We start from the raw sequence: 56848 nt of genomic DNA, 5'->3' as shown, positions 1-56848 counted from the left end.
TAGTTGGATTTGTTCCTTCTGTCTTAGTTTCTTTACTTTCTTGTTTACCAGATTCAGTATTTGTTTTTTCTTTTTCTCCAAATAAATTTGTTACACTACAAGCTGACATAGAAACTACTAATCCGGATGCTAGTAAAATTTTACCTGTACTCTTTTTGAAATTCTTCATATGATTTTTCAATTCTCCCTTTAAAAACATAAAATAGATGTGCTTTAGCCCCTTTAAAACTAAAAAACATACCCCTTCTATATTTATTTTATAATACCTTTCTACGTATAATATTTTACAATTAATTACAGATACGGTCAAAGTTTATCTTAGTTTAACGATGTTCACAAAAAAGATGCGAAGCTTTATTCCTTCAAGTAAAGATTCTAAGTGAGTTTGGATTAAAATTTTTTTATAAAAATCTCATACTTAGTTAAAAAGAGTGATTCTATTTTGATCAATCGTTTTTTCAAAATGAATTTTTTTGTTGTTAAATAAAGATTTGTGACTTCATTTTTATCAAATTTTATTCTAAACCAACATATAGTTATAGCTTTAAAATAAATTTACAAATTTGTATCTAAAAGGGGTGTTTTTGTGTCGAAAAAGAACATCTAGAATTGGTAAGTGGATAGAACTCCATAGATTAAAGTTTTACTTTATCGACTTCACTTTTATTTATCTGAATTTTCCGTTATCATTTTAAGTATTCGTGAACAATTTCCTTTATTACGGCAAAAAGAGATGAGAGATTTATAGACATTTCAAGGGGGTATATTGATGAAAGTGAATGAAAAAACATATCTAAGTATAGAAGAGATTATTTCATTACCAACCGTATCAAGTACAAACATAAGTGATGATGGTAAAAACGTAGCATTTGTTAAGAAGACGGCTGATTGGAAAGACAATACATATAGGAATCATGTATGGATATATGAAAAAGATAAGAAGCAGAGTTACCCATTATCAAATGGTGATATAGATAGTACACACCCATTATGGTCTCCAGATGCTAGGTGTATCGCATATCTTAGTCCAGTTGGTGATGGGAAAAATCAGATATTTGTTAAGTCACTAGATGGTTATAGAGAGGTTCAAATTACCGATGAGAAAGAAGGAGTCAGTACATTCAAATGGGGTCATACTGGCAAGGGTCTTTATTATGTTACGCAGTCAAAAGAATGTGAGGAGATAAAGAAACGTAAGGACCTATATGGAGATTTTCAACATATAGGTAAGGAACACCAGAATAATTGTTTATATTACATTGAAATAGAGAAGGTGATACAAAGTGATACAGATGAACACGAGAACAGAGTCGTTTATCAATTAACGGATGGTAAGGATTTTCATATCCATGAATTTGATATTTCAAATGATGGTAAAAAGGTTGTATTTATGGCGACACCAAGCTCAAATATGGCAGATTATATAAATGGAGATCTATACATACTCCATATTAAAACTGGAGAGCTACAAAAGCTGAATGTGGATAAGTTGTTGGGAGGGAGTGTTTGCTTTTCTCCTGACGGCAGTAAAATATGTTACACAGCAAGCATAAGAGAGAAGGGTTACTATAGAAACCATATACAAGATAGTACGTTAGAGATATATGATATAAATACCGGAGAGCTAATTCAACCTTTAACAGATTTTGATAGTACGGTTATGCCATTACAGTGGACAGCTAAAGGGGTTTTAATTAGGTGGCAGAATAAAACGAATTATCTTATTGGATTGCTAGCCGAAGATGGCACTGTGGAAATATTAAGCGAAAAAGTAAATGGCTTTATAATGGATGCTTCTATAACAAAGGATGGCAAACATATATCCTACAATAAGGCTATAACAAATGAAACCTTTGAAATCTATTTAGACGATAAAAAAATAACGGATGAAAATAGCTTTTTCAAAGGGAAACTTAGAAGTAACAGGGAAATCATCTCATGGAAAAGTAGCGATGGTCTTGAAATAGAAGGTGTTTTATCAACGCCAGTAGAGTTGGACACTAATAAAAAATATCCTTTATTAGTAGTAATTCACGGCGGTCCGGCTTGGGCATCTTTTCCGATATTTTCAGATTGCTTCAATGAGAAATATCCGATTGAACAGTTTGTTGAAAAAGGCTTTATCGTTTTAGAACCAAATTACAGAGGAAGTTCAGGTTATGGTAATGAATTTTTAAAAGCTAACTATAGAAAACAGGGGATTGCTGACTACGATGATGTTATATCTGGAGTGGATGAACTAGTAGAAAAAGGGATGGTAGACAAGGATAGAGTAGGAGTTATGGGATGGAGCAACGGTGGATATGTATCAGCTTTCTGTTCTACGTTTAGTAGTCGGTTTAAAGCTATTTCAGTTGGCGGTGGAATAACTAACTGGAGTACCCATTATGTAAATACAGATATACCTTACTTTATTAGAATGTATTTAGGAAATACTCCATGGAATGATCCAGAGATATATACGAAGACATCACCTATGACGTATATTAAATCAGCTTGTACGCCTACCTTAATTCAACATGGGGAAAAGGATGCAAGAATTCCAATTACAAATGCATATGATCTATATCAAGGATTAATGGATATGGAAGTTGATACAGAATTAATTATATTTAAAGGAATGGCATATAGTTCTGACCAACCAGGAGTTCATGTGGCTATTATGAAGCAGAACTTGATGTGGTTTTCACACTATATTCTTGGAGAGAGTATGGAGGGTTTTAGGACTTTGTAAGGGATGTTTGTACAAGACATAAGGTTGAAACGGTCTTCATATTGAGATGATTTATTATAAAATATATACTTAAACTACTATCAGTACATACATCAGGGAGGACTAATATGACAGGAAATAAAAATGACTTACTAGTAGAAAAACGTGAAGAGTTATTGAAAGTATTGCAAGCTCGTTTTGAGAAAAACATGAACCGCCATGAAGGTCTTGAATGGGCTAAAGTTGAAGCGAAGCTGACTACTAATAATGAAAAAATGTGGTCACTTAACGAAATGGAAGTAACTGGTGGTGAACCGGATGTTGTTGGTTATGATGAAGAAAAGGACGAATATACTTTCTATGATTGTTCAAAGGAGAGTCCTAAAGGCCGCAGAAGTCTTTGTTATGATCTTGAAGCGTTAGAATCAAGAAAAAAACATAAACCAGAAAATAACGCTATTGATGTGGCGGCCGCTATGGGTATTGAGTTATTAACGGAAGAACAATATCGAGAGTTACAAAAACTTGGAGATTTTGATATGAAATCATCGAGTTGGGTACAAACACCTTCAGATATTAGAGAGCTTGGTGGTGCTCTATTTTGCGATTATCGCTTTGGCCATGTTTTCGTGTACCACAATGGAGCAGACTCTTACTATGCTGCCAGAGGTTTTCGTGGCTCGTTAAAAGTTTAAATTAGGATAAATAAGAAAAAGAGCCTATATTCAGGCTCTTTTTCTTATTTATATTTTAAAAGTAAACTGTTACTACGCAGTTTTACTTAATTTATATGTTCCGTGGTTGTTTTTACGGAAAAGTTTAGGGAAAACATAGCCATCTAATCCAATACGTCCAGCGTTCTGCCCTGCAACTAAAATGAACATAGTCAAAATAAGCAGGTTTGGGTTTACACTAACAGTTCCACTTAATAAAAATGAAAGATTCATTATGATTCCGAAAAATGCAGCTGTTTTTGTTAATCCGCCTAAAATTAAACCTAGACCTACTAAAATTTCTCCCCATTGAACTAAAAAGCTAAATAGGTCTGCGTTTGGAAGGACAAAATGTTGAAGAAAATCTGCCCACCAACTTTGTACTGCAGGGTGGTCACCTGATGCTTGAGCAATAGCACCCTTTAGAAAGCCACTTGCGTCAAAAGATTGTCCGAAGACTTTGCCTATCCCAGCAGCGAACCATGTATACCCTATGTAAAGCCGTAAAAGTAATAATATGAAAGTAGCACGTTTATCAGTTCTTAAAAAATTGATAACCATTGAAATCCCTCCAATATTGTATTTACATGTTTATTATATATATATTGTGAACAAATTCACAATAGAGGAAATGTGAACGAATATATGTTTTGAGTAATTGTTTTATTTTTTGTAACATTTCATCTTTTTTGATAGACTAATAATAGAGATATATCAAAAGGAGGCAAAGACTAGATATGTGGATGAACTTGTAATGATTAGAAACTACTAGATAGATGAATTTTGCTCTCATAAGCGAGGGTTTATTTAGTCATCTGTAAATCATTCAAGGAATGCATATTTGGATTGTACATCCCTTTTATAAGGATAGGTGCCTATTTTATGTATCTGTCTTTTTTGTGGGAAAGTTTATATCTCTTATATAAAATATGCGTCCTTTAAACTTGGAGGAGTATATGATGAACCAATTAAAAAATAAAGTAGCAGTTATTACAGGGGTAAGTCGTCTAGATGGTATAGGCGCAGCGGTTTGTAAAGAATTAGCTGAATCAGGATACGATATATTTTTTACGTATTGGACAGCTTACGATAAAGAGATGCCTTGGGGCGTTGATAAAAATGAACAAATACAATTAAAAGAAGAGTTACTAAAAAACGGTGTTAAAGTCTCAAGTATGGAGTTAGATTTAACTCAGAATGATGCACCGAAAGAGCTTATAAATAAAGTTACTGAACAATTAGGGTACCCTCATATATTAATTAATAATGCAGCATATTCTACGAATAATGATTTCTCTACGTTGACTGCTGAAGAATTAGATAAGCATTATATGGTGAATATTCGTGCGACTACATTGCTCAGTAGTCAATTTGCCCGAGGATTTGATAAAAAATCTGGTGGTAGAATTGTGAATATGACTTCGGGGCAATTTCAAGGTCCTATGGTAGGAGAACTAGCGTATGCAACAACGAAGGGAGCTATTGATGCTCTTACTAGTACGTTGTCAGCAGAGGTAGCTCATTTAGGAATAACAGTGAATGCAATTAATCCAGGACCAACTGATACAGGATGGATGACTGAAGAGATAAAACAAGGGTTAAAGCCGATGTTTCCTTTTGGCAGAATTGGTGAGCCAAAGGATGCAGCTAGACTCATTAAATTTTTAGTAAGTGAAGAAGCTGAGTGGATTACTGGGCAAGTTATTCATTCAGAAGGTGGATTTAAAAGATAAAAAAGAAGGTATCTCACCTTAGTGAGATACCTTCTTTTTTAATCTTTCTTCAACCTTCGTGCAATACCATTCCCTAAAGACTGTAATCCTTGAACGAGGATAATTAAAATAAAGACAGTTGCATACATTACTTCAGGTTCATAGCGTAAATGTCCGAAGCGATATGCTAAGTCCCCTAGCCCACCAGCGCCTACAAGACCAGCCATTGCTGTTGCGCCGATTAAGCCAATCGTTGCAATTGTTAATCCAAGTACAAGGGAGGGACGAGCTTCTTTCACCATAACGTGCCAAATAATTTTTATAGTAGAAACGCCCATCGCTTGATAGGCTTCAATAACGCCGCGATCTACTTCTAATAAAGCAGTTTCCATTAATCGTGCAATATAAGGGGCCGTGAATACGACAAGCGGTACGATTACGCCTTGTACACCAATGGAGGTTCCCATTAGAAACTTTGTAAAAGGTAAAATGAAGAATAATAGAATGATAAATGGAAGAGAGCGAATGATATTAATAATTGTATTAAGAATTGGGTAAATGATTTTATTTTCGTGCTGCCCACCAGGTCTTGTTAAAACAAGTGTGACACCAAGTGGTAGTGCAATAAGGATAGAGATGAATAGTGAAATAGATGTCATTTGAAATGTTTGAATGGTTGCTTCCCATATGACTTTACCCCATTCATCCAAAAAGGACTTGTTTCCCATAATCTGTTCTACCCCCTTCTACGATGATTCCTTGCTCTTGTAAAAATGATAAAGCGTGGTTGATTTCATTTTGTTCCCCTTGCATATGAATGACAAGTTTCCCGTATGCCTCATGTTTTAACTGTGTAATATTACCGGATAAAATATTTGGATACACTTGGAAACGTTTTGTAGCGATAGCTAACGCTGGTTCACCAGAAGAATTTCCTATAAATGAAAGTGTTACGATTTCTCCGGTTCTTTGTAGTTCTTTTTGTACTTCAGCTGGGATTTTTGCTGCAAATGCACTATTTACAAATTTCTTCGTTGTTACATGTTGTGGGTTTGTGAAGATATCTTTTACAGTCCCACTTTCGACTACAGATCCATGTTCCATAACAGCAACGCGGTCACATATACGCTGGATGACATTCATTTCATGTGTAATGAGTAAAATCGTAATTCCGATTTCTTCGTTAATCTTTAATAGCAAATCAAGGATAGAATCGGTTGTTTCTGGATCTAATGCGCTCGTTGCTTCATCACTTAATAACACTTCAGGTTCATGTGATAGCGCACGAGCAATTGCGACACGCTGTTTTTGACCACCAGAAAGTTCGCTTGGATACGCATCTTTTCTATTAAAAAGATCGACAATGCGTAAATACTTTTCTACTCTTTTTTCAATTTCTTCTTTTGGAATGCCAGCAAGCCGTAACGGTAATGCGATATTTTCATAAACGGTAACAGTTTTAAGTAAATTGAATCCTTGAAAGATCATTCCGATTTTTTGTCTCGCTTTTGCTAGTTCTTTTGTCGATAACGTTGTTAAGTCTTGTTCGTTTACAATGATATTTCCTGTCGTTGGTTTTTCTAATAAATTTACACATCGAATCAATGTACTTTTACCAGCGCCACTATACCCAATGATTCCAAATACCTCGCCTTTTTCTACTTTAAGGGAAGTAGACTTAAGAGCCTCAATATTCCCTTTTTTTGTTGTAAATACTTTGGATATGTTTTTTAATTCAATCATTATCGTCAGCTCCTACCAAGATGGTAAAACTGAACCATCAAATTTTTTCTCGATAAACTCTTTTACTTCTTTAGATTGATAAGCTTTCTTTAATTTATTTACAACGGCATCATCTTTATTTTCAGTACGAACAACAACCCAGTTCACATAGGGTGAATCTTTTCCTTCGCGGAAAATAGAATCTTTCGCTGGACTTAATTTTGCACCTAATGCAAAGTTTGTGTTAATTGCAGCTGCTTTCACTTCACTTAGTTGCGTTGGTAATTGAGATGCCTCTAATTCGACAATCTTTAATTTTTTTGGATTTTCAATTACATCTTTTGCAGTCGCTTTTTCTGTAGCCTTTGGATCAACTTTTAAAACCCCTGCTTTTTCAAATAATTTTAAAGCTCGAAGTTCATTCGTTGGGTCATTTGGTACAGCAATTGCATCGCCCTCTTTTAAGTCTTTTACATCTTTTATATCTTTAGAATATACACCCATAGGGAATGTTACTGTTGAAAATACTTCAGCTAATTTCATATTGCGTTCAGCTTTAAATACATCTAAATACGATTTCGTTTGGTAGCTATTTACATCAAGGCTTTTTTCATCTAATGATACGTTTGGCGCTACATAATCATTAAATATTTTTATATCAATTTCGAGACCATCTTTTGCTGCAACTTCTTTTACCTTTTCAAAAATTTGTTCATGTGGTCCACCTGTTACACCGACAGTAATCTTTTTCTCGTCTAATTCTTTTACCTCTTTATTTGAACTCACACTACATGCGCCTAATAATAATACTGCTCCGCTTACAATGCTTAATAATACCTTTTTCATCTATAAATCCCCCTTCATATACGTTCCAAAATAAAAAGCACCTCCCAAAAAATAAGAGAGGTGCCGAATAGACGAAATAGATTCCTCTCTTATCTTCCAAAACGAAAACTCGTTTTGCAGGAATTAGCACCTTAGCTTATACGTCATAAGCTCGGTTGCCGGGCATCATCGGGCCAGTCCCTCCGCCACTCTTGATAAGAGTATGTGTATGTAGTTTTGAATATGGTACTAATAGTAAATCGTACAAAAAGAATTGTCAATTATATTTTCAGAATATATTTTATTTTAAGGTAATCGAAACGTTCCCCTTTTTATGTCCTTTTTCTACATATATATGAGCTTCAGCAATTTCTTCTAATCGGTAAGTTCTATCAATAACAGGCTTTAGCTTTTCTGTTTCAGCTAGTTGTTTTAGTAGGTTCATATCTTCTTTACTGACTTTTGCCATCATTCCGTTCACAGATACATATTTTCCATTAGGCATTAATGCATCTGTACAAAGAGACTTATTATATTTTCCAACGGCATCAAATATAATATCATAGTGCTCGCCCCGCTTAGTAAAATCTTCTTTCATATAATCAATTACGTTGTCTGCCCCTAAAGCTGTTACTAAATCGAAATTCGAACTACTACAAATGGCTGTGACAGTCGCCCCGAAGTATTTCGCAAGTTGTACGGCAGCTGTCCCTACTGACCCAGAGGCGCCGTATATAAGTACTCGTTGCCCTTTTTTTATCTGTCCTTTTCTAAGGAAGTGCAATGCTGAAGTTCCGCCAAAAGGAATAACGGCAGCTTCTTCATATGTCACATTGGTAGGTTTTAATGCTATTAATCCACTTTCATGCACGCATGTGTATTCGGCATAACCACCAAGGTTTAGTTCTGTTAATGCAAAAACTTGATCTCCTTTTTTAAATTGTGTTACATCTGTTCCAATGTCTTCGATTTCACCGGATAACTCTACGCCAAGTATAGGTTTTCTCGGTTTTCTGAAACCTAATATGATCCGCATAGGAATCCAAAATAAGAGGGGGCTATTAAAGCCACGTATTCTACAATCTCCAGTCGATACACTTGTTGCGTGAATTTTAACTAATACTTCATTTTTTTTAGGTTTAGGCTTTTCTATATTTTGAAGTTGGAGAACATTAGGTGGTCCATACTTTGTGCAAATAATAGCTTTCATAATGACCTCCTGAAATGAGTTGTTATTATTTACATCATATTTAAACTTTTTCTCAAACATGTTGCTATATAGGAAATAAATTTAAAGAAGAATATTACGAATTATATAGATTTCATAGGAAAAGAGATGATATTATTTTTGGGAAGGAGGGGACGTTATGAAAAAAATTATTTTAATTTCAAGTTTAGTACTTGCAGTCGGTCTAGGAGTAGGGTGTAGTAATGAGAAAGCAAAAAAGACTGATGAACCGAAAAAAGAAGCTGTGCAGAAAGAAAAGGAATTAACAGCGAAGGATGTTTTTAATAAAGCGAATGAAGCTTTTAAAAACGAAGAAAATGTAACGATGACATATGATGTGGGAATAAAGGCTGAAGGAACAGAGATGAATGTAATAAAGGCCAAAATGCAATTAGAGCCGAAGAAAAAAAATTCTCGTTCTGAAATGAATGTTTCTGGTACAGAGGTTGTTGTTTATGATGTGGGTGGCAAAATTGCTGGTCAGTTGAAAAATCCTAATACGGGTGAAGTTATGTCTGTACCAGAGGAACAATTAAATGCTAACGGAATGAATGCGACTCAAGGAATGGTAGATAATTTAGAGATTCCATCGGAAATTTTAAATAAAGTGAAGATGGAGAAAAGTGGAGATAATTATAAGCTGAAGTTTGCATTAAAAGGGCAAGAGACAGAGAGTATGTTAGCTAGTATGGATGAAAAGCAGAAACAAATGCTACAAGGCCAAAATGCAAAGATAGAAGAAATAGATGGAGAATATATTATTACAAAAGATTTTAAATATGAATCAGCAAAGATAGATATGGTTATGAGTAGCAATGGTGAGGATAAAGCGCACATTATTACGGATGCGAAGTTTACATCGTATGATAAATTTGATCCAATACAATTGCCAGCAGCAAAGTAATCACTGTCAAGAGAGGTACCTGAAAGAACGGGTATCTCTTTTTGTTGCTAATAAGGAGAGTGTCCTTTGAAAAAAAGAAAGATAGTAGTGGTCATTGTCGCATATACGGTTTTGCTTGCAACGTCTGTACATACGTATAAAAAACAAATTGATCATCCTATTATGAGTGATGTAGGTAAATTGCTTCCGACAAAAATAAAACGTGTTGAAAGTGCTACGGAAGAGCACTCGTTAATAAAATTAGTGCGAGATGCAAAAGTTTCAGGAGAGAAAATTTCCATTGCAGGCATGCAACATAGCCAAGGAGGACAGACATATTATCCAAATGGCACGATGCTCGATATGAAAGGATATAATAAAATATTAGAATTTGATCCAGAGAAGAAGTGGATTACAGTTCAAAGTGGTGTCACGTGGAATGATATTCAGAAGAAAATAAATCCATATGGCCTTGCGGTACAGGTCATGCAGTCTCAAAATATTTTTACTGTTGGTGGTTCATTAAGTGTAAATGTACACGGGCGTGATATTCGTCATGAGGCACTAATTGATACAGTAGATTCATTTAGATTGTTAATGGCAGATGGCACGGTACGTAATGTAAGTAGAGAAGAAAATGCAGAGTTATTTCCATATGTCATTGGGGGTTACGGTTTATTTGGAGTTATTTTAGATGTGACGCTGAAGTTAACAGATGATGAATTATATGAAATGCACACGAGAATGATAGATTATAAAGAATACGCATCTTATTTCAAAGAGAAAGTGAAAAGAGATGAGAATGTTCGTATGCACTTAGCGCGTATTTCTGTTGCTCCAAATTCATTTTTAAAAGAGATGTATGTGACAGATTATACTTTGGCACAAAATCAAAATATGAGAGAAGAGTACAGTGAATTAAAGGAAGAAAATATTATAGCGGTACCGAAATTTTTACTTGGGTTATCACGTTATAGTGATTGGGGAAAGAATACGTTTTGGGATATACAAAGAGGTTATTTTGAACGTACAGATGGAAAGTATGAGACGCGTAATAATGTTATGAGATCAGATAGTGCTTTTATGGAATATGAAAATCCAAATAGGACCGAAGTGTTACAAGAATACTTTGTGCCTATAGATGCTTTCACGGAGTATATAGATGATTTACGTAACGTATTAAATGAAGAAGAGTTTAATTTACTCAACATTACGATTCGTTACGTGAAAAAGAATGAAAATGCAGTTTTGTCCTATGCGAAAGATGATATGTTTGCGCTGGTTCTTTTGATTAACCAGGGACGCTCAGAGAGTGAGATAAAGAAAACAGAGGATGTCATTCGGAAGATGATTGATGTTACTTTAAAGCATAACGGTAGTTACTATTTGCCGTACTATTCTTATCCAACGAAAGAGCAGTTAAAGAGGGCATATCCTCGTATTGAAGAATTTCTCAAGAAAAAGAAGGAAGTAGATTCAGAAGAGAGATTTGTGAATTTATTTTATAGGGAGTATACGAAATGACATATAGAAGATTTGTGGCTTCGCAAAGTATCATCATGATGGCAGGAAGTATGGTATTTCCTTTTTATATATTATTGCTTCGAAACATTGGAAATAGCTTCTCGCAATTTGGCTGGGCGTATGGCTTATTTGCTTTAACATCAGCACTTGTATATCCACTAGTGGGAAAGGTATCTGATCAAGTAGGTGATAAAAAATTATTAATCATATACGCTTGGTCCATGGCAATCTTAATGCTTTGCTTTCCGATTGCCACGGAAGTATGGCATGTGTATATTCTTCAAATTGTAATGGGAGTTTTAGGTGCTGTGCAGCGTAATACTGAGAAGACTTCATTAGCACGAAAGGTTGCGCAGGAAAAGGCTGGTTATGAGATTGGAAAATACCATGTGTGGACATCCATTGGCGGAGCAGTAGCGGTTATTGCCACGGGATATTTAGTAGATTTCTTTACGATTGGTACAATTTTTTATATTGCATCTATTCTATATGTAGTGAGCGGGATTGTATTAAGTAGTAAAAAAATATAACTATTCCTATTTTCACCTTAATACCCTTTATTTGTTATACTAAAAGGGAATACAAAAGAAAAGGGGACAGTGCCTTTGATGAAATTTGTAGTTTTAGCTATTCTTACTTTGTTTTTGATTCCATGGACAAGAAGTAGTAGTAAGCTTCGAGCAGTGGATAAGAAGGGAGATAAGAAGGTTGTAAAGGGTAAGAAATCATCTATTTTAGTTATTCCTGTTTTATTTTGGATAGGTATTGCAATCTATGAATACTTTTGGCTAATTGATGATCGGGTAGACTCGATTCTTACTCATTATTCTGTTGCAGTAGCAATTTTAATTGGGCTTGTTTTATTTTCACAAGATCAAATAGGGAAATTAGAAGGCACATTAAAAGGACTTCTAATGTTTATTTTACTCGCAAGTTACGGCTACTTTGGTTATTTGCATGATATAGTAATCTCGCAAAAGAAATATGATTCTGTTGTTAAGGTAGAGAAAGATATTTCAGAGCCATTTACTGAAAATGACCAGCCGTTTACAGTGCCGCCAAAGACAGCGGAGAATAAGATGAAAAAAGTATTTGGTGATATTCCAAAAGTAGCTTATTTTGAGCTAGGAGAATTAACGCCACAAATGGTAAACGGCGAGGCTTTATATGTAGCGCCGATTGAAGTTTCAGGATTTTTTAAAGCGCGTAAAGCTGAGACAATTCCAGGGTACGTAACGATGTCAGGTACGAATCCTGATGCGGAAGCGAAACTGCACCTCGGTTATAAAATGAAATATGTGCCAAGCATGTTTTTTGGTAATAATTTAGAGCGTGTGGTAAGGCAAGCAGAACCAAATTTAATCTTTAAAGGAAAACCTAAATTTGAGGTTGATGATAAAGGAAAACCATATTATACAATGACGTATGGTGAATTTATTTCAGGAAGATCTGGATTTGAGGTAGAAGGTGTTGTCGTAGTAGATGCACAAACAGGTGAAGTGAAAAGATATGATAAAGGAAAGGCACCTAAATTTGTTGATGGTGTATTAAATCATGAGACTGCATCTACGTTAAATGCGTACTTTGGTAAATATATTCACGGATTTTGGAATACGAAATTCTCACAAACAGATATGAAAATTCCGACTGAGTGGGGAACGAAAGAAGGCGTGACCCCGATCTTTGGTAAAGATGGAACACTGTATTATTTTACAGACTTTACTTCTCCAAAAGAAGGAGTAGATTCAGCCCTAGGCTATTCATTAGTAGATGCACGCACAGGCAAGCTATATTACTATAATGGAAAAGAAGTAAAGGGGATTATGGATGGTTCAGCAGCTACAGAAGTAGTAGATAATTCCTTTAAGAGAGAGAAATGGCATGGGACAATGCCTGTCATTTATAACGTATACGGTAAACCAGCTTGGATTATTCCGGTTGTTGATGACGGAGGCCTAGTACGTGCACATACAGTTGTATATGCTGCTAATGCAAAAATATTTGCGACAGGTTCTTCGCAGAAAGAAGCGCTTGAGAATTATAAAAACGTAATGAGCGGTAATGGTGATACATTTAGACCAACCTCAACAGGAAAAGAAGCGCAAAAAGAAGGTATTGTACAACGTGTATATAAAGAAAAATCAGGTGAAAATACAATCGTGTACGTACTTTTAGAGAATGAACAAAAGGTATTTATGATACCGGTGAAGAAATTCCCATATGCTATGTTTACAGAAGTAGGAGACCCAATTCAAATTACATATTTAGATACGGGAGAGATGATGTCCTCAGTATCTAAATTTACGAATAGCAATGTGAAAAAGTAAAGCGATAGAATTTCTATCGCTTTTTTTACATTATGAAAGAGGAAAATGCGCTGTACTTGACGTATGTTTATGATGTAACTATAATTGTTACGATTCAGTTTGTATAGGAAAGGGTGAATTGAAAAAGTGAATGAAGTTAATCACGAAATATATAAACCTGTAAAGGCAAACAGGTTATGGATGATTCTTGTATTAGGAACACTTACGGCGATTGGACCATTATCTATTGATATGTATTTGCCTTCATTACCGAAGTTAACGGATGATTTGCAAACAGGTGCATCCCTCGCGCAGCTTACATTAACAGCTTGTTTGCTTGGGCTGTCAGTAGGACAATTATTTGTTGGCTCAATTAGTGATATTTACGGAAGACGCAAACCTCTTATTATTGCTCTTATTATTTATGTTGCTTCTTCTTTACTTTGTGCTGTTGCGCCATCTATTTGGACATTAGTGTTATTGCGCTTCCTACAAGGAGCTTCAGGATCAGCCGGGATTGTTATATCACGTGCGATGGTACGTGATATGTATTCAGGTTCTGAAATGACGAAGTTTTTCTCACTGCTTATGTTAGTAAACGGAGCAGCGCCTATTTTGGCACCGATTATTGGGGGGCAATTATTACAGTTTACAACGTGGCGCGGTGTTTTCATCGTTCTTGGAGCAATTAGCGTATTCATGTTAATCTCAGCTACTTTTGTATTGCGTGAAACATTACCTCCTGAAGAAAGAGAAACGGGTGGTTTGTCAGGGACTTTGGCGACGTACGGAAAATTGTTAAAGGACCGTCTGTTTATGGGATATGCATTGTCACAAGGATTAGTAACAGCGGCAATGTTTGCATACATTTCGGGCTCACCATTTGTGTTGCAGAACATATACGGAGCATCACCACAGCAATTTAGTTTATTCTTTGCGATTAACGGCATCGGTATTATTATTGCTAGTCAGGTAACGGGTCGTTTAGCGGGGAAAGTGAATGAGAAGACATTATTTGTTGCTGGTATTATTATCGCAGCTGTTGGTGGCCTATCTTTACTACTGACAATCGTAGTAGGAATAGGTTTAATCGGTGTTTTATGTTCGTTATTCCTTGTTGTATCAAGTGTCGGGGTTGTATCAACAACTGGGTTCTCATTAGCGATGAGAAATCAGAAGCAAGCTGCAGGAACAGCGTCAGCTTTATTAGGCTTATTACAGTTCATTTCAGGAGCGCTTGTCGCTCCGCTAGTAGGTATTGGTGGAAGTAATACAGCATTACCGATGGGTGTTGTTATTGCGCTTTGTGAAGTAGGAGCAGTGTTATGTTATCTATTTATGGCCAGAAGAAGTGAGAAGCAGTTTGAACTGCAGCAAAAACAAAATTTAGAGGCTTAACAAAAAAGAACTGATTCAAAGGGAATGTTTGAATCAGTTCTTTTTTTCATTTCTTTGAAATACCTCATACAGTTTTTTAAGGTGATGTAGTAAAGCATTGCAAAAGTTATTTGTATAAAGTGACGATACTGTGACAAACATGTTGGTATATATATTACGATGTCGTCTTAAGTGTAAAAAGTAGGGCGTTCTCGGTATAATAACAAGTGGAGATAAAAGAAACTATAATGAGTAATAGCTGTAGATAAAAGGAGAAGAAGAGATGAAGAAGGTTTTGGGTATTGCTGTAATGGGAAGTATGCTCCTTCTAGCAGGGTGTAATGGAAATAAAGATACGAAAGAAAAGGTAGAGCAATCTACTGAACAAACAGAAGAGATGAAAGAATACCGTGCAGTACATGAAAAATACGATATAAAAATCAATAAAGAAATTAATAAAGCACTGCAGTTATTTGAAGTGGCAAAAGAAAAGGGCGGTAAGGAAATAACGAATGCTACATATAAAGAAGATGTGCAAAAGGTAACAACTAGCATGTTAGAAGATATTGATCATATACGTAAAGAAATTCGTGTTCCAAAATCGAAAGAGCAAGAACATGAGGTATATGTTGGTTTCTTGAATGAATCAGAACAAGCGATGAAAAAATTACAGAAGTTAGCGAAAGAAGAAGATTCATCGTTGATTCGTGATATAGAAATTAACTTTGCAACAGCATCGACATACTATAAACGTTTTCAAGCAGAAACGAAAAAATAACCTTGCCTGTGCAAGGTTATTTTTTCTTCTTACCATCTCCGTCTTCATCCTCGGATACTAATACCTTCTGTTCTTCGTGAAATTCGGAAATAGTTTGCCCGGTAATATTATCGAAAGGAGTATAAAAAGAAGTAATACGTTTCTTTTTAATAAAGAGTTTATAGAAGCCGATGATGACAAGTATAACGATTGTTAAGGGTAATCCTATAGTAGCAAGAAGTAAGGGGTCCATCTTATAACTCCTTTAATATCATTTCTTTTTATTATAAGCCGAAAACTGTAATTTCGATAAAAGAATTAAAAACTGACTTTTCTAAATTTATCCAATTAGATTGACTTTTCAATTTTTCAGAATTATAATTCGAGATATACAATTTGAACTAAATAATAATATAGCAATTTACTTATCCAGAGAGGTAGAGGGACTGGCCCTATGACACCTCAGCAGCGGGTTCTGTAATAAGAACACCGTGCTAATTCCAGCAAGCAAGTCTTGAAAGATAAGTGATGGGCCTTTGTTTATTAAGCCTTGATCTTATTTTTTAAGATCAAGGCTTTTTGTATTCTAAAAAGAGAAAAGGGAGTAATGGAAAAAGTACGTTTATAAAACTAAGTAAATATATGTGTTTAGGGGGTTATTAGGGTGTATGTAATTAAAAAATTATCGGTTATGGTGTTCACACTATGGGTTATTACGACGGTGACATTTCTAATTATGCATATTATTCCGGGGGATCCATTTTCATCAGATGCAAAAATTTTTCCTGAAGAAGTGATCCAAAACATGAGAGCGAAGTATCACCTTGATGAACCGTTATGGAATCAATATGTTGCTTATTTAGACGGTGTAGTTCATTTTGATTTTGGCGAATCTGTTCAATCAACTGGGCAAGGTGTATCAGAAATTATAACAACTGGCTTTGGTCCATCAGCAATTATTGGTCTACAAGCACTTGTTATTTCATTGTTGGTAGGAATTGCGGCAGGGACATTTGCTGCTCTATATCATGGGAGATTAATTGACTATAGTGTGAGTTTGCTCGCAATTCTAGGTATTTCTATTCCAAGTTTTATTTTAGCACCACTATTTATACAAGTATTCGCTATCCAATTTGAGCTTTTACCAGTAGCCTCTTGGGGAACATTCGAACATACAGTATTGCCATCCTTTGCATTAGCGTTAGGGCCAATCGCAGTTATTACAAGGTTTGTTCGTTCTAATATGATCGAAGTACTGCAGAGTGATTATATTAAGCTAGCAAGAGCAAAAGGCATACCAATTAAGAAGATTATTATAAGACATGCTCTTCGAAATGCGATTGTTCCAGTACTTACATTTGTGGGACCGTTAATGGCTGGACTTTTAACAGGGACTTTCGTTATTGAAAAAATCTTTTCAATTCCTGGCCTAGGAAAATATTTTGTAGATAGTATTTTTAACCGAGACTATCCGGTGATTATGGGAACAACGATTTTTTATAGTGCATTATTAATTGCTTGTATTTTCATTACAGATATTATTCACCGCATTGTTGATCCGCGTATTCGTTCTATTACATAAGGAGGGGGGATATTAAAATGGGAGCTTATGAAATTAATGAACAGTTATTAACGAAAGAAGAGAAAAAAGAATTAACGATAAATAAAAATCAGCAAACGATTAGCAGAAAGAAAGAAGTGTTTCGTAAGTTTATATCGAATCCAATCGCAGTTTTAGGAACAGTGACGTTATTGCTAATTATTGTTTTCTCGCTTATTGGCGAAAGTTTAACTTCATTTACTGCGAGTGAACAAGTAAAAGAGGCAACAAATTTACCGCCGAGTAGTGAACATTGGTTTGGAACAGATGATTTAGGGAGAGATATTTGGGCACGTACTTGGGCTGGTGGGAAGATTTCACTAACAGTGGGATTAGTAGCAGCTGCCCTCGATATAGGGCTTGGTGTACTGATTGGTGGATTTAGTGGATACGTGAGAGGGCGTAATCGCCTTGGAACGTTAATTGATGAGTGGATTATAAGAGGAATTGAAGTATTATACGGCATCCCATATTTATTAATTGTTATTTTACTATTAATTGTTATGAAACCAGGTCTTTTCACCATTATTATCGCCCTTGCATTAACGGGATGGATTGGAATGGCTCGTCTCATTCGAGCACAAGTATTGTCTTTAAAACAACGAGAGTTTGTTATTGCAGCAGAGCGATTAGGTACATCACATATGAAAATTATATATGGGCATTTAATTCCGAATTTAACAGGCATTATTATCGTCAATTTATCATTTACAATTCCGGCAGCTATTTTTTCAGAATCATTTTTAAGCTTTATAGGACTTGGGGTACAATCACCAGCGGCAAGTTGGGGGACGATGACGAATGACGCACTCGGGACATTATTGAGCGGAGAATGGTGGCAACTATTTTTCCCAGCAATCATGATTGCGCTCATTATGTTCGCATTTAATGCGATTGGTGATGGTTTACAAGATGCAATTGATCCAAAAATCGTAAAACGGAATCGAAAGGAGAAAAAACATGGGACAGCTCTTATCTTTAGAAAACGTAACGTTAGCCGTTGAAAAAGAGAATAGTAACCAAGCAATTGTGAAGCATGTTTCCTTTTCTATTAGCGAAGGTGAAATAGTTGCACTTGTAGGAGAAAGTGGTTCAGGGAAAAGTGTTACAGCACAATCTATTATCGGCTTAAATCAAGAATCAATTCATATTGATGATGGAAATATATCTTTTGAATCAAAGGAATTAACGAATCTACAAGAATCAGAATGGAATCAAATTCGAGGGAAAGATATTTCGTTTATCTTTCAAGACCCACTTTCATCTTTAAATCCGACGATGAAGGTAGGAAGGCAAATTACAGAGGTGATTTTGCAACACGAAAAGAAATCGAAAAAAGAAGCAAAAGAAATTGCGATTAACTTATTAAATGATTTAGGGATACATGAAGCAGAGAAACGCTTTGAACAGTACCCACATCAATTAAGCGGAGGCATGAGGCAACGTATTTGTTTAGCAATCGCATTTGCCTGCCACCCCAAACTCGTTATTGCGGATGAACCTACGACAGCATTAGATGTAACAATTCAAAAGCAAATTATGGAGTTATTAAAGGAAAGAAAGGAAAAGCAAAATACGAGTATTTTACTAATTACGCACGATTTAGCACTTGTACGTGAAGTAGCGGATCGAGTAGTTGTGATGTATGGAGGACGTGTTGTTGAAAAAGGAACGATAGAGGAAGTGATAGGTTCCCCTAAACATCCATACACAAAAAGCTTATTACAAGCAATTCCGAATATGGATGATTCCGAAAAGGTATTACGTGCAATAGAAGGAACGACACCTTCCATTGAAACATTAAATAGCTTTGGTTGTCCTTTTGTAAATCGTTGTCCAGTAGCGATAAAAGAATGTATTCATCGTTTCCCAGAGAGAACAACGTATTCTAAGGAGCATAGTTCACATTGCTGGCAGCATGTTCTGGAGCATAATAAAGCGAAATCAAAAGAGAAGGTGAATGCCTCATGACGACAGATTTAATTACTGTAAAGCAAGTAACAAAAACATATGGAAGTAGAAGTAAAGAAATCACAGCGTTAAAAGATATATCACTTTCTATCCCGAAAGGAACAACACTCGGCATTATTGGTGAAAGTGGTTCAGGAAAAACAACACTTGGAAAGCTTATAGCTGGGATTGAGAGCCCAACGTCTGGTGAAATTGATTATAACGGTCAAGTCGTTCACAAGCTGAAATCAGCTCATAGGCGAGATTTTTTACAGAAAGTACAGTTCATTTTTCAAGATTCCACAGCAGCATTAAATCCGCGCTGGAAAGTACGCGATAGCGTAACGGAAGGTTATATTTCATTCGGTTTAGGTGATAAAGGATTAAAGGATAAAGTAGCGGGTGATGCGCTAGAGCGTGTTGGATTAGATAGAAGATATATTGATCGATATCCGCATGAATTTAGCGGAGGACAACGTCAACGTATCGCTATTGCAAGAGCGTTATTGTGTGAGCCGGAAGTATTGATTCTTGATGAACCAATTTCAGCATTAGACGTTTCATTGCAAATTCAAATTGTACATCTGCTGCAAAAAATCCAAAAAGAACAAGGTTATACATATTTATTCATCGCTCACGATTTACCGATGGTTCACTATTTATGTGAAAAAGTAGCTGTCTTATACAAAGGAGAACTTGTTGAATTTGGAAATACGGACGAAGTATTCCGTAATCCACAACATTCTTATACAAAAACATTATTAGCATCAACACCAAAAATTTCAGGTTAAAGGAGAATGTAGGATGAAGAAGTTTTTACTGTTTGTCATTATGACTGTTTTAGCGATTACTTCTGTCGCTTGCGGTAAGAAAGAGACGCAAAAGGCGAGTGCTGGTAAGGGAGAAGGAGATCGATTAGTAACGAATATTAGTAGTGATCCATATACACTTGATTCTGCTATTGCAACAGATAGCACGTCAGGTTATATAATTGGACAGTTGTTTTCAAGTTTATATACGCAAGATAATAATGGGAAATATCAAAATGAATTAGCGGAGAAAGAAGAAGTAAATGCTGATGGAACTGAATATACAATCCATTTGAAGAAAGATATTAAATGGTCAGATGGTTCTCCTATTACAGCAAATGATTTTGAATTTGCATGGAAGCGATTATTAAATCCGAAAACGGGTTCTATGAATGCGACAGAAATGTATTTTATTAAAGGGGCAGAGGCGTATAATACTGGAAAAGGTGAAGAGGGACAAGTTGGTATTCAAGTTGTTGATCCTCAAACATTAAAGGTAACCCTTGAACACCCAGTTGCTTCTATTAAACAAAAACTAGCAAGCTCACTATTTATTCCATTAGCTAAAAAGTCGATTGATGATAATAATAAATTAAAAACAGATCCAAAAGAGTTAATTACGAATGGGCCATTCACGTTAAAAGAATGGAAGCATAACCAAGCTATTACAGTACAAAAAAATAAAGAATTCTATGATAAAAGGGTAACTCTAAAAGAAATTGAGTTTCGTATTATTCCAGACTCTAAAACAGCGTATCAATTATTTAAATCCAAAGAATTAGATTTACTAAGTGGTTTACCACAAGAGATGATCGAAAAAGAAAAAGGAAATAAAGAATATAAGCGTGTTGCAGGGTTCTCTTCTTATATTTATTCGTTTAACGTAGAAAAAGAGCCGTTTACAAATGCGAAGGTACGTAAAGCATTTTCATTAGCGGTTGATCGTAAATTTATCGTTGAAAAATTGTATAAAAATAATGCGCAAGAAGCATATGCATTCGTTCCAGAAGGAGCAAAAACACAAAGTGGCCGTGATTTCCGTAAAGAAAAAGGTGATTACGTTAAATTTGATCCAGCGGAAGCGAAAAAGTTATTAGAAGAAGGCATGAAAGAACAAGGCTGGTCTACATTACCTGAAGTAACATTAAAATTCACTACAGATACACAACATAAAAAAGTAGCAGAAGCAATGCAAGAAATGTTTAAGAAAAATCTTGGCGTAGATATTAAATTAGAAAATAAAGAGTGGAAGAGTTACATCGACACATACAAGCAAAGTGATTTCCAATTAGCTTATATGGGATGGGGCGGCTCTTTATTAGATCCAATTACTAAACTAGATTTATATGCGGGTGATGGTCCAAATAACTATGCAAAATGGCATAATAAAGAATTTGACGCTTTAATAAACGAAGCAAAAGTTGAACAAAACGAGGATAAGCGTTTTGAATTATTGCATAAAGCGGAAGATATTATGTTTACAGATTCACCATTAATCCCAATTATTTTCCCAAGTGCTTCCTATTTACAAAAATCATCAGTATCCGGTGTCCAATTCATTATTGGTTCTAGTCCAGAATTAAGATACGCAAAAATTAAAAAATAAAGAAGTAGGCAACCGCCTACTTCTTTATTTTATTTCTCTTTTATATTCTTTTTTCGTTCCATCAGAGAAGACAACTTCTAAATCAAATTTTTGATAGTCTTTATCAAGTTTGAATACGTTCACTACTTGATCGATTACTTCTTGGTCAGCAGTATCTTTATCAAATTTTAATTCTTGTAGAAGTGGGCTTAATTTTGTGATAGCCTCGTCTCCTGTTAATTTTACATCTGCTTTATGATCTTCAATTTTTGCTTCCATTTTCTTGTCAGCTGCTACATTTTTATAGTCTGCTTCGTAGTCTTTCTTTGTATCTTGATAGTCTGCCTTTAAATCGAATTCATTGAAGTTTAGTTTTAAATCTGCAGGAGCCTCATTTTTTGCTTCTTCAGTCGTCTTTTTATTAGAAGTTGTGTCTTCTTTGGCAGGAGCTTTACATCCTGTTAATGCAGGTACTAGCATAAGAGCTAATAAAACTGATAGTAGAATTCTCATTATAAATTCCTCCTTATGTAAATTCGTTCTATACAAGTTTTTCCCAAAAACATGTAATTATGTATGTGTTGAAAATAAATTATTATCCTGCAGTCACGAGGGCTAATCCGCAATTTAAATCAAAAACGATTTGTATGTATATGGTAAATTGAAATTGTGAGGGAGGGGCTAAAATGCATGAAGAATATAAAGAGATAATAAAAAAATCAATTGAATATATAGAGAATCACTTACATGAGGAGCTTACAACAGAAAGAGTGGCATCTCACAGTGCCGTATCGATGTACCATTTTCATCGCATCTTTCAAAGATATGTTGGGATGAGTGTAACGGATTATATTCGAAAGAGAAGGTTAACTCATGCTGCGCAAGTTTTAGTGTCAACGGAGAGAGCTGTTATTGATATTGCACTGCAATACGGTTTTTCCTCACAAGAGGCATTTACGAGAGCTTTTAAAAGAATGTTTCAATTGCCACCAAAGAAATATCGAAAGTACTTTCAGTCATTTTATATAGAAAGAGAGGGTGTTTCAATGCAAAAAGGTATACCGAAAGGATGGATCTTAAGTGGGAGTCATCCTGCTGAATATGAGATGGGTTTAGATTATGAAGTTGTCCATCAAGGAAAAGTATCTGCATACATAAAAGCAAAAGAGAATGTTACGAACGGAGGATTTTCAACATTAATGCAAATGTTCAGAGCGGATAAATATGTAGGGAAGAGATTACGTTTTACAGCATTTGTTAAGAGTGAAAATGTAAGAGATTGGGCAGGATTGTGGATGCGAGTAGATGGAAAAGATACAGAACCGCTCGCTATGGATAATATGCAAAATCGCCCCATTAAAAATACGAATAACTGGCAATCGTACTCGGTTGTATTAGATATAAAAGAAGAAGCACTTGGTATTGCATTTGGTGTTTTATTATCAGGAGAAGGTTGTGTGTGGCTAGATAGTATTCGCTTTGATGAAGTAGATGAAAAAATTCCTTCAACAGATTTGGCAGAGAACTTTTATGAAACACTTTTAGAAGAGCCGGTGAATCTGCAATTTGAAGAAGTAGAAAAATAAAAAACAAGGAGAAAAGATATGCTCAAATATGTAAAACTAATAAGTATTAGTTTAGTAATATCGTCTTGTATTATGGGAATTAATTATTTAGTTAGCTATCTTTGGTCAGGGCATATACCTTCTTTGACGTGGAGAACATATTTGATGTTTGTGTTTATATTTATGATGAGTTTTGGTTCAATGCAAAAAGAAGGAAAAGAGGATTATTGACAATAGTCTTTTTCGCCTTTCTTTCATTAACACAAATGGTTGTAACTGTGCCACATGAAATGCTTTCTAAAACATATCAAACAATCAGTGAATTATTTCCTGCAACATATGCAGCGAATGGCTATTATACAATAATATTTGGAGGAGTTAGTTTAGAGAGAAATATTATTTCATTATTAGTTATTGTATTGGTTACACAATCAGTAGCAGTGATGACTTTAGCTATAAAAGGAATGGTAAAGGGAAGAAGAAGCTCTGTAGTTAAAGAAGTATAAAATAAAAAGGTATCCTCGGTGGGATACCTTTTTATTAGCACTTATTATTTTGTAACTTCTGTCCACTTGTAGTTAAACTCACCACCGAAGTCAGTTGTTACAAGTCCTTTAATGAAAGAGCGTTGTAAGTAAGAACGGCCTTGTTGGTATAAAGGAGCGACAGCGCCGTCTTGTAATAGAATTTTTTCAGCTTGCTTCATTGCTTCAAAGCGTGCTTTTTCATCGCCAGCTAAATCTGTTTTCACTTTATGAATTAGCTCATCGTACTCTTTGTTAGAGTATTTATCGAAGTTATAAGCACTATCTGTTGTAAATAAATCTAAGAATGTAATTGGATCAGCGAAGTCAGGGCCCCAGCCGTCAATACCAATTTCATAGTCACCACTTAATAGTAGTTTTAGCTGTTGTTTACGTGGTTGTGGTTTTAAATTCACTGTTAATCCATCTAGGTTCTTTTCTAATTCACCTTTTAAATATTCACCAGTCTTTTTAGCTAAAGCATTGTCACTTGTTAATAGTTCGATTGTTACTTTGTCAGTACCAAGTTCTTGTTTTGCTTTTTTCCAGTTTTCTTTCGCTGTTTTCACATCATCCTTGACTAGATTTCCATTTTCTTTACGGAAGTCATTGCCTTCTGGGCTCTTTGCAAATTTCGCAGGAACCATTCCTTCAGCTGGAACAGCGCCGTTATTTAAGATTGTTTCTACGTAAGCTTTTTTATTCATTGCGCCGTTAATAGCAAGGCGTGCATGTTGATTTTTTAATGTTTCATTTTTCTGATTTAATCGTAAGAATTGAATGCCGACTTCAGCGCGTTCTTTGAAGTTTGGATCGCTCTTATATTTATCAACAAACTCTGCAGTTAAAGCAACACGATCAATTTGTCCTGAATCATATAAGTTCACTTCTGTAGACTTATCTTTAACGACATTGAAGTTGATTTCTTCTAATTTTACAGTTTTAGCATCCCAATAGTTAGGATTTTTCTTCAATTGGAAGCTTTGTTCATGTTTCCAGTTATCTAATGTGAAAGCACCGTTATAAATTAAATGATTTGTTTCTAAACCATATTTATCGCCTTGAGACTTTAAGTACTCTTCATTAATTGGTAAGAATGTTGAGAATGTAGTTAAGCTTAAGAAGTAGGGAACAGGACGGTCTAGTTGTACTTCTAACGTTTTATCATCAACAGCTTTGACCCCTAGTTGATCAATTGGCAATTGTTTTTGGTTTATTTGTTTCGCATTCTTTATATCGAAGAATAAGAATGCGTATTCAGCTGCTGTATCAGGATTTACGGCACGTTGCCAAGCGAAGGCAAAGTCCTTTGCTGTAACAGGAGTACCGTTTGACCATTTTGAATCACGGAGATGGAATGTATATTTTGTTTTATCGGGACTAATGTCAACCGACTCAGCGACACCAGGAACCGGTTTATTATCTTCTCCCATTGCATATAGCCCTTCAAAAACATTACGCATTACGTTCATGGATTCCCCATCCGTTGCTTTTGCAACATCCATTGTTGGAATTTCTGAAGCGAATGATAAGTTAATTGCCTGTTTATCAGGTGCTTTATCGTTTGCTTTCGCTCCGCTTGCATTATCTTTATTTCCCCCGCAAGCAGTTAGTAATAGACTTGCCCCTAAAACAGATGCAACAACAGGTACAACTTTTTTCTTCATTGTTCGTTCCTCCCTAAATGTGTTGTTCGTAACGTCATAATGTCCGTGTCTTGAAGTAGCTATAGAAGGAGATAAAACCTATTATAAATATTTGTTTATAGGTAATCAGGTGTTCTATATGTATATACATGTTGAACTATAATCTATCGTTATATGTTTCAACGTAGTAGACATTATATTTTGATGGTTAAATATTTTGTTTCTTTGATTATTTAGAATATTAACACTGAAAAGAACTATATGTCAATAATAAAAATAGATTGTTAATTTCTTAGAATAATATATTAAAAAAGCAGATTCTCATGTGTGAGAGAACCTATTTTTAATATATTTTGCTAAAAAAACAATTGGTGTGGGCTAATAATAAGTGGGGATGAAGAAACCCCCACTTATTAAAGTTTCACTTTATTTTTCAATTTTTGCCCACTTGAAGTTTAATTGACCTGCAAAGTCTACTTGCACAATTCCTTTCACATAAGAACGTTCTAAATAAGATTCGCCTTTTTGGTAAAGAGGAGCGATAACAGAGTCTTTAAATAATATTTTCTCGGATGCTAGTAATGCTTCCCAGCGAGCTTTTTCATCACCAGCTAAAGTTGTTTTCACTTTTGCTATTGTTTCATCGAATTCCTTATTAGAGTAATGATCTAAGTTATAAGGGTTATTCGTTGTAAATAGCTCAAGGAATGTAATTGGATCCGCAAAGTCAGGGCTCCAGCCATCAATTCCGATTTCGTAGTCACCTTTTAATAAAAGCGAAACTTGTTGCTTACGCGGCTGAGGTTTTATATTTACTGTTAATCCATCTAGATTCTTTTCTAGTTGTCCTTTTAAGAATTCACCAGTTTTCTTATCAAGGTCAGCATCACTCGTTAATAATTCTAATGTTATCTTTTCAGAACCAAGCTCTTGTTTAGCTTTTTTCCATAACTCTTGTGCAGATTTTGTATCAACTTTTGTTAAATCGCCGTTTGCAGTACGGAAGTCTTTTCCTTCAGGTCCTTTTGCAAAGTTTTTTGGAACGAGACCAAATGTTGGTGTAGAGCCATCATTTAATAACGTATTTACAAAGGATTTTCTATCAATTGTTTGATCAATTGCTTGGCGTGCAGAAACGTTTTGAAGTACTTTGTTTTGTTGATTCATACGTAAAAATTGTACGCCTACGTTTGGACGTTCTTTAAAGTTAGCATCCTTTTTATATTTATCGACGAAGTCAGATGTTAGTTTTATACGATCTAATTGTTTTGACTCGAATAAATTTACTTCTGTTGATTTTTCTTTTACGACATTAAAATTGATTTCTTCTAGTTTGACAGTATCTTTATCCCAATAGGTAGGGTTCTTCTTAAATTTAAAGCTTTGTTCGTGCTTCCAATCGCTTAGTGTAAAAGCTCCATTGTACAAGATTGTATTATCTTCTAAAGCGTACTTATCACCTTGTACTTTAAAGAATTCCTCATTAATTGGTAGAAATGTTGGGAACGCTGTTAAGCTAATAAAATAAGGAACAGGACGCTCTAATTCTACCTCAAACGTATGGTCATCAACTGCTTTTACACCAAGTTGGTCGGCTGGAAGTTCTTTGTTGTTAATTTTTGTTGCGTTTTTAATATCAAAGAATAAAAATGCATATTCAGAGGCTGTTGCTGGATCTACGGCACGTTGCCAAGCGAACACAAAATCTTTAGCTGTAACAGGAGTGCCGTTTGACCATTTTGAATCTCGCAAATGGAATGTGTATTTCGTTTTATCGCCACTTACTTCATGAGATTTTGCAACACCAGGAACAGGTTTGTTACCTTCACCAAGATTATACAAACCTTCAAATACGTTTCTCATTACTTGACCAGAATCAGTATCTGTAGCACGAGCCGTATCCATTGTTCGTATTTCAGTAGGTGAAGATAAGTTTAAAACCTGTTTACTAGGTGCCTCGTCTTTTGCATTTGCTCCGCTTGCTTCGTTTTTATAACTACCGCAACCAGTTAATAAAATACTTACTCCTACAACTGATGCAATACCGGGTACAAACTTCTTTTTCATTTGATTTTCCTCCTAAATAATTAAGTTTGGATGATGATGAGGGAAATGAAAAATAAAAAATCCCTCTTTTCATATTGAGAAAGAGGGATTTTTACGTACAAGTTATGCACCCGTATATAAACGAAGTCCCTCATTCCATCTTTCAAGCATAAAGCTTGCAGGAAGTGGCACAGTATTCAAAATGAACCTGTTGCCGAGGTTTCAAAGGGCCAGTCCCTCCACCTCTCTTGATACAATGAGTAAACGAATAAATTTTATTAATTTTTGTGTTTCTTTGATAATTCAAAATCTTACACCTTGAATAATGAAGTGTCAACTAAATGAAATATAGTTTAAATTTTCAGTTTTCTTAAATGAAAAAACCACTGCATATGGCAGTGGTTTTTCTACTAGAAGTTAAAGTTATCTGGATCTGGACCAACGCGACGATCTTCATTTAAAGCTTGAATTGCTTTCATATCATCAGCACTTAATTCAAAGTCGAAGATGTTTGCATTTTCAATAATGCGATGTTCTTTAATTGATTTGGGAATTGTTACAACTTCGTTTTGTAAATCCCAACGTAAAATAATTTGCGCAGTTGATTTATTATATTTTGTCGCAATTTCTTGTAACGTTGGATTATCTAGTAGTTGTCCTTGCATTAATGGTGACCAAGCTTCAAGCTGGATATTATGTTCTTTACAGAATGCATGTAACTCTTCTTGTGCTAAACGTGGGTGGTATTCCACTTGGTTGACCATTGGCTTAATTTCAGCAATTTCAAATACGTCTTGTAAGTGGTGAATGTGGAAATTACTCACACCGATAGCGCGAACACGGCCATCTTTATAAAGTGTTTCTAATGCTTTCCATGATTCAGTATATTTCCCTTTTACAGGCCAATGTACTAAATATAAATCTAAATATTCTAGACCTAATTTCTCTAATGTAGTTTCAAATGCTTGAAGCGTTGTTTCATATCCTTGATCGCTATTCCATACTTTTGAGGTAATAAATAATTCTTCACGTGAAACACCGGATTCACGAATCGCTTGCCCAACGCCTTCTTCATTTTGATAGATTGCTGCAGTATCGATGCTGCGGTAGCCATTTTTAATTGCTGCTTTTACAGAATCAATTACTTCTGAACCATCTTCTACTTTAAAAACACCTAAACCAAACCAAGGCATTTTTACACCGTTATGTAATGTTGTATAGTCTTTTAAACTTGTTAAAATCATATTATTTCCCCCTAGCTTTTTTGTTTGTTGCTTCTACTGCTTTTTGAATTGCCTCTGAAAAATTATATTCGTATAAAGTTTTGAGACCCTCAGCTGTGGAACCACCTGGCGTTGTTACTTGTTCGCGAAGGTTAGCTGGATTTTGCGTTTGTTCAAGCATAGAAGCAGAGCCAGAAATCATTTGAATGACAAGATGTTTTGCGGTTTCTTCATCAACTCCATAACTTTTTGTTGCTTCAATTAAGCTTTCAGCAAAGTAATAAAGGAAGGCTGGTGCACTTCCAGTAACTGCAGTAAGCTGATGAACTTCTTCCTCAGTACAAAGTTGCGAAGTACCAATACCTTTTAAAAGTAGTTGCAGGGTTTCTTGATGTATCTCGTTTACTGATTGTCCCATTGTATATAAGGAGATAGACTTTCCAATTTCAGCAGCTGTATTAGGCATAATCCAAGCAACAGGCGTGCCTTTTGGGAGTCTAGCTTCTAAATAAGATGGTCCAATGCCAGCTGCTACTGTTACGACTAGTTGATTTGATATTAACGGAGATAGCTCAGCTAATAACTCTTCATGAGCCGAAGGTGGCATTGCTAGAACAACCGTATCAACAGATGTAACATGCTGTTTCCAATCTGTTGTAGTAGACACATTATATCGATGTTGTAACTGTTTTAGCTTTTCTATGGTGCTTCGGTTAGAGACGATAATTTCTTCGATGTACTCTTTGCTTGTTTTAAGTAATCCGGAAAATATAGCTTCTGCCATACGACCGGCACCAATAAATAAAATTCGATGTTTAGTTAGCATATCCTTTATTCCTTTCTAGTAGAGATATGTTATAAAAACGATATCATCTTTAAGAGAATTTTGTAAAAAGAAAAGACTTACCGTAGATGGAATGGATAATGAGAAGGAGGAGATTCATGTTAATATTAGCTATTATTAATCTCTTTATATGTGTAGCTGGTTTGCTAGAGTGGAAGAGCAATTATAAGGGGCAAGAACATACAAATAATTATATCTAGAAAATAATTAGAATTAAAAAAACCCTGAAGTACATATGCTTCAGGGGTTTACTAATAGAATATAAGATTATGCTTTTGTCATACCAAGTAATACAGCGCCGCCGATAATTAAAACACTACCTAGTGCAATAAAGATCAATTGACGTTTTGTTTTCTTTTCACCTAAGAATACAATCGCACCGAATGTTGAGATAACGATTCCAGTTTGAGATAATGGGAAGCTTGTTGCTACTCCAACACGTGGTAATGAAAGAAGTAAGAATAAGTTTCCAGTTCCCCATAGTAAACCAGACAAAGCATTACGGATTGCATATTTGTTAAATGGTTTATGTTTAGACGTCAGTACAACCGCACCAACAAACATACCAACTGCTTGTGGTAAAATAGCAGACCAACCATCGATATTATACCAACGAATAATAATTACATATACAAGATAGCCGAAAGTAGAAACAATTAAAGTAAGAAGTCCTTTTTTCAATTGTCCAGGTGGCTGAGCATTTTCTTTATCATCTAATGATGTGAATACAACACCAACTACGATTAATAGGATTGCAATCGTTCCCAGAATGATCGTTGTAGTAGTAGTCCACTCACGGAAAGCGATAACCCCAAAGATAGAAGTTGCAACAAGTTGCATACCAGTAGAAATCGTTACAGTAGTTGAAACACCTAGTTTTTCAACTGTTTTTAATTGGTTTACTTGTCCTAAAGCCCAGAATAAACCTGAAATAAAACCAACAATTAAGATTGTCATTGTTAAAGCTGGTTGAGTAAATACATACATAATTGTTGCGAAGAATAGAGCACCGATTGTCATACCTACCGTTTGGCTATATGCACCACCGCCCATTTTTACGCTTACTAATAAGATGTTTCCCCATGCAATTGCAGGAAGAAGCGCTAATAAAATGTCCATTACAAGACTCCCTTCGGTTTGCTATACCAATATAGTTACATATCGTTCTAACGATCGGTAATGCCCCACTAATAGAGTAGAAGATTACCGATCGCTAAAACAGGATGAAGAATTCACGATATAAATGCGTTTTCATTTCTTCATTTTTTGAAACACCTCCATATAATAACAGGAAATTGCCTATTTTAGAAAGTGAATTCAAATAAAATGTATATTTTAATAAGAGGTAAAATTCAGTTATTTCCCGGTGGTATATTTTATTTCCTAAGAAATAAAGAAGCAGCTTCGAAAAAAGCTGCTTTAAGAGTTAGTAATTCTTTTATTAATAAGTTGAATACATAGTAGAAATACGAGTGACATACCGATAGTAATAACTACAAGTGTCCATGCGAGTTGCATATTACTTGCATCAATAGCCATGTAAATTGCAGTTGGGATTGTCTGTGTTTTACCAGGAATGTTCCCGGCAAACATAAGTGTAGCACCAAATTCACCGAGCGCGCGGACAAAGCTCAAAATCATCCCGCTTAGTAAGGCAGGAAATGCGAGCGGAAGTGTAACGTGCAGAAAAACTTGATATTCACTTGCGCCAAGGTCACGAGCACTTTCTTCAATTTGTACATTTGCGATAGAAAATCCCGTTTTCGCTGATTGGTACATAAGCGGAAATGCAACAACTGTAGAAGCAATGATCGCAGCAGTAGATGTGAACATAATAGACTGCTGAAATAATGATTCAACCCACTTTCCGATCGGGCTGTTGTTTCCAAAGATGATAATGAGAAAGAAGCCGATAACAGTTGGTGGAAGTACCATTGGTAATAAAAATATGGTTTCTAATAGTACTTTATATCGCCATGAGGAGCGAGCTAGTGCTCGCCCGACAATTGTCCCTAAAATTGTAACGAGAATAGTGGCGCATGCAGCTACTCTTAAAGATAGAAAGACAGGCGATAAAATAGCATCAATGCTCATAGTAATTACGACAGGACTGTAAATCCATATTTTTTAAAGATAGATTGTGCATCTTTTGACTGCAAATACTCATAAAATGAAGTCGCCTCTTTCTTATGTTTAGATTCCTTTATAACACCTAAAGGATAGTGGATTGGCTCATGAGAAGTAGCTGCTGCTGTCTCACCAATCTTTACTTTATCCGAAATGAGAGCATCTGTTTTGTATACGATACCAGCATCGACATTCCCTGTTTCTACATATGTTAACACTTGGCGAACATCTTTTGTAAATACGACTTTATTTTGAACATCATTCCAAAGGTTTTCGTGTGTTAGAGAAGCCTTTGCATATTTGCCAGCAGGTACAGATTCAGGTGTACCAAGTGCAATTTTTTTTATTTTTTCATCTTTTAAATCTTGAATTTTTGTAAGAGAACTATCTTTTGGGACGACTAGAACGAGTTCGTTTCCAAGGAGATTTTTCCCCTCTTTTTCATTAATGAATCCTTTTTTTACAAGGGTTTGGAATTTATCTTCTGCTGCTGAGAAGAATAAATCAGCAGGTGCACCTTGTTCAATTTGTTGTTGAAGTGCTCCAGAAGCACCGAAGTTAAAAGAAAGTTTGATATTTGGCTCTTTTTCTTTATATTGTTTTTCGATTTCTTTTAATGCATCTTGTAAGCTTGCAGCAGCTGAGATAGTCAGTTCAACTGTTTTATCCTCTTTAGCAGCTGACTTTGTATGCTTTTCCCCACTTGTACAAGCAGCGCTAAATATAAGAAGGAAAGAAAGTATAAGTGCCCCGATGGAACGTAATATAAATTTATTCATAAAAAAATCCCCTTTCATTTTGACACATCTAATTATAACTAAATATAACTAAATATAACTAGTTATAATTGAATATAATTTGAACATATGTCTATTTTTAAAAAATAGGAGAAATATTCTTTTCTTTGTTACAATGAAAGGAGAAAGTGAGGAATCGTCTATGGATCATCATTCCTACACAACGGAAGAAGTAGCAAAGCGATTAAAAGTATCAAAATTAACTGTATACGACTTAATTAAAAAAGGAGAACTTCCTTCTTATAGAGTTGGTAGACAGATGCGCATTGATGCAGCAGATTTAGATCAATATATAAAGCAAATGAAAACAGGGAAAGTACAAGTTAATCCTGTGAAAAACGATGGTAGTAGTATCTTGAACACGTGTATTATTAGTGGTCAAGAACTAACGTTAGATATGTTAGCTAAACGTATAGAAAATCGTTTGCCAAGTTCTAATGTTTTAAGAGCGTATCAAGGTAGCTTAACGAGTTTAGTGAAAATGTATCAAGGAGAAGGAAGTATCGTTAGTTTGCATTTGTTTGATGGTGAAACGGGTACATATAATATTCCTTACGTAAAACGTATTTTAGTAGGACAGCCATGTCTTATGATTAATTTATTGTCCAGAAATGTAGGGTTTTATGTTCAAAAAGGAAATCCGAAGAAAATAAAGACATGGGCTGACATATCCGGGTCCACTATAAAGTTTGTGAATCGAGAAAAGGGTTCTGGTATTAGAGTGTTAGTGGATGAACAATTACGAATCCGAAAATTAAATAAAGCTGATATTAGTGGATATGAATGGGAAGAATCGAATCATCTTGGTGTTGCCACGCAAGTTGCAAATGGAAAAGCTGATGTAGGAGTAGGTTCAGAAAAGTTTTCGCAAATTGTAAATGTGGACTTTATTCCAATCATGAAAGAACAGTATGATTTAGTAATTTTGAAGAATAAAGAAAATGAAGAGCTGATTGAAGTTGTGAAAGACATTCTGCAATCGGAAGAATTTCATAATGAATTAAATGCGATTGGCGGATATGATATTACGAAAACAGGTCAAATTGTATATGAAATAAAGTGAAACTTTAATCAGTGTGGGGGTTCTTCATCCCCCACTGATTATTAGTTGAACCAATCGGACTTTTATGGGCAGCCCGACCCCCACCTAACTTCTTTGCTTTCGCTGAATTTTGAGGAGGGGGTCTTACTGCCCATTAAAGCGGGACAAACTAAAAAGCTGCTTGTCTATAAGACGAGCAGCTTTTTCTATATATAAAGGGGTTTGGGGAAACAAAGTGTTAAATAAGACCTTGAGCAAGTGTATAAATGAAAGCCGTAAGAAGAGTAGCTCCACTTGCAAGTCCGATAAAGTCTGATTTGTTGAAAGTAATGTTGTTCATTATAATCTCTCCTTATTTGTTTAATGTAGTTGCAACAGCTTTTGCATCGACAAGTGCGGATAGCACCATGCCCATTGTATTTAAAAATTTATTTGATTTCATATTGTTCATCATGCGTATCCGCTCCTTTTCGAATAGTTGTTGCCCTGCTTATGTCTTAATTATAGGGAATATGGATACTTCCAACTATCGAATTAGCTTACGAAAGACTTACACTTTTGTAAGAAAAAAAGACATTCATGTAAGAATGTCTTTCACAGCATATTGATATGATGATGGTCTTCAATTGTTTTTAAAAAACTACGCATTGAATTCGTCATATAGCTATCTTTACGGCGTATGAAAACCGTTGAAATACTGCCGTATTTTTCAGGGATTGCATGACAATGTACCTTACCTGCTTTAGAAAGATGATGGACAGCAGACTGTGGTACGAGTGTAATTCCGAGACCGAGTGCAACACTGTTTAATATTGTCTCTAATATATTGAATTCCATAATTCTTTTTGGTAGCAAACCTTCGTCTTTAAGCCAACGTTCTAGTTTGGAGCGGTATCCACATCCTTGGTTAAAAACGAGTAGAGGCGTTGTTGTAAATTCTTCTATATGAAAGGCTTTATTTTGTGTTATAAGCATTAATTTCTCTGTACTAACATCGTATTGTTCGATTAGTGGATGTTTAATAGGACCTGATATAAAGGCGCCATCTAATTGATGATCAAGTACTTCTCTAATTAATTCTTCTGTTAGACCCGCTTGTAATGATAAATCGACATTCGGATAGCTTTTATAGTAAGAAGATAAAATGGTAGGCAGTGTACTTACTGTTTCGACTGTACCGATTTTTAATATACCAGAAGGTGTTTCGCTATCTAAAAATACTTGTTTTAGTTCGTCGACATCTTGCAAAATTTTACTAACATAAACGAGCATTTTTCTTCCTTCAGCTGTTAAAGTCATTCCTCGTTTATGGCGGTAAAAGAGTGGGGTTTTTAATTCGTTTTCTAGTTGTTTAATACGTGCAGTTACATTTGATTGTACATAATTTAATTCCTTTGCTGCGCTACTTACACTACCCTGATCGGCAACGCTTTTAAAGATTTGTAAGTCTCTTAATTCCATTTTGTAATCCCCCTTGATGTTAACTATCATTATAAATGATAGTTAACATCATTTTGAATCATTTTACGTGATATATTTTTTCTTTTACAATTCTCTTTGTGCAAATAGAAAGAAACGGGGGATTGCGGTGAGAAGAGGTCAAATGATAATAGGGGCTTTGGCGTGTTTAATTGCGAGTATGTCATGGGGAGCGATGTTTCCAGTTGCTGATCATGCGCTAGAATACATAGATCCATTTTATTTTTCGCTTATTCGCTATGGAGCAGTGGCGATAATGCTGATTGTATTGTTGTTAGTGAAAGAAGGAAAACAGGCATTTTGTTTAGAGGGAAGAGGAAAGTTACTCGTCTTTTTTGGAACGATGGCATTTACAGTATATAATGTCCTCATATTTTTAGGGCAAATGTTAATGGGTAAGTCGGGTGTAATGGTAGCTTCCATTATGGAAGCACTTATGCCGATGATTTCTATTTGTATTTTATGGGGATATAAGCATATAAAACCGAAGAAGTATATGATAACGAGTATGGTTATTGCTTTTGTAGGAGCTGTGTTTGTTATTACAAAAGGTGACATGAGTTTCTTTGTAACATTGAAAGATAATATGTTCCCATTAGCATTTATATTTATTGGTGTTGTAGGGTGGGTTATTTATACGATGGGTGGTCAAACTTGTAGTGATTGGTCAACGTTACGTTATTCTACGTTGACGTGTGTATTCGGTACGACTGTTACAGGAATTATAACGGTAATTATTACGTCGCTTGGATATATTTCAGTTCCGAGTATGGGAACGATTTCTATTGTGAAATATGATTTGTTATTCATGATGACATTGCCAGGTATTGTAGCGCTACTTGCTTGGAACTATGGTGTGAAAATTTTATCATCCATTAATGGGATTTTATTTATTAATTTTGTACCAATTACGACTTTAGCTATTATGATGATGCAAGGGTATCAAATCACAATGTTTGATATTATAGGGACTGTACTTGTTATTGCAGCGCTTATTCGCAATAACGTTTGTCAGAGAAAAGAAGAAAATATAAATAAGAGAGTTTTACAAGAAGAACAATTACGTCAAGCTGTTTAATAGGCAAATGGAGGATTTCACATGTTAGAAAGTTTATTGTTTTTCTTCGCCGTCGGAGTTGCCTGTGAGCTTGCAGCAATTAATCGAAATGGTCGTAAAAAGATAAAACAACAAGCTGAGCTAATACAGCTTTTAAAAGAATTGAAAGAAAGAAAAAATTAAAAAGACGACCGGGCATAGACGGTCGTCTTTTTCTATATAAAGGGGAAAGGGGACACAAAGTTATACAAGCGTAGCAGCGTAAATGAAAGCAGTAAGAAGAAGAGAGCCGCTAGCTAATCCTAAAAAATCTAATTTGTTAAAAGTAATGTTATTCATAATACATTCTCCTTACTTGTTTAATGCAGAAGCAACAGCTTTTGCATCGAAAAGAGCCGATAATACCATGCCCATTGTATTTAAGAAATTGTTCGTTTTCATTTTGTTCATCATATTGATCCACTCCTTTTCGAATAATTGTTGCCCTGTTTCTGACTTAATTGTATGAAATATAGTAAGAAGTAACTATCGAATTAGCTTACAAGAAAATTACACTTTTGTAAGAATTGAAATTTAACAATTCATCCTTAATTTTATTACCAACTCCTAAAACTTAGTGTTATAATTGTTATAAGAATATGATTATACTTCGGATGTTTAGAAAGGAACGAAATAAATGTATAAACCAATTACATTTTTGTTGAAATATATATTTAAAACAGCTGGGAAAGTAGAAGTACAAGGAAGAGAAAAGCTACCAGAAGGTGGACCCTATGTTGTTGCATGTACACATACAAGTTTTATGGATGTATTAATGTTAGCTACAGGGATGTATCCAACTCAAATTCATTACATGGCCAAAAAAGAATTATTTGAAGGGAAATTCAAAAATTGGTTCTTTAAAAATGTAAATGCATTCCCTGTAGATCGTGCGAATCCAGGACCAAGTACACTTAAAATTCCATCACGTTTATTAAAAGAAGGAAAGGTAGTAGGGATTTTTCCGAGTGGAACAAGATCAGCGGAAGATGTTTCATTAAAAGCGGGTGCTGTGACAATTGCGATGCGTTCCAATGTTCCGTTAGTACCAGCAGCTTATGTTGGTCCATCAAGTGTAAAAGAATTAATAAAGGGGAAAAAGGCACAATTGATTTTTGGAGATCCAATTCAAATTGAGGCTGGAGAACAAATAGATCGAAAAACCGCTATGAAAATGATGACAGATCAATTAAATGAGAAGTTTGAGGAGTTAAAAGAAGCTTTGCAATCAAATCAAAAATAAGAAAAGACGACCGGGCATAGACGGTCGTCTTTTCTATTACTATTTATAATAAAGGGGAAAGGGGACACAAAGTTATACAAGCGTAGCGGCGTAAATAAAAGCAGTAAGAAGAATCGAGCCACTAGCTAGTCCTAAAAAATCTAATTTGTTAAAAGTGATGTTATTCATAATACATTCTCCTCACTTGTTTAATGTAGAAGCAACAGCTTTTGCGTCGATAAGAGCGAAAAATACCATGCCCATTGTATGTAAGAAATTGTTCGTTTTCATTTTGTTCATCATATTAATCCGCTCCTTTTCGAATAGTTGTTACCTTGTTTCTGACTTAATTGTATGAAATGTTGCGGAAAGTCACTATCGAATTAGCTTACAGAAAAATTACACTTTTGTAAGAGAAACGAATGAAGGTGTAATGATAAGAAGATTTGACATATGTTCATGAGATTCATTAAGTTAAAGGTAGAGGTGAGTGTATGGCTAATATTAAAGATATTGCAAAGATGGCGGGAGTTTCAGTTACGACTGTTTCGAGAGTGTTGAATGATCACCCATATGTAAGTGAAGAAAAAAGAAAAGCGGTTATAGAGATAGTTGAGAAATTGAATTACTCGCAAAACGCAAATGCTGTTCATTTATCAAAAGGAAAAACGAATATTGTTGGTGTGATTTTACCGTATATTAATCATCCGTGTTTTGATGCGATGGTGAGCGGAATGATGGAGACTGCGTTAGCGCATAATTACAGGGTGCTACTTTGCCAAACGAATTATAATAAAAAAGAAGAAATGAAAAGTTTACATATGTTAAAAACAAAACAATTGGATGGTCTTATTATTTGTTCACGTGCAAATGATTGGGAAACGATAGAACCGTATGCTTCTTACGGCGCAATAATTGCTTGTGAAGACAATGATATTTCAAACATCTCAAGTGTATATACGAATCATTCAGCGGCCTTTCAATTAGGAATGGATTATTTGATTGAGAAAGGTTATAAAAAAATTGGTTATTGTACGGGAAGAAAATTAGGGCCGAGTAGTCAAAAGCGTTTTGATGTTTATAAACAGCAATTGCAATCTATAGACGAAGAGGTTAATGAAGAATGGATTTTTACAGAATGTTTTACACTAGAAGATGGTGTAAAAGTGGCTCATAAGTTAAAAGAGATGCAGGATCTTCCTGAAGCATTAATAGTAGCAGGTGATGAAGTTGCGATTGGGGTTATGACAGAGGTTGAAAAATTAGGGATTCAAGTTCCTGAGGATTTAGCGATTATTGGCTTTGATAATCAACCTATCTCGCAAGTGTTACAATTGACAACTATTGATCAAAATTTAAAGGAGATAGGGAAAACTGCTTTTGAAATGTTGCATAGAAAAGTGAATGACGAGAGTTCTGAACAAGAAAAGCTGGAAATTCCATACGAACTTGTGGAACGCTCTACAGTTTAATCGTAATCCGTTATGTGTATAATCGCATAACGGATTATTTTTTTGAAATATCTTTGACAGGAAACGCGTTTCATACTTTATAAAGGAGTTAAACCGGTCTGTAATAATCCATGGATTCTTTTCAAGTGTTAATGCAGTGAATAGAATTTGGAGGAATATGCATGAATGAACTTTTATCGAGTATGAAAAAGTATGTAGATGATGATGAAAAGATTCTGGCTTTTGTGGTAGGGATATTTGAGAAGGATAATTTTATATTATCGTATCAACATGGGGTTTTTGTTGCCACTACTAGACGTCTCCTTTTTTACGGGAAATTTCCGTACTATTCTTCAACATTTAAAGAGTATTCATATTTGTATATAGATAGCATAGATTTTCATCCGTATTTTGAATTTACTTGTAGTCATGAAACCATTCGCGCTAAGTATATTCAGAAAGGGAATGTGGAGCGATTTGTCCGTGCAGTTAGAGCAAATATGAATAATTAATCAACCCTCTGTTTAAACATAATATTTCAATTTTTAAGAGGGAAAATGCGGAATAAAAACCACTTCTAAACCTCTAGGAGATAGTGATACAATGTCAAATGGGGGGAGGGTATGAACTATGGTTAATCAACGTATAAAGGAAATAACACTAATTACAATTGGTTCATTATTATTCGCAATTGGTATTAATTACTTTGCAATTCCAAACCGTTTATCGGAAGGTGGAATTATTGGTTTAACGGTTGTTACGTACTACTTATTTGATTGGTCACCAGGAATTGTGAACTTTGCTATAAATGCAATTTTACTAGCTGTTGGTTATAAATTTTTTGATAAGAAAACAATGATTTATACAATTTTAGGGATTGTAGAAACATCTTTGTTTTTATACGTTACAGAACATATTGAGTATCATGTAAATAGTGATACATTATTAGCAGCTTTATTTGCTGGTTTATTTGTGGGAATTGGATTAGGTTGTATGTTCAAAGCCGGAGGTACATCGGGAGGATCAGCAATCTTAGCTCAGTTAGCAAATCAATATTTAGGTTGGAGTGTAGGTAAAGGCGTACTAATTATTGATATTGTTGTAATTGCTGGTTCTGTATTTATAATAGGGCAAGAAAAGGCGATGTATACACTTGTGGCTGTGTTCATTGGAGCGAAGGTGATTGATTTCATTGTAGAAGGAATGGACACAAAAACGGCTGTTACGATTATTTCGAATCAACCAGATTTAATTCGTGAAGCTATTACGAAAAATATGACACGCGGTGTTACTGTATTAGAAGGGCGCGGCGGATATACTGGTAAAAATAAAGAAGTTTTATATGTTGTTATTAATAAACAAGAGCTTGTTAAGTTAAAACAAGTTATTAGCCGGGTAGATGAAGATGCTTTCGTTGTTATACATGATGTACGTGATGTACTTGGCGGTGGCTTTAAAGCAAGCTAAAAGGTGAACGAGCAAATTCGTTCACCTTTTTTAATTCTTACAAAAATGTAAGTGTAATGTAATGAGATTCAATAGTAGATTTTATTCCCCCTTTTTAAAATGGATGTATATATATCCTGCAGAGGAGGAATGTTTATTATGAAGAAAAAAATGATCACTACTATAATAGCGATGATAGTGATAGTAGTAATGTTACTGCCTACGAAACTTGGACCAGTTATCGATAAATATAATCCATTTTATAAGACGAAAGAATACTATACGGTTGTGAATACAATTGGTCAGCATATTGGTGATGAGTGGTATGAATATGAATTTATTGCATTCGATGAACGTGGTAGAGAGCAGAAAATAAAGAAAACGGTTAAGCATATGTTAAAGAGAGATGAAGCATTAAAGGTTTTTGCAAAAGGACGTTACGGTGAATCGATTGAAGAGATTGAGGTTGCAAATATTCCTATAAATGCGAAGAGCAAACTTTTAACGATGAGATAGTGAAATATACCCCCGGCTATTTTTTGTCGAAAATAAAAATACTGGGTAAGGGTATTTTTGAGATTAACAAAAAAGCCTTAGTCCATATAGACTAAGGCTTTTTTATTATATAAAGGGGAAGGGGGTACATTGTAGTAGCATGGGTGAAAGGTATAAGAAGAGTAGCTACTAGCAATGTAATTTGGTTATGTGAGTGTTCTTCTTATTTGGCTTACTTTCTAACTTTATTGTACGAAATATAAGTAAGGGGAACTATCGAATTACATTACACATAACTTACAAACATGTAAGCCTTCTGTAATGTAATTCGATAGTTAAAAGATAGTAATTTTCATATAGTGTAACTAGAAAGTCTCAATGTATTACTTTCTGTTTGTAATGAAGAATGAAAAACCAACTAATTTTTAATAATCCTCATCTGAATAAAGATGGGGATCCTTTTTTAAACCTTACAACATTGTAAGGTTTACGTAAGTTAATTCGATAGTAAATTTGTCATATTTTTTGCATAATAGATACAGATAGAAAAATAATTAGGGATCTAGTAAGAAGGGAGAAAAATGGGATGCGTAAAGAAGAAGTAGTGAAGTTACCAATTAAAGATTTCTGTAGCTACTTTACTGTTGCCGTAGTGTGTATTGGATTATTTGATATCATAACAAACTTAATTGTTAAATAATATAGATGCTAAAACAAGAAAGGAACTCCTTTCTTGTTTTTTTATGGGGGCATAAAGATGAAATGGATTGATAGTCATATACATGTTGATCAATATAAGGATGAAGAGAAGAGCAGATTACTAAAAGAGGTGGAAAATAGTAAGGAAATAAAGGGGCTTATTGCGGTATCTATGAATTATCAATCTTGTAAGGAAACGTTATCTTTAGCGAAGAAGTATCCCTTTATATATCCAGCGATAGGGTTTCATCCAGAGCAACAGATTCATAAAGAAGAGTGTGAACAGATTTATCAACTTATTGAACAGAACGCAGAGGAAATTGTTGCGATTGGTGAAGTAGGTTTGCCCTATTATTTGAGAAAAGAAGATGAAAGAATTGCTGCAGATCCATACATAGCTGTATTGAAAAAATTTATAGAACTAGCTAGTAAGTATAATTTGCCGATTGTATTACACGCAGTTTATGAAGATGCTGACATTGTATGTGATTTGCTAGAGAAATATAAAGTTTCACGTGCACATTTCCATTGGTTTAAAGGAAGCGATGAAACAATGAAACGGATGATGAAAAATGGTTATTATATTTCGATTACACCGGATGTTTTACATAAGGAGAAGATTAGAAAAATCGTTTCGTATTATCCGCTTGAATATATGATGGTAGAAACAGATGGTCCGTGGGAATTTCAAGAAGATGTTATAACGCACCCAAGAATGATTCGAGAGGTATTAAAGGAAATTAGTTCTATAAAAAACATATCCATTGATAAGGTCGCAGAAACAATATATGAAAATACAAGTCGATTTTATTTGAAAGGATAGGAGAATTATAGTTTTAATCATGTAACGGAAAAAGTAAAAGTTGAATTTATTTAATAAAATGCCATGGTTTGATATAGGACAAAAAACCACCAAGCGTTCCGCTCGGTGGTTTTGTATTAGGATTCTAATTTTTTCGCACGTTTTAATAATAAAAGAAAGACAATGATAACGAACCCTAGCATAAGGAAGAAGCCATATTGCTTTATATAATCAATTATGTCATTCGCACTGGTTGGTTTTTCAACGTGAATGCCGTCTTTATTCGTCGTAATATGAATATCTTTCATTTTTACTTCATTCTTTTCCTTTTGTAAATCAATCCATTCTATATTTGGAATACTTTCTAGATCCTTTAACACTTCTTTTAATGGTTTCGCACCTAAGTAAGGATGATAGAATGCACCAATAACTCCATCGGATAATTTAGAAACAGATAGAGCACGCTCTTTCATTTTAGCAGTAGTTTGTGGCGTATCTTCTTCAATAAATCCGACTGTTTCAGGCAATAGTTTCATTCCATGTAAAAATGATGGAGTACTTGTATAATATGGTGAGTGCATGGATTTCCAAGTTGTATCATTTAACTGTAGTTGTCCTACATAAGTTGAAAAGTACCTTGATAATATTTCATATCCTTTTTGAGACATCGTGTAATGAGGTGCTTCAAAGGCAACAGGATATAGTTTAGCATCTACAAGTTCTTGAATTCCTTTTTCGATATGATCTTTCGTATATTTTTCCTCGAATTCTTCCCCTTTTTTTACATATTGGTTATATGCCTCTATATTTGGAAAGTCATCTTTTGTCTTCGGTTTTTCATGCTTCGGTTGGCGAATTGGTTGATCTGTTTTTACATCCCAAAATTCAAAGCCTTCACCTGTTTCACTGTCATAAAATTGGTGAGTATAACCATGCATAATAATTGCTGCACCATCATCTTGCATAGAGCGTAAAAGATCAACTAGTTCTGGTTTATCTTTTAAATGTATTATCTTTCCTGTATCTGGATCTTTATATACTGGAATAACAGTAATCATGTAAGGCATCTTTTTCTCTTTTAGTAATTCAGCAATTTCTTTCAATTGATTTATATCTGCTGCGGGGTGAACATCCTCAAGGCGTAAATAAGCTTCAACTTTATTTTTCGTTGGTTTTTGGCTGAAATAAGAAAATAACATTTCACCGACGTAATGAGACATCCAGTCAAAGAGGTTAGGTGTTGCAACATAATAAGATGTTTCATGCTGAACGATTAGTGGGTTAGTGTTATTTGAGCTTAAGGCGTTAGCAAGCACAGTTCCATTCGTATCAAATGATTGAATTAATCGTTCCTCCTCTAAGGTATTTTTTAGCTTCTTGTCTGGATATTCAATTTTATTAACTCGTATATCATCACTATTCAAAGTAATGAAAGAAAAACGCTTAGATAATTGTTCAACATTTTGTCCTAATACTAATACAGGGCCGGAGAAGTTTTCTAGAAATTGTTTCGTTTCATCAGAAAACGCTTCTTTTGTTTCACCGATATAAACAATATGTGTATAGGAGGATACGTTATTAATTGAAGTTGCTTCTTTTAAGTTTTTTACGGTTATATCATTTGTAAAATGTCCTAATTGAGTATTAAGGATTTGGACATTATTTGAAAATTTATCGTCTTGTGTACTATACAAAACAAGTACTTTTGGTTTTGATGATGTTTGTGCAGAGGTGTAGGTAGGGATGAGTAGTAAAATGCTGAACAAGAGTGTTAGGCATTTTTTCATTTTGTATGCTCCTATTCTATATATAGAGTTCAGTTTACAATTATATACAATAAATGCGTTATAGTCTATGAAAGTTACATTTTTGTACGTATTTACCAGCTGTTTTTTCACAAAATCGGTCTAAAGCATGATGATAATATGTATAGTTATTTGCTATGATAAAAGAGTAATAGAATGTAGGTAATTGTAAAGGGAAGGCTGAAAGGGGACAAATTTCAGCGGAGAAAGAGGTAGAGGTAGTGAAGAAATTCTTTGTAGGATTTTTAGTTGTTCTTGGAGTATATTTATATTTCCAAGGAAAGTCTGAAGGAATGGATAAGCTAGTGAATGGAACAAGCTATGTTGATTCAGAAGAAGCAAAACAGATGAAACAAATCATTATAGAGGAAGCGAAGAAAGTAAATCTTCCAGAATGGATACCTCTTGCAATTGCCGAGCATGAAAGTCGATTAAATCCAAGAAGTGTTGGAGATAATGGAACTTCATTCGGATTGTTTCAACTACACCGCGGCGGCGGGCTTGCACCAGAGCATTTAACTGATGATGAGCTGAAAGATCCACGTACAAATGCGCAAATTGCAATGCCGCATTTAATGAAAGGATATAAGCGTGGGGTGCAAAAAGGTTTGACTGATTTTGCATTACTGAAATATATAGCGAATACATCTGGATGGCCAGGGAATTTAGGGCCAGAGTGGACGGATAATAACATGAAGTATAACATCGGATTAGAAGATGTGTACTATCGAAATAAAGGTGTAATTAAAGAGTAGGTTTTCTATACCTACTCTGTTTTTTTATGAATAATTTCATCCTTTTCTTTCGTGAAATACTGCGTGAGTTGTATTTTCACCTCTTCTAGTTTTGTAGAAACTTGCGGTATTTTATATCCTACATACAATGGTGAAACGACAAATCTAGGTACAACTTTACAAATGATTTTTCCATTTAAGTAATAGAAGAATAAGTTATAACTACTGCATCCTTTATGGAAATCTGTCAGTATGTAACGTACAGTTTGCTGAATGTAATTTGCCATTTCATCTATATATGAAATGTTATCAATGATTATATTGAATTCAGTGAAGCCAATAATGGGACGCTCTGAAATATTAAGCTCAATGCATTCATTTTTTTGAACAATTAACCCTTGGAAATTTTCTTCTTCAATATTTTCAAGATAATCTACATATTTCATTCCGATAATTTGCATGTGTGCATGATGCAAACTTCCACCTGAAAATGGACCGTGATTTTTATATAAAATCACAGATGCGAACTCCTTGTTCTTCTGTAAGTGTAACCAATGTTGAATAGAAAATTGCATTAATTTTCTCATATGTTCTTCTGTATATGTTGCGATATGATCTTCGCAATTATCGGTTTCGATTAACACTGTTTGAAATGTATCTTGTAATGTAGGAAATTTATTTTTTAACCAAATAATAGAACCATCAGTTGCTAAAATATCCGTTAATTGTTCTTTATCGCAAAATGGACATGCAGCGCTTCTATTCCGAATACTTTCTGGTTTTTGTTTACCGATATCGTTTAAAAAATATAGTTGTTGTGTATCCATTTGTATATATGCCCCTTTAAAATATGTGTAAAAATCCCGCTTAATACATTCGGGAAAAGGAGAAGGAAATCCTCTAAAGGAATAGGGGAAAAATAAAAGACAAGATATCCTCATTACGATAGGGTACCTTGTCTTTTATTTTTTCTCTAATAGTGTGTATGGATAATATAGAACATTTTCATTATTTTTCTTTTTTCTCTTTTTTATTGTGTATAAGGTAATTGCTGTGCTTGCAATTATAATAATGGCTTTCTTCATATTCATATACCCCTTTTTATTGTTGGTTTAATTCTTGGCTAACTGCTTTTGCATCGACTAAAGCGTGTAAAATCATTTTCACCATGTTCATCATATTTCTTCACTCCTTTTTATAGTTCATTTAGTTCTTTTACAACTGCTTGTCCGTTCACTAATACCTCAAAGATTGCTTTTACGATTTCTTTCATCATGTTTGTTTCCTCCTTTTGTTTGTCTCGCTTGTTTACATCTTTATTGTATAGGGAGGCATCTTTTCGTACTAGCGCTTTCCATTACGTGAACATAACAGTTTTGTAAGATTTGATGTCACTTATTGAAATGTTTAGTCTATCTTCATTATTTTCAGAAAAATGACTATTCAAACATGAAATTGGAAAGTATAATAAAGAAGTAAGTATTAAATTCCGTACGAAAGGGGTGAATGAGATGAAACGTTCTTTAGCTGCGCGTGCCAAATTTTTAGATTTTATTTATTTTTGTCGTGCGATTTTTCATGATGTAGTTGTTAACGGGATACGTATGCCCTTTTTTAACAATTGCATAGTGACTATTGAACGATAGAAATCTCTTCACCCATTTTTAATAAACGTGTGAAAAGGGAGCTATTTGGCTTCCTTTTTCTATGCCGAAAACCATGGGGAATGTTTCTTTCTCATGGTTTTTTATATTGAAAGGAGTACGGAAAATGACTATTTGTAGTGTAAATAATGTAATGAAATCTTTTGGTGGAAACATCATATTTGAAAATATATCGCTTGAAATAAAGAATGGTGAACGTGTTGGGTTAGTTGGTCGTAACGGTAGTGGGAAGACAACAATCTTTGGACTTCTAACGGGAAAGGAGAGTTTGGATGCAGGAGCCATCCATATGAAGAAAGGTACACGTATTGGTCATGTCGCACAAATTCCGAAGTTTGATGAGGTTATGACTGTATATGATGTATTGAGTTCTGCTTTTAAAGTAGAAAAGGAATTAGAAAAAGAAATGCATGCTTTAGAAAAAAATATGGCGGTGGAACAGGAACAATCTGCTTTGGAAAAGCTAATGGAGAGGTACGGAGTCATTCAAGAAAAATTTGCATTTCTCGGTGGTTATGAAATCGAGGCAAATATAATGAAGGTAGCAAATGGCTTACAAGTGACAGACTTATTTTCAAGAGTATTTACGGAATTAAGTGGAGGAGAACAGACGAAAGTAAGCCTTGCATATATGCTATTGCAGAAACCAGATTTACTTCTATTAGATGAACCAACAAATCATTTAGATTTATTTGCAGTTGAATGGTTAGAGCAATTTTTAAAAGAATACACTGGAACAGTTATAGTTATTTCACATGATCGCTATTTCCTTGATGAAGTTGTAACGAAAATTTTTGATTTGGAAGATGGAGAGATTCACGTGTACCATACGAATTATTCTCAGTTCGTTGAGGAGAAGGAAGAAAGATTACTTCAAGAGTTTCAAGCTTATCAGGAGCAACAAAAGAAAATAAAGAAAATGAAAGAAGCAATTAAGCGTCTACGTGAATGGGCAAATCAAGCGAACCCTCCGAATGAAGGATTGCATAAAAGAGCGAGAAATATGGAACGTGCGTTAGAACGTATAGAGAAATTAAAGAGGCCAATTTTAGAACGAAAACAGATGGGTCTTCAGTTTGAAGGGCAAGAGAGAAGCGGGAAAGATGTTGTTGTAATGAAAGAAGTGAGTAAAGGTTTTGCTGGACGACCTTTATTTGAACAAGCGAATTTACATGTTCGTTTTCAAGAGCGTGCGGCTATCGTTGGTCGTAATGGTACAGGAAAGACTACATTATTAAAACTACTATTAGAAGAAATAAATCCAGACGTTGGTGAAATTCGAATTGGTAGTAGTGTCAAAATTGGTTATTTATCACAGCATACGTATGGAAATGTGAAGAGTAATGTATTGGAAGCGTTTAGAGAGTATGTAGCTGTAACAGAAGGAGAAGCAAGACATATATTGGCTAAGTTTTTATTTTATGGTCCAGCAGTATTTAAGAAAGTAACGCAACTGAGCGGTGGAGAAAAAATGAGGTTAAGACTTGCGCAACTTATGTATCAAGACATCAATTTTCTAATTTTAGATGAGCCGACAAACCATCTTGATATTGAATCAAGGGAAGTTTTAGAGGAAGCCCTTGAGCAATATAATGGAACAATCCTAGCTGTTTCACATGATCGTTATTTTTTAAATAAGTTATTTGAAAAGACGTACTGGATTGATGAATGTAAATTATTTGAGTTTGCAGGAAACTATGCATGGGCTCGTCAAAAATGGGAAGAAAAGCTTGAGAAGCAAGTAATAAAGCAAAAACGCCAAGGGAGAAAGAGTGTTGAAATGGTTCCAGTAAAAGAGAAAAAAGCTAGGAATCTTGAAGAGATTGAAAATGAGTTAATGCATGTAGAAGAAGATATATATGCAATAGAATGTGAAATGGAACATGTAGCTGATGTTGAAAGACTTGAAAAATTATATGAGGAAAAAACGATGAAAGAGTTGTTACGAGCGAAGTTATATAGTGAGTTAGAGAATATTGTGGAGTAAAGAGTAGAAAGCCACTTCCTTTCAGTTTTGTTGGAGGAAGTGGCTTTTTCATAATGATATTTTGCTTTAAAGATTAAATGAAACGATGTGTTTCACGTGAAACAGTAACTTAGATAAATCCGTGTTCCTCAATTTGCATAGCTTGTGAAGCGTATGAAATGATAAGGTGAAAAATAAATGTCATTAGTGGCTTTTCAATAGGAGTAATCACAAAAACAAAGGCTAATTATTTCCCGAGAGATAAAGTGAGGGCTTTTACGGGCAGCCCGACCCCGACCTAACTTCTTTTGCTTTCGCTGAATTTTGAGGTGGGGTTCTTACTGCCCGGCAAATAGCGGGATAAATATGTATAAAAGAGACTAGTGAATGAAAACGAAAAGAGAGCAAAGTTACAGCTTTACGCGCTGAACCCTGCTCTCTTTTTGCGTGGCATCTTCTCTCGTTGAAATTATAATAGCGATCCCGAGCATGATAAAAAAAGCTAAAAAGAGGACGAACTTTGGGAAGAACGGGAATAGTAATAGCGCTCCGACTATCATAATTGTTAATAATACGTAGTGCAGGACGTATTGGAATAGGTTGTCCATATTTTCGCCCCCTTTTTGGTAATTGGTTATTAGTATTCTATGTTTCATGTTGAAGGAATAGAAGTAGATTTTTAAGTTTTTTAAGTTTTTTAATACGAATTATAGCTGAGTTTTCTTAAAGTATAAATGTAGAGTGATAATTTTGGAAAAATTCTCAAAATATTTATTTAGAAAGAATTGACAAAACATAATGAACGATATAAGCTAATAACCATAAAGTCTACCGGAAAGGTCGGAATAAGATTGTTACCCCTCAAAAACGTCTATTTTTTTACGATTAAAACCGACTTTTCCGATTGGCTATAAATGTTGCTGTGGGAGGCATACATAAGGTAATTCGTTCAGAGGGTATAATCATAAAAAGTTAGGGTGGGGACAATGAAGAAAAAGACAAAAAAATGGGCTGGTGTATTTTCGGTATTAATGAGTAGTTCGCTTGTGTTGTCTGCTTGTGGGGGACAGGAGGACGCGGCTTCTACAGAGCCGGTTAAACAGCAGGATTTAAAAAATGTGAAAATTGAAAAGATCGCTGCGACAGATAAAACGAAAGTGCCAGACAAAGCGAAGAATAGAAAAGATACGTTAGTAGTTGGTATTAGTAAGCCAGGCGGCGTATTTTTGCCATACTTCCAACAAAATGGTTGGGATGGAAACGTAACTTCAGTTATTTTTGCATCTCTCGTATCAACCGATAAACAAGGGAAACCAATTCCAGAATTAGCTGAGAAGTGGGACGTTTCTTCTGATCAGTTAACATATACATTCCATTTACGTAAAGATTTGAAATTTAGTGATGGATCGCCATTAACGGCGGATGATGTAGCTTTCACATTGACGCTTTTACATGATAAGGCATATGAAGGTGAAGTAGATATCTCTCAATATGCGGTTAAAGGTGGTAAAGAATATAAGGAAGGAAAAGCAACTTCAATTGAAGGTATTCAAGTTGTTGATCCACAAACAATTAAAATTACAACTGAAAAAGTGAATTCACAAGCTATATTTGTTTTAGGAGGTACAGTACTATCAAAAGCTTATTATGGAAAAGATTATAAGCAAAATACAAGCTTAGATTACTTAAAAGATTTATATGGAAAGCCATTAGCTGCGGGTCCATATAAATTTGAAAAGTATATTCCAGGTCAAGAAGTTCGTTTTGTAGCAAACGAAAATTATTATGCGGGTAAACCAAAAATTCAAAACTTCATTTATAAAATTACTTCTGGTGATACGAAGCTTCAGTTATTCCAAACAGGAGAAGTTGACCATACTGGCTTAGGTACTGGTGATGAGGTTCTTGAACAGGCTAAGGCTTTAGAATTCGCCAATATCCAAATCGAAACAGCACCGTCATTTAGTTATATTTATATGAATAATAATAAGCCTTACTTAAAGGATAAAAAGGTTCGCCAAGCACTTATTTACGGATTAGACCGCAAAAAATATGTTGATACAGCGTTAAAAGGATACGGTACAGTAGCCAATGTACCAATTCATCCAACTTCTTGGGCTTATACGGAAGAAGGAGTTAATAAATACGAATACGATAAAGAAAAAGCGAAAAAATTATTAGATGAAGCAGGGTGGAAAGTTGGTTCGGATGGAATTCGTGAAAAAGATGGTCAAAAATTAAAACTTTCTTATTTCGGTCCAAGTTCGGCTAAAGATAGTGATTTATTAATTCCGATTGCGAAAGAGAATTATAAAGAAATAGGTGTAGAGTTTAATCCTGAATTTATGGACTTTAATACGATGCTTTCTAAGGTAAACAAAGGGGATTATGATTTAGCTTCTGTTTCGACACCGATTACAAGTGATCCGAGTGAAACAGCTGGTGAATATTTGTCTACTGCAAATGAAACTAGTCTTGGTTATAAGAATGCAAAAGTAGATGAGCTAATTCAAAAAGGTATTGAAACTGTAGATATCGAAAAGCGTAAACCTATTTATAAAGAATTGTATAAAGAATTAAGTGATGATCCACCAGTAATTCTATTAAACTACCGTAGAACAATTACTGGTTATAACGGGAATATAAAAGGAATTGATCCTGAAAAGTACAACAGTATTAGTGCAAACTTACCAGTATTATCATTTGAAAAATAACGATAAGAATGTATAAGTAGAAGACATTTTTTCATTCGGTTAGTAATGTGCCGCTTTGAAAAAATGTTCTTCTATTTTAAGCATAAGATTGGAGAGAAAAAGGGTGAAAACATATATTGTTCGTAGGTTGTTACAAATGATTCCTACACTGCTTGGTACATCAATTATTATCTTCGTCCTGTTCGCACTTCTTCCTGGGGATTATATTGATTCAAACCCGAAAATTACACCGGAAAGAGCAGCTGAACTGAGGGAGTTATATGGGTTGAACAAACCAATTGTTGAGCGTTATTTTCATTGGTTAGGTAATGCATTGCAAGGGGACTTTGGCTTCTCACTTCAATATCAAGAGCCTGTAACGTCATTATTAAATAAATTTATTTGGAATTCCTTTAGTGTAGCAATTATTGCATTGTTTTTTATTTGGCTAATTGCACTTATTATCGGTGTATTCTCGGCGACGAAGCAACATTCTTTATTCGATAAACTTGTAACAATCGGTGTTTTTGCAGCAATGTCATTCCCTTCATTCTTTATCGGTTTGTTTTTAATTAAGGTGTTTGCGGTTGACTTTAAGTTATTACCGATAGGTGGAATGATTGATGTTGGCAGTAATTCAACAGGATTTGCTTACGTGATAGAAGTTGCAAAACATATGATTTTACCAGTATTTATTTTGACACTTCTTGGGGTCGGCTCGCTAACTCGTTATTTTAGAACAAGTATGTTAGAGGTTGTAAGACAAGATTACATACGAACAGCAAGAGCGAAAGGTTTGAAGGAGAAGACGGTTATTTATAAGCATGCATTAAAAAATGCAATTTTACCGGCAATTACGTTATTAGCATTTGAATTACCTGGATTGTTTTCTGGGGCAATTATTATTGAACAAATTTTTAACTGGCCAGGGATTGGTAATATTCAATTAGAAGCATTAAATTTCCGTGACTATACAGTATTGATGGCATTTACGATGTTTCTTTCTTGTTTAACAATCGTTTCAAACTTTTTAGCAGATATCGTATATGCAGTTGTTGATCCAAGAATTCGGTTGAAGTAAGGGGGGAAAGAAATGGAGACTGTTACAGTAATTACAGAAAAAAAAGAAAAAAAGAGAAGAAATGAATCATCACCATGGCGACAAGCTTTTAAAAAGATAAAGAAAAATAAGATGGCACTTGTAGGGTTTTATGCATTAATTTTTATGTTTTTATTTTGTTTTATCGGTCCGTTCTTTTCTCCATATGCATCAGGAAAAATACAAGTTGCGCTCATTAACAAACCACCTAGTTTTTCTCATTGGCTTGGTACAGATCAATTAGGAAGAGATATTTTAACAAGGCTTATGCAAGCGGGACGTATTTCATTAACCATTGGTTTAGCTTCAATGGTTTTATCGGTTATACTTGGAGCTTTATTAGGAGCGATTGCAGGTTTTTATCGTGGTATTGTGGACAATATTATTATGCGACTTGCAGATATTTTAATGTCGATGCCAGGATTACCGTTACTTATTATAATGGGTGCGATTTTATCAGAGTGGAAAGTACCGTCTGATTATCGTTTGTATGTCATTATGATTATTTTAAGTTTAGTAGGTTGGCCAGGGCTTGCACGCCTTGTAAGAGGGCAAATTTTATCACTTAGGGAGCAAGCATTTATGCAAGCTGCGGATGTGTTAGGAATAAAAGATTACCGGAAAATTATATATCACTTAATACCTAATGTTTTACCCATTTTAATTGTCGTATCTACATTAGGTGTTGCAGGTTCTATTTTGGGAGAATCCGCACTAAGTTACTTAGGTCTCGGAGTCGTTCCACCTACACCATCATGGGGGAACATGATTAGCGCAGCTAACTCATTAATCGATTTCCAAAAGCGTCCATGGTTATGGATTCCGCCTGGTTTTGCAATCTTTATAACAGTTGTATCAATTAATTTACTTGGTGATGCACTTCGTGATGCATTAGATCCAAAGATGAGACGGTAGGTGAGGAGATATGAGTAAAGCGGTAATAGAGCTGAAAGATTTACAAACACACTTTCAGACAGAAGAAGGGACAGTAAAAGCTGTGAATCATGTTAGTTTTTCTGTTCGAGAAGGTGAAACTGTTTGTGTTGTAGGTGAATCTGGTTGCGGAAAAAGTGTAACGGCGTTATCTGTTATGGGACTTATTGCTGAATCAGGCAGTGTAGTAGGTGGAGATATTTTATATGAAGGAAAAAGTCTTTTAGGAATGAAAGAGAAAGAGCTTCGTAGTTTACGAGGGAATGATATTGCGATGATTTTCCAAGAACCGATGACATCGCTAAACCCCGTCTTCACTGTAGGAGAGCAAATTGTAGAAACGTTAAGGGAGCATGAATTACTTAGTAAAAATGAAGCATATAAGAAGGCAATTGAGTTAATTCGTAAAGTTGGCATAGCCCGCGCTGATGAAATCGTCCATTCTTATCCGCATGAACTGAGTGGCGGGATGTTACAACGTATTATGATTGCTGTTGCACTTAGTTGTAATCCTAAGTTATTAATTGCGGATGAACCAACAACAGCTCTTGATGTTACTATTCAGGCTCAAATATTGGATCTACTAAGACAAGTGAAAGAAGAATTTAAAACGTCGATTTTATTAATTACACATGACTTAGGTGTCGTAGCGGAAATGGCTGATTATGTTGTCGTTATGTATGGCGGGAAAGTTATTGAAGAAGCCCCAGTACTAGAGATATTCCAAAATCCAAAACATCCTTATACGAAAGGATTATTGAAATCAAAACCAGTAATGGGAAAACGAATAGATAAACTATATTCTATTCCAGGGCAAGTTCCGAATTTAGTTGGTTTAGGTGAGTTTTGCTACTTTAGTGGGCGTTGTGAGCATTGTATGGAAATATGTGGAAAAGAAGCCCCAAATCTAAATGTAAATGATGAAAATCATAAAGTAGCTTGCTGGCTATATGAGGAGCGTGCGGAACAATGATTGAACCATTATTAGAGGTGAAAAATCTAAAGACATATTTTCCAATTAAGGGTGGCGTATTTAGTAGAACAATTGGGCATGTAAAAGCGGTTGATGGAGTAAGTTTTACTATTAATAAAGGTGAAGTGTTTGGTCTCGTTGGCGAATCAGGGAGCGGAAAAACAACAATAGGAAAAACAATTTTACGCCTCGTTCAAAAAACGGAGGGAGAAGTGAAGTTTAAAGGGAAAGATGTTCATTCTTTATCCAAGGATGAATTAAGAAAACATCGCCCTAATATGCAGCTCGTTTTCCAAGATCCATTTAGCTCATTAAATCCGAGAATGAGAATTGGAGAAGCGCTTGGAGAGCCAATGTTGGCCCACGGATTAGCGACGAAAGAAAATGTTCGTGAAAAGGTAATTGAAGTATTGGAGTTATGTGGGTTAGCTCCTTATCATATTGACCGGTATCCCCATGAGTTTTCTGGTGGACAACGTCAGCGTATCGTAATCGCAAGAGCTATGGTATTAAATCCGGAATTTATTGTAGCTGATGAACCTGTGGCGGCACTAGATGTATCTATCCAAGCACAAATTATTAATTTATTTAGTGAGTTACAAGAGAAAAAGGGATTATCTTATTTATTCATTTCGCATGATTTAAGTGTAGTAGAACATTTATGTACGAAAATCGGAATTATGTATTTAGGTACGATTGTGGAGACAGCACCGCGTGATGAGTTATTTACCAATCCGCTACATCCTTATACGAAAGCATTGTTATCAGCTGTTCCAATACCAGATCCAACAGTGAAGCGAGAGCGAATTATACTAGAAGGGGATATTCCAAGTCCAGCAAATCCACCTTCGGGCTGTCGTTTTCATACACGTTGCCCATTTGCGACGGATGTTTGTAAAAAAATAGTACCAGAATTCCATAATGTTGGTGCAGAGCATTTTGTTGCTTGTCATCACGTATAAAAAAGGACTCTTTCAAATTGAAAGAGTCCTTTTTTTATTTAATAGATGAAGTTTGTTTCAATACAAATTGCTCGATTGCGTGAGCAACACCATGTTCATTGTTTGTTAGTGTTACAACATCACATAGCTTTTTTACATCTTCTTCAGCGTTGCCCATTGCAACAGATAAGCCTGCTACTTCTAACATCGGTACATCATTAAAATTATCACCAATAGCAACTGTATCTTCAATAGGGATATTAAAATGAGCTGCCATCTGCTGTATCCCGTTTCCTTTATGTCCATTCTTATCCATAATTTCTAAGTTAGTAGGAGCCGATGCTGTAACCATAATATCAGCATCTTCTTGTAATATACTTAATAGTTGTGCGCGATGCGCTGCATTAAACGTTAAAATGAAGAATTTAGATATTTCTAGTTCTTGGTTATTTACAACATCTTCTATTTTTTTGAAATCAGTAATTAGGTTCGATTTCTTTTGCTTTTCTGTAATTCGTTCAAGTTCCTCTAATGTAACATCAAGCGCATGCTTATTTTCTTCGAATGCTTGCATCACTTGATCTTGCCATGTATATGGAGAATAAACTCCTTTATTCGTATATAGCTTATATGGGAAACCTTCAGATTCTAGTAATTTTGCAAGTTTGTACACTTTGTCGTTTTGTATACAACGCGAGTTAATTACTTTTCCATCCACATAAACAATAGCCCCATTGCTTGCTCCGACTGGAAGAGATAATTTATATTCTTCCAATAGCTTTAAAGCATCCTCTTTCGCACGACCAGAACAGATCATTACAATATGACCAGCTTCTTGTGCAGTTTGGATTGCTTGTAGGTTTTCTTTGGAGATTTCAAGATTAGATGATAGTAGTGTACCATCCATATCTAATGCGATTAATTTCAAAATGACCACCTCTTTGTTTTTATTATACATAGTTATATAGAGGAAACATATAAACTTATCTTGGAAAGACGGTATTTTATCTCATATTAAAAGTAAGTAAAGATTAGATAGGTTTAGTGTCACTAAATAAACGATTTGTAACAAAAATAGAGAGGGATATGACGACATTTCACTTTATGACTGTAATGTTACACGAATGTTACAAACGTGAACTAAGTGAAAAACGCATTAAATAAAGGTTTTTGAGGGTTATTATAAAAAAAGTGTAATAAATTTTACGTAATTATATTGCAACGTAATAATAGTTATGTTACATTAATGTTACAAACGTTACGTTATCAAATTTAATGTAACGTTAACATAAAAACTATGAAATAAACATTTCTTAGAAATTACATATAGATAACTTATAAAAAGGGAGGATAAATGATATGAAAGAGCAAGTATTACAAGTAACAAAAGGTGATTTCGTAGGATCAGCAAGTGGAGCGGTAGTATTAACAGCATTAATCGTATTTCTATCAAGCGTATTAGTATAATAGAAGCTTTGTAACAAAAGAAAAGGAAGGGAGGATAAATGATATGAAAGAGCAAGTATTACAAGTAACAAAAGGTGATTTCATAGGATCAGCAAGTGGAGCGGTAGTATTAACAGCGTTAATCGTATTTCTATCAAGCGTATTAGTATAATAGAAGCTTTGTAACAAAAGAAAAGGAAGGGAGAATGAAAGATATGAAAGAGCAAGTATTACAAGTAACAAAAGGTGACTTCGTAGGATCAGCAAGTGGAGCAGTAGTATTAACAGCGTTAATCGTATTTCTATCAAGCGTATTAGTATAATAGAAGCTTTGTAACAAAAGAAAAGGAAGGGAGAATGAAAGATATGAAAGAGCAAGTATTACA

The 56848-nt window shown here is 34.8% G+C and carries 61 protein-coding genes and 3 riboswitches (1 of these 64 cut by a window edge); of the genes, 37 read left to right on the top strand and 24 right to left on the bottom strand.

Annotation, left to right across the window (positions count from 1 at the left end; translation table 11 throughout):
- Positions 1 to 181, bottom strand: partial view of a DUF3994 domain-containing protein gene (locus ACTFRM_RS29345; RefSeq protein WP_400589683.1) — the 5' end (the start) only. It extends 971 nt beyond the left edge of the window; only the first 181 of its 1152 coding nucleotides appear in the window; it begins with the start codon at positions 179 to 181; its stop codon lies beyond the left edge, outside the window.
- 588 nt (positions 182 to 769) lie between these two features.
- Here ACTFRM_RS29345 and ACTFRM_RS29340 point away from each other — a divergent pair.
- Together ACTFRM_RS29340 and ACTFRM_RS29335 are read left to right on the top strand one after the other, a co-directional pair.
- The gene (locus ACTFRM_RS29340; protein ID WP_173601037.1) at positions 770 to 2734 is read left to right on the top strand and encodes a S9 family peptidase; all 1965 of its coding nucleotides are present in this window, start codon (positions 770 to 772) and stop codon (positions 2732 to 2734) included.
- A 107-nt stretch (positions 2735 to 2841) separates the two neighbouring features.
- Positions 2842 to 3408 carry a DUF4256 domain-containing protein gene (locus ACTFRM_RS29335; protein WP_048538436.1) on the top strand — a complete coding sequence of 189 codons (567 nt, stop codon included), beginning with the start codon at positions 2842 to 2844 and terminating at the stop codon, positions 3406 to 3408.
- Between the two features lie 72 nt (positions 3409 to 3480).
- Here ACTFRM_RS29335 and ACTFRM_RS29330 read toward each other — a convergent pair whose 3' ends face one another.
- Complete coding sequence (locus ACTFRM_RS29330; RefSeq protein ID WP_025690519.1) at positions 3481 to 3987, bottom strand: DoxX family membrane protein; 507 nt, start codon at positions 3985 to 3987, stop codon at positions 3481 to 3483.
- Between the two features lie 395 nt (positions 3988 to 4382).
- Between ACTFRM_RS29330 and ACTFRM_RS29325 the strand changes: the two genes are divergently transcribed.
- Positions 4383 to 5159 carry an SDR family oxidoreductase gene (locus ACTFRM_RS29325; protein ID WP_002182367.1) on the top strand — a complete coding sequence of 259 codons (777 nt, stop codon included), beginning with the start codon at positions 4383 to 4385 and terminating at the stop codon, positions 5157 to 5159.
- A 38-nt stretch (positions 5160 to 5197) separates the two neighbouring features.
- Here the strand turns inward: ACTFRM_RS29325 and ACTFRM_RS29320 are convergent, their stop codons facing one another.
- From ACTFRM_RS29320 to ACTFRM_RS29305, 4 genes are all read right to left on the bottom strand, one after another.
- Entirely contained in the window at positions 5198 to 5866 is a 669-nt protein-coding gene (locus tag ACTFRM_RS29320; RefSeq protein ID WP_000527136.1) for a methionine ABC transporter permease, read from the bottom strand.
- Positions 5841 to 6881 carry a methionine ABC transporter ATP-binding protein gene (locus ACTFRM_RS29315; protein ID WP_173601038.1) on the bottom strand — a complete coding sequence of 347 codons (1041 nt, stop codon included), beginning with the start codon at positions 6879 to 6881 and terminating at the stop codon, positions 5841 to 5843. Before ACTFRM_RS29315 ends, ACTFRM_RS29320 begins: the two co-directional genes overlap by 26 nt.
- 12 nt (positions 6882 to 6893) lie before the next feature.
- Positions 6894 to 7706: a MetQ/NlpA family ABC transporter substrate-binding protein gene (locus tag ACTFRM_RS29310; protein ID WP_173601039.1), complete on the bottom strand. Its 813-nt coding sequence runs from the start codon at positions 7704 to 7706 to the stop codon at positions 6894 to 6896.
- An 86-nt stretch (positions 7707 to 7792) separates the two neighbouring features.
- Positions 7793 to 7907: riboswitch (SAM riboswitch) on the bottom strand.
- Between the two features lie 79 nt (positions 7908 to 7986).
- Positions 7987 to 8895: an NAD(P)-dependent alcohol dehydrogenase gene (locus ACTFRM_RS29305; protein ID WP_000643856.1), complete on the bottom strand. Its 909-nt coding sequence runs from the start codon at positions 8893 to 8895 to the stop codon at positions 7987 to 7989.
- A 157-nt stretch (positions 8896 to 9052) separates the two neighbouring features.
- Here ACTFRM_RS29305 and ACTFRM_RS29300 point away from each other — a divergent pair, with 157 nt between their 5' ends.
- From ACTFRM_RS29300 to ACTFRM_RS29275, 6 genes are all read left to right on the top strand, one after another.
- Entirely contained in the window at positions 9053 to 9817 is a 765-nt protein-coding gene (locus ACTFRM_RS29300; protein WP_000720580.1) for a DUF6612 family protein, read from the top strand.
- Positions 9818 to 9883: 66 nt separating this feature from the next.
- The gene (locus tag ACTFRM_RS29295) at positions 9884 to 11320 is read left to right on the top strand and encodes an FAD-binding protein (protein ID WP_426867404.1); all 1437 of its coding nucleotides are present in this window, start codon (positions 9884 to 9886) and stop codon (positions 11318 to 11320) included.
- Positions 11317 to 11850: an MFS transporter gene (locus tag ACTFRM_RS29290; RefSeq protein ID WP_000222352.1), complete on the top strand. Its 534-nt coding sequence runs from the start codon at positions 11317 to 11319 to the stop codon at positions 11848 to 11850. The genes ACTFRM_RS29295 and ACTFRM_RS29290 overlap by 4 nt, the downstream gene beginning before the upstream one ends.
- 78 nt (positions 11851 to 11928) lie before the next feature.
- On the top strand, positions 11929 to 13647 hold the full coding sequence (locus ACTFRM_RS29285) for a DUF3981 domain-containing protein (protein ID WP_173601049.1): 1719 nt from the start codon (positions 11929 to 11931) through the stop codon (positions 13645 to 13647).
- Between the two features lie 117 nt (positions 13648 to 13764).
- Positions 13765 to 15024, top strand: coding sequence for a multidrug effflux MFS transporter (locus ACTFRM_RS29280; protein ID WP_309233874.1), 1260 nt, complete (start codon positions 13765 to 13767; stop codon positions 15022 to 15024).
- A gap of 262 nt (positions 15025 to 15286) precedes the next feature.
- Positions 15287 to 15781, top strand: a complete 495-nt coding sequence (locus ACTFRM_RS29275) for a hypothetical protein (RefSeq protein ID WP_000756541.1) — start codon at positions 15287 to 15289, stop codon at positions 15779 to 15781.
- 16 nt (positions 15782 to 15797) lie between these two features.
- On the opposite strand, the gene ACTFRM_RS29270 is transcribed toward ACTFRM_RS29275, so the two are convergent.
- Positions 15798 to 16013, bottom strand: coding sequence for a DUF3951 domain-containing protein (locus ACTFRM_RS29270; protein ID WP_000371386.1), 216 nt, complete (start codon positions 16011 to 16013; stop codon positions 15798 to 15800).
- 169 nt (positions 16014 to 16182) lie between these two features.
- A riboswitch (SAM riboswitch) is annotated at positions 16183 to 16288 on the top strand.
- 136 nt (positions 16289 to 16424) lie between these two features.
- Here ACTFRM_RS29270 and ACTFRM_RS29265 point away from each other — a divergent pair.
- From ACTFRM_RS29265 to ACTFRM_RS29245, 5 genes are read left to right on the top strand one after another with little or no spacing between them, the layout of a single operon-like run.
- Positions 16425 to 17342 carry an ABC transporter permease gene (locus tag ACTFRM_RS29265; RefSeq protein ID WP_078386433.1) on the top strand — a complete coding sequence of 306 codons (918 nt, stop codon included), beginning with the start codon at positions 16425 to 16427 and terminating at the stop codon, positions 17340 to 17342.
- A gap of 17 nt (positions 17343 to 17359) precedes the next feature.
- Positions 17360 to 18364, top strand: a complete 1005-nt coding sequence (locus tag ACTFRM_RS29260) for an ABC transporter permease (protein WP_000501538.1) — start codon at positions 17360 to 17362, stop codon at positions 18362 to 18364.
- Complete coding sequence (locus tag ACTFRM_RS29255; protein ID WP_000531264.1) at positions 18321 to 19331, top strand: ABC transporter ATP-binding protein; 1011 nt, start codon at positions 18321 to 18323, stop codon at positions 19329 to 19331. Before ACTFRM_RS29260 ends, ACTFRM_RS29255 begins: the two co-directional genes overlap by 44 nt.
- Positions 19328 to 20101 carry an ABC transporter ATP-binding protein gene (locus ACTFRM_RS29250; protein WP_016124190.1) on the top strand — a complete coding sequence of 258 codons (774 nt, stop codon included), beginning with the start codon at positions 19328 to 19330 and terminating at the stop codon, positions 20099 to 20101. Before ACTFRM_RS29255 ends, ACTFRM_RS29250 begins: the two co-directional genes overlap by 4 nt.
- Before the next feature lie 13 nt (positions 20102 to 20114).
- Entirely contained in the window at positions 20115 to 21725 is a 1611-nt protein-coding gene (locus tag ACTFRM_RS29245) for a peptide ABC transporter substrate-binding protein (RefSeq protein WP_440043825.1), read from the top strand.
- Between the two features lie 24 nt (positions 21726 to 21749).
- Here the strand turns inward: ACTFRM_RS29245 and ACTFRM_RS29240 are convergent, their stop codons facing one another.
- Positions 21750 to 22217 (bottom strand): YusW family protein, encoded by a 468-nt coding sequence (locus ACTFRM_RS29240; RefSeq protein WP_001221551.1) that lies wholly within the window; start codon positions 22215 to 22217, stop codon positions 21750 to 21752.
- 173 nt (positions 22218 to 22390) lie between these two features.
- Between ACTFRM_RS29240 and ACTFRM_RS29235 the strand changes: the two genes are divergently transcribed.
- Genes ACTFRM_RS29235 through ACTFRM_RS29225 form a run of 3 tightly spaced genes read left to right on the top strand, consistent with a single transcriptional unit; the run spans position 22391 to position 23775 of the window.
- Positions 22391 to 23290, top strand: coding sequence for a helix-turn-helix transcriptional regulator (locus ACTFRM_RS29235; RefSeq protein ID WP_000544200.1), 900 nt, complete (start codon positions 22391 to 22393; stop codon positions 23288 to 23290).
- Between the two features lie 18 nt (positions 23291 to 23308).
- Complete coding sequence (locus ACTFRM_RS29230) at positions 23309 to 23500, top strand: hypothetical protein (RefSeq protein ID WP_000922547.1); 192 nt, start codon at positions 23309 to 23311, stop codon at positions 23498 to 23500.
- On the top strand, positions 23497 to 23775 hold the full coding sequence (locus ACTFRM_RS29225; RefSeq protein ID WP_000156944.1) for a hypothetical protein: 279 nt from the start codon (positions 23497 to 23499) through the stop codon (positions 23773 to 23775). The genes ACTFRM_RS29230 and ACTFRM_RS29225 overlap by 4 nt, the downstream gene beginning before the upstream one ends.
- A gap of 44 nt (positions 23776 to 23819) precedes the next feature.
- On the opposite strand, the gene ACTFRM_RS29220 is transcribed toward ACTFRM_RS29225, so the two are convergent.
- From ACTFRM_RS29220 to modA, 7 genes are all read right to left on the bottom strand, one after another.
- The gene (locus ACTFRM_RS29220) at positions 23820 to 25460 is read right to left on the bottom strand and encodes a peptide ABC transporter substrate-binding protein (RefSeq protein ID WP_000731086.1); all 1641 of its coding nucleotides are present in this window, start codon (positions 25458 to 25460) and stop codon (positions 23820 to 23822) included.
- Between the two features lie 405 nt (positions 25461 to 25865).
- Positions 25866 to 27506, bottom strand: coding sequence for a peptide ABC transporter substrate-binding protein (locus ACTFRM_RS29215; RefSeq protein WP_000726482.1), 1641 nt, complete (start codon positions 27504 to 27506; stop codon positions 25866 to 25868).
- A 132-nt stretch (positions 27507 to 27638) separates the two neighbouring features.
- A riboswitch (SAM riboswitch) is annotated at positions 27639 to 27743 on the bottom strand.
- A 152-nt stretch (positions 27744 to 27895) separates the two neighbouring features.
- Positions 27896 to 28729: an aldo/keto reductase gene (locus tag ACTFRM_RS29210; protein ID WP_000604203.1), complete on the bottom strand. Its 834-nt coding sequence runs from the start codon at positions 28727 to 28729 to the stop codon at positions 27896 to 27898.
- A 1-nt stretch (position 28730) separates the two neighbouring features.
- Complete coding sequence (gene proC, locus ACTFRM_RS29205; protein ID WP_440043824.1) at positions 28731 to 29534, bottom strand: pyrroline-5-carboxylate reductase; 804 nt, start codon at positions 29532 to 29534, stop codon at positions 28731 to 28733.
- A 285-nt stretch (positions 29535 to 29819) separates the two neighbouring features.
- Positions 29820 to 30671: a GRP family sugar transporter gene (locus tag ACTFRM_RS29200; protein WP_000353544.1), complete on the bottom strand. Its 852-nt coding sequence runs from the start codon at positions 30669 to 30671 to the stop codon at positions 29820 to 29822.
- Between the two features lie 300 nt (positions 30672 to 30971).
- Entirely contained in the window at positions 30972 to 31646 is a 675-nt protein-coding gene (modB, locus tag ACTFRM_RS29195) for a molybdate ABC transporter permease subunit (protein WP_000020526.1), read from the bottom strand.
- Between the two features lie 5 nt (positions 31647 to 31651).
- Positions 31652 to 32458: a molybdate ABC transporter substrate-binding protein gene (gene modA, locus ACTFRM_RS29190; RefSeq protein ID WP_001031841.1), complete on the bottom strand. Its 807-nt coding sequence runs from the start codon at positions 32456 to 32458 to the stop codon at positions 31652 to 31654.
- Between the two features lie 160 nt (positions 32459 to 32618).
- Between modA and ACTFRM_RS29185 the strand changes: the two genes are divergently transcribed.
- Positions 32619 to 33539, top strand: a complete 921-nt coding sequence (locus ACTFRM_RS29185; protein WP_002180310.1) for a substrate-binding domain-containing protein — start codon at positions 32619 to 32621, stop codon at positions 33537 to 33539.
- A 217-nt stretch (positions 33540 to 33756) separates the two neighbouring features.
- Here ACTFRM_RS29185 and ACTFRM_RS29180 read toward each other — a convergent pair whose 3' ends face one another.
- Positions 33757 to 33858 carry a DUF3948 family protein gene (locus tag ACTFRM_RS29180; protein ID WP_001060017.1) on the bottom strand — a complete coding sequence of 34 codons (102 nt, stop codon included), beginning with the start codon at positions 33856 to 33858 and terminating at the stop codon, positions 33757 to 33759.
- A gap of 254 nt (positions 33859 to 34112) precedes the next feature.
- Positions 34113 to 34979, bottom strand: a complete 867-nt coding sequence (locus ACTFRM_RS29175; protein ID WP_000423031.1) for a LysR family transcriptional regulator — start codon at positions 34977 to 34979, stop codon at positions 34113 to 34115.
- Between the two features lie 127 nt (positions 34980 to 35106).
- On the opposite strand from ACTFRM_RS29175, the gene ACTFRM_RS29170 reads away from it, so the two are divergent.
- Both ACTFRM_RS29170 and ACTFRM_RS29165 read left to right on the top strand, forming a co-directional pair.
- Positions 35107 to 36075: a DMT family transporter gene (locus tag ACTFRM_RS29170; RefSeq protein WP_002182372.1), complete on the top strand. Its 969-nt coding sequence runs from the start codon at positions 35107 to 35109 to the stop codon at positions 36073 to 36075.
- A 21-nt stretch (positions 36076 to 36096) separates the two neighbouring features.
- Positions 36097 to 36237: a YrzO family protein gene (locus tag ACTFRM_RS29165; RefSeq protein ID WP_000894065.1), complete on the top strand. Its 141-nt coding sequence runs from the start codon at positions 36097 to 36099 to the stop codon at positions 36235 to 36237.
- Positions 36238 to 36297: 60 nt separating this feature from the next.
- Here ACTFRM_RS29165 and ACTFRM_RS29160 read toward each other — a convergent pair whose 3' ends face one another.
- Positions 36298 to 36393, bottom strand: coding sequence for a DUF3948 family protein (locus tag ACTFRM_RS29160; RefSeq protein WP_001060007.1), 96 nt, complete (start codon positions 36391 to 36393; stop codon positions 36298 to 36300).
- Between the two features lie 337 nt (positions 36394 to 36730).
- Between ACTFRM_RS29160 and ACTFRM_RS29155 the strand changes: the two genes are divergently transcribed.
- On the top strand, positions 36731 to 37336 hold the full coding sequence (locus ACTFRM_RS29155) for a lysophospholipid acyltransferase family protein (protein ID WP_000277778.1): 606 nt from the start codon (positions 36731 to 36733) through the stop codon (positions 37334 to 37336).
- 72 nt (positions 37337 to 37408) lie between these two features.
- Here ACTFRM_RS29155 and ACTFRM_RS29150 read toward each other — a convergent pair whose 3' ends face one another.
- Complete coding sequence (locus tag ACTFRM_RS29150; protein WP_001059999.1) at positions 37409 to 37504, bottom strand: DUF3948 family protein; 96 nt, start codon at positions 37502 to 37504, stop codon at positions 37409 to 37411.
- Between the two features lie 305 nt (positions 37505 to 37809).
- Here ACTFRM_RS29150 and ACTFRM_RS29145 point away from each other — a divergent pair, with 305 nt between their 5' ends.
- From ACTFRM_RS29145 to ACTFRM_RS29125, 5 genes are all read left to right on the top strand, one after another.
- Positions 37810 to 38787 carry a LacI family DNA-binding transcriptional regulator gene (locus tag ACTFRM_RS29145; RefSeq protein WP_001273903.1) on the top strand — a complete coding sequence of 326 codons (978 nt, stop codon included), beginning with the start codon at positions 37810 to 37812 and terminating at the stop codon, positions 38785 to 38787.
- A 161-nt stretch (positions 38788 to 38948) separates the two neighbouring features.
- Positions 38949 to 39278, top strand: coding sequence for a PH domain-containing protein (locus ACTFRM_RS29140; RefSeq protein WP_001004246.1), 330 nt, complete (start codon positions 38949 to 38951; stop codon positions 39276 to 39278).
- A gap of 118 nt (positions 39279 to 39396) precedes the next feature.
- Positions 39397 to 40233, top strand: coding sequence for a YitT family protein (locus ACTFRM_RS29135; protein WP_000248045.1), 837 nt, complete (start codon positions 39397 to 39399; stop codon positions 40231 to 40233).
- A gap of 138 nt (positions 40234 to 40371) precedes the next feature.
- On the top strand, positions 40372 to 40728 hold the full coding sequence (locus ACTFRM_RS29130) for a YxeA family protein (protein WP_000728422.1): 357 nt from the start codon (positions 40372 to 40374) through the stop codon (positions 40726 to 40728).
- Between the two features lie 736 nt (positions 40729 to 41464).
- Positions 41465 to 42229 carry a TatD family hydrolase gene (locus ACTFRM_RS29125; RefSeq protein WP_000871100.1) on the top strand — a complete coding sequence of 255 codons (765 nt, stop codon included), beginning with the start codon at positions 41465 to 41467 and terminating at the stop codon, positions 42227 to 42229.
- Between the two features lie 116 nt (positions 42230 to 42345).
- On the opposite strand, the gene ACTFRM_RS29120 is transcribed toward ACTFRM_RS29125, so the two are convergent.
- A complete protein-coding gene (locus ACTFRM_RS29120) occupies positions 42346 to 43995 on the bottom strand; it encodes a DUF2334 domain-containing protein (protein ID WP_000710597.1) in 1650 nt (549 codons plus the stop codon).
- Between the two features lie 239 nt (positions 43996 to 44234).
- Here ACTFRM_RS29120 and ACTFRM_RS29115 point away from each other — a divergent pair, with 239 nt between their 5' ends.
- Positions 44235 to 44768, top strand: coding sequence for a transglycosylase SLT domain-containing protein (locus ACTFRM_RS29115; protein ID WP_000713249.1), 534 nt, complete (start codon positions 44235 to 44237; stop codon positions 44766 to 44768).
- Between the two features lie 11 nt (positions 44769 to 44779).
- Here the strand turns inward: ACTFRM_RS29115 and ACTFRM_RS29110 are convergent, their stop codons facing one another.
- Positions 44780 to 45574: a DUF4931 domain-containing protein gene (locus tag ACTFRM_RS29110; protein WP_000381026.1), complete on the bottom strand. Its 795-nt coding sequence runs from the start codon at positions 45572 to 45574 to the stop codon at positions 44780 to 44782.
- Between the two features lie 135 nt (positions 45575 to 45709).
- On the bottom strand, positions 45710 to 45838 hold the full coding sequence (locus tag ACTFRM_RS29105) for a hypothetical protein (protein ID WP_002023099.1): 129 nt from the start codon (positions 45836 to 45838) through the stop codon (positions 45710 to 45712).
- A 420-nt stretch (positions 45839 to 46258) separates the two neighbouring features.
- On the opposite strand from ACTFRM_RS29105, the gene ACTFRM_RS29100 reads away from it, so the two are divergent.
- Together ACTFRM_RS29100 and abc-f are read left to right on the top strand one after the other, a co-directional pair.
- Positions 46259 to 46393, top strand: a complete 135-nt coding sequence (locus ACTFRM_RS29100; protein WP_000830643.1) for an RAxF-45 family protein — start codon at positions 46259 to 46261, stop codon at positions 46391 to 46393.
- 73 nt (positions 46394 to 46466) lie between these two features.
- The gene (abc-f, locus tag ACTFRM_RS29095) at positions 46467 to 48398 is read left to right on the top strand and encodes a ribosomal protection-like ABC-F family protein (RefSeq protein ID WP_002025206.1); all 1932 of its coding nucleotides are present in this window, start codon (positions 46467 to 46469) and stop codon (positions 48396 to 48398) included.
- 389 nt (positions 48399 to 48787) lie between these two features.
- Here abc-f and ACTFRM_RS29090 read toward each other — a convergent pair whose 3' ends face one another.
- The gene (locus tag ACTFRM_RS29090; RefSeq protein ID WP_000369254.1) at positions 48788 to 48985 is read right to left on the bottom strand and encodes a hypothetical protein; all 198 of its coding nucleotides are present in this window, start codon (positions 48983 to 48985) and stop codon (positions 48788 to 48790) included.
- Between the two features lie 378 nt (positions 48986 to 49363).
- Here ACTFRM_RS29090 and ACTFRM_RS29085 point away from each other — a divergent pair, with 378 nt between their 5' ends.
- The 5 genes from ACTFRM_RS29085 to ACTFRM_RS29065 all read left to right on the top strand — a co-directional run bounded on the left by ACTFRM_RS29085 (position 49364) and on the right by ACTFRM_RS29065 (position 55037).
- Entirely contained in the window at positions 49364 to 51091 is a 1728-nt protein-coding gene (locus ACTFRM_RS29085) for an ABC transporter substrate-binding protein (RefSeq protein ID WP_000730692.1), read from the top strand.
- Between the two features lie 103 nt (positions 51092 to 51194).
- Entirely contained in the window at positions 51195 to 52151 is a 957-nt protein-coding gene (locus ACTFRM_RS29080) for an ABC transporter permease (RefSeq protein ID WP_000860748.1), read from the top strand.
- A gap of 12 nt (positions 52152 to 52163) precedes the next feature.
- Positions 52164 to 53084: an oligopeptide ABC transporter permease gene (gene opp4C / locus ACTFRM_RS29075; protein ID WP_000451077.1), complete on the top strand. Its 921-nt coding sequence runs from the start codon at positions 52164 to 52166 to the stop codon at positions 53082 to 53084.
- A 10-nt stretch (positions 53085 to 53094) separates the two neighbouring features.
- Positions 53095 to 54075, top strand: coding sequence for an ABC transporter ATP-binding protein (locus ACTFRM_RS29070; protein ID WP_173601048.1), 981 nt, complete (start codon positions 53095 to 53097; stop codon positions 54073 to 54075).
- Positions 54072 to 55037 (top strand): ABC transporter ATP-binding protein, encoded by a 966-nt coding sequence (locus ACTFRM_RS29065; RefSeq protein ID WP_000572377.1) that lies wholly within the window; start codon positions 54072 to 54074, stop codon positions 55035 to 55037. Before ACTFRM_RS29070 ends, ACTFRM_RS29065 begins: the two co-directional genes overlap by 4 nt.
- 34 nt (positions 55038 to 55071) lie before the next feature.
- Here ACTFRM_RS29065 and ACTFRM_RS29060 read toward each other — a convergent pair whose 3' ends face one another.
- Positions 55072 to 55944: a Cof-type HAD-IIB family hydrolase gene (locus ACTFRM_RS29060; protein ID WP_000766420.1), complete on the bottom strand. Its 873-nt coding sequence runs from the start codon at positions 55942 to 55944 to the stop codon at positions 55072 to 55074.
- A gap of 431 nt (positions 55945 to 56375) precedes the next feature.
- Here ACTFRM_RS29060 and ACTFRM_RS29055 point away from each other — a divergent pair, with 431 nt between their 5' ends.
- From ACTFRM_RS29055 to ACTFRM_RS29045, 3 genes are read left to right on the top strand one after another with little or no spacing between them, the layout of a single operon-like run.
- Complete coding sequence (locus ACTFRM_RS29055; protein WP_000664237.1) at positions 56376 to 56483, top strand: DUF3948 family protein; 108 nt, start codon at positions 56376 to 56378, stop codon at positions 56481 to 56483.
- A 43-nt stretch (positions 56484 to 56526) separates the two neighbouring features.
- Positions 56527 to 56634, top strand: coding sequence for a DUF3948 family protein (locus ACTFRM_RS29050; RefSeq protein ID WP_429778124.1), 108 nt, complete (start codon positions 56527 to 56529; stop codon positions 56632 to 56634).
- 34 nt (positions 56635 to 56668) lie between these two features.
- Positions 56669 to 56785: a DUF3948 family protein gene (locus tag ACTFRM_RS29045; RefSeq protein ID WP_000654250.1), complete on the top strand. Its 117-nt coding sequence runs from the start codon at positions 56669 to 56671 to the stop codon at positions 56783 to 56785.
- Positions 56786 to 56848: the final 63 nt, after the last annotated feature.

The organism is Bacillus cereus group sp. MYBK227-1 (assembly GCF_051916325.1).
In the GTDB taxonomy this organism is placed as follows: Bacteria; Bacillota; Bacilli; order Bacillales; family Bacillaceae_G; genus Bacillus_A; species Bacillus_A cereus.
The sequence above is the reverse complement of the archived record's forward strand: the minus strand, read 5'-3'. Positions and strand labels throughout refer to the sequence as shown.

Bases quoted from the DNA above. Each gene is read 5' to 3' on its own strand.
- ACTFRM_RS29340 (WP_173601037.1), top strand. From the start codon at position 770: ATGAAAGTGAATGAAAAAACATATCTAAGTATAGAAGAGATTATTTCA.
- ACTFRM_RS29335 (WP_048538436.1), top strand. From the start codon at position 2,842: ATGACAGGAAATAAAAATGACTTACTAGTAGAAAAACGTGAAGAGTTA.
- ACTFRM_RS29330 (WP_025690519.1), bottom strand. From the start codon at position 3,987: ATGGTTATCAATTTTTTAAGAACTGATAAACGTGCTACTTTCATATTA.
- ACTFRM_RS29325 (WP_002182367.1), top strand. From the start codon at position 4,383: ATGATGAACCAATTAAAAAATAAAGTAGCAGTTATTACAGGGGTAAGT.
- ACTFRM_RS29320 (WP_000527136.1), bottom strand. From the start codon at position 5,866: ATGGGAAACAAGTCCTTTTTGGATGAATGGGGTAAAGTCATATGGGAA.
- ACTFRM_RS29315 (WP_173601038.1), bottom strand. From the start codon at position 6,881: ATGATTGAATTAAAAAACATATCCAAAGTATTTACAACAAAAAAAGGG.
- ACTFRM_RS29310 (WP_173601039.1), bottom strand. From the start codon at position 7,706: ATGAAAAAGGTATTATTAAGCATTGTAAGCGGAGCAGTATTATTATTA.
- ACTFRM_RS29305 (WP_000643856.1), bottom strand. From the start codon at position 8,895: ATGAAAGCTATTATTTGCACAAAGTATGGACCACCTAATGTTCTCCAA.
- ACTFRM_RS29300 (WP_000720580.1), top strand. From the start codon at position 9,053: ATGAAAAAAATTATTTTAATTTCAAGTTTAGTACTTGCAGTCGGTCTA.
- ACTFRM_RS29290 (WP_000222352.1), top strand. From the start codon at position 11,317: ATGACATATAGAAGATTTGTGGCTTCGCAAAGTATCATCATGATGGCA.
- ACTFRM_RS29285 (WP_173601049.1), top strand. From the start codon at position 11,929: ATGAAATTTGTAGTTTTAGCTATTCTTACTTTGTTTTTGATTCCATGG.
- ACTFRM_RS29275 (WP_000756541.1), top strand. From the start codon at position 15,287: ATGAAGAAGGTTTTGGGTATTGCTGTAATGGGAAGTATGCTCCTTCTA.
- ACTFRM_RS29270 (WP_000371386.1), bottom strand. From the start codon at position 16,013: ATGGACCCCTTACTTCTTGCTACTATAGGATTACCCTTAACAATCGTT.
- ACTFRM_RS29260 (WP_000501538.1), top strand. From the start codon at position 17,360: ATGGGAGCTTATGAAATTAATGAACAGTTATTAACGAAAGAAGAGAAA.
- ACTFRM_RS29255 (WP_000531264.1), top strand. From the start codon at position 18,321: ATGGGACAGCTCTTATCTTTAGAAAACGTAACGTTAGCCGTTGAAAAA.
- ACTFRM_RS29250 (WP_016124190.1), top strand. From the start codon at position 19,328: ATGACGACAGATTTAATTACTGTAAAGCAAGTAACAAAAACATATGGA.
- ACTFRM_RS29245 (WP_440043825.1), top strand. From the start codon at position 20,115: ATGAAGAAGTTTTTACTGTTTGTCATTATGACTGTTTTAGCGATTACT.
- ACTFRM_RS29240 (WP_001221551.1), bottom strand. From the start codon at position 22,217: ATGAGAATTCTACTATCAGTTTTATTAGCTCTTATGCTAGTACCTGCA.
- ACTFRM_RS29235 (WP_000544200.1), top strand. From the start codon at position 22,391: ATGCATGAAGAATATAAAGAGATAATAAAAAAATCAATTGAATATATA.
- ACTFRM_RS29230 (WP_000922547.1), top strand. From the start codon at position 23,309: ATGCTCAAATATGTAAAACTAATAAGTATTAGTTTAGTAATATCGTCT.
- ACTFRM_RS29220 (WP_000731086.1), bottom strand. From the start codon at position 25,460: ATGAAGAAAAAAGTTGTACCTGTTGTTGCATCTGTTTTAGGGGCAAGT.
- ACTFRM_RS29215 (WP_000726482.1), bottom strand. From the start codon at position 27,506: ATGAAAAAGAAGTTTGTACCCGGTATTGCATCAGTTGTAGGAGTAAGT.
- ACTFRM_RS29210 (WP_000604203.1), bottom strand. From the start codon at position 28,729: ATGATTTTAACAAGTTTAAAAGACTATACAACATTACATAACGGTGTA.
- proC (WP_440043824.1), bottom strand. From the start codon at position 29,534: ATGCTAACTAAACATCGAATTTTATTTATTGGTGCCGGTCGTATGGCA.
- ACTFRM_RS29200 (WP_000353544.1), bottom strand. From the start codon at position 30,671: ATGGACATTTTATTAGCGCTTCTTCCTGCAATTGCATGGGGAAACATC.
- modB (WP_000020526.1), bottom strand. From the start codon at position 31,646: ATGAGCATTGATGCTATTTTATCGCCTGTCTTTCTATCTTTAAGAGTA.
- modA (WP_001031841.1), bottom strand. From the start codon at position 32,458: ATGAATAAATTTATATTACGTTCCATCGGGGCACTTATACTTTCTTTC.
- ACTFRM_RS29185 (WP_002180310.1), top strand. From the start codon at position 32,619: ATGGATCATCATTCCTACACAACGGAAGAAGTAGCAAAGCGATTAAAA.
- ACTFRM_RS29180 (WP_001060017.1), bottom strand. From the start codon at position 33,858: ATGAACAACATTACTTTCAACAAATCAGACTTTATCGGACTTGCAAGT.
- ACTFRM_RS29175 (WP_000423031.1), bottom strand. From the start codon at position 34,979: ATGGAATTAAGAGACTTACAAATCTTTAAAAGCGTTGCCGATCAGGGT.
- ACTFRM_RS29165 (WP_000894065.1), top strand. From the start codon at position 36,097: ATGTTAGAAAGTTTATTGTTTTTCTTCGCCGTCGGAGTTGCCTGTGAG.
- ACTFRM_RS29160 (WP_001060007.1), bottom strand. From the start codon at position 36,393: ATGAATAACATTACTTTTAACAAATTAGATTTTTTAGGATTAGCTAGC.
- ACTFRM_RS29155 (WP_000277778.1), top strand. From the start codon at position 36,731: ATGTATAAACCAATTACATTTTTGTTGAAATATATATTTAAAACAGCT.
- ACTFRM_RS29150 (WP_001059999.1), bottom strand. From the start codon at position 37,504: ATGAATAACATCACTTTTAACAAATTAGATTTTTTAGGACTAGCTAGT.
- ACTFRM_RS29145 (WP_001273903.1), top strand. From the start codon at position 37,810: ATGGCTAATATTAAAGATATTGCAAAGATGGCGGGAGTTTCAGTTACG.
- ACTFRM_RS29140 (WP_001004246.1), top strand. From the start codon at position 38,949: ATGAATGAACTTTTATCGAGTATGAAAAAGTATGTAGATGATGATGAA.
- ACTFRM_RS29135 (WP_000248045.1), top strand. From the start codon at position 39,397: ATGGTTAATCAACGTATAAAGGAAATAACACTAATTACAATTGGTTCA.
- ACTFRM_RS29130 (WP_000728422.1), top strand. From the start codon at position 40,372: ATGAAGAAAAAAATGATCACTACTATAATAGCGATGATAGTGATAGTA.
- ACTFRM_RS29125 (WP_000871100.1), top strand. From the start codon at position 41,465: ATGAAATGGATTGATAGTCATATACATGTTGATCAATATAAGGATGAA.
- ACTFRM_RS29120 (WP_000710597.1), bottom strand. From the start codon at position 43,995: ATGAAAAAATGCCTAACACTCTTGTTCAGCATTTTACTACTCATCCCT.
- ACTFRM_RS29110 (WP_000381026.1), bottom strand. From the start codon at position 45,574: ATGGATACACAACAACTATATTTTTTAAACGATATCGGTAAACAAAAA.
- ACTFRM_RS29105 (WP_002023099.1), bottom strand. From the start codon at position 45,838: ATGAATATGAAGAAAGCCATTATTATAATTGCAAGCACAGCAATTACC.
- ACTFRM_RS29100 (WP_000830643.1), top strand. From the start codon at position 46,259: ATGAAACGTTCTTTAGCTGCGCGTGCCAAATTTTTAGATTTTATTTAT.
- abc-f (WP_002025206.1), top strand. From the start codon at position 46,467: ATGGGGAATGTTTCTTTCTCATGGTTTTTTATATTGAAAGGAGTACGG.
- ACTFRM_RS29090 (WP_000369254.1), bottom strand. From the start codon at position 48,985: ATGGACAACCTATTCCAATACGTCCTGCACTACGTATTATTAACAATT.
- ACTFRM_RS29085 (WP_000730692.1), top strand. From the start codon at position 49,364: ATGAAGAAAAAGACAAAAAAATGGGCTGGTGTATTTTCGGTATTAATG.
- opp4C (WP_000451077.1), top strand. From the start codon at position 52,164: ATGGAGACTGTTACAGTAATTACAGAAAAAAAAGAAAAAAAGAGAAGA.
- ACTFRM_RS29070 (WP_173601048.1), top strand. From the start codon at position 53,095: ATGAGTAAAGCGGTAATAGAGCTGAAAGATTTACAAACACACTTTCAG.
- ACTFRM_RS29065 (WP_000572377.1), top strand. From the start codon at position 54,072: ATGATTGAACCATTATTAGAGGTGAAAAATCTAAAGACATATTTTCCA.
- ACTFRM_RS29055 (WP_000664237.1), top strand. From the start codon at position 56,376: ATGAAAGAGCAAGTATTACAAGTAACAAAAGGTGATTTCGTAGGATCA.
- ACTFRM_RS29050 (WP_429778124.1), top strand. From the start codon at position 56,527: ATGAAAGAGCAAGTATTACAAGTAACAAAAGGTGATTTCATAGGATCA.
- ACTFRM_RS29045 (WP_000654250.1), top strand. From the start codon at position 56,669: ATGAAAGATATGAAAGAGCAAGTATTACAAGTAACAAAAGGTGACTTC.